General features: G+C 55.9%; 56 protein-coding genes and 2 pseudogenes (1 of these 58 running past the window's edge). 31 read left to right on the top strand and 27 right to left on the bottom strand.

Annotated elements, in window-relative coordinates; genetic code table 11:
• Positions 1-2093, top strand: partial view of a double-strand break repair helicase AddA gene (addA, locus tag MUU53_RS11260; RefSeq protein ID WP_247260988.1) — the 3' portion only. 1465 nt of this gene lie to the left of the window's left edge; only the last 2093 of its 3558 coding nucleotides appear in the window; its start codon lies off the left edge, out of view; its stop codon occupies positions 2091-2093.
• A 72-nt stretch (positions 2094-2165) separates the two neighbouring features.
• A complete protein-coding gene (trxA, locus tag MUU53_RS11255; RefSeq protein ID WP_247260987.1) occupies positions 2166-2486 on the top strand; it encodes a thioredoxin in 321 nt (106 codons plus the stop codon).
• 76 nt (positions 2487-2562) lie between these two features.
• Here trxA and MUU53_RS11250 read toward each other — a convergent pair whose 3' ends face one another.
• The 13 genes from MUU53_RS11250 to MUU53_RS11190 all read right to left on the bottom strand — a co-directional run bounded on the left by MUU53_RS11250 (position 2563) and on the right by MUU53_RS11190 (position 16066).
• Positions 2563-3906: a bifunctional folylpolyglutamate synthase/dihydrofolate synthase gene (locus tag MUU53_RS11250; protein WP_247260986.1), complete on the bottom strand. Its 1344-nt coding sequence runs from the start codon at positions 3904-3906 to the stop codon at positions 2563-2565.
• 40 nt (positions 3907-3946) lie between these two features.
• Positions 3947-4831 (bottom strand): acetyl-CoA carboxylase, carboxyltransferase subunit beta, encoded by an 885-nt coding sequence (accD, locus tag MUU53_RS11245; RefSeq protein WP_247260985.1) that lies wholly within the window; start codon positions 4829-4831, stop codon positions 3947-3949.
• A 39-nt stretch (positions 4832-4870) separates the two neighbouring features.
• Positions 4871-5710 (bottom strand): tryptophan synthase subunit alpha, encoded by an 840-nt coding sequence (gene trpA / locus MUU53_RS11240; RefSeq protein ID WP_247260984.1) that lies wholly within the window; start codon positions 5708-5710, stop codon positions 4871-4873.
• 2 nt (positions 5711-5712) lie between these two features.
• Entirely contained in the window at positions 5713-6933 is a 1221-nt protein-coding gene (gene trpB / locus MUU53_RS11235) for a tryptophan synthase subunit beta (RefSeq protein WP_137133634.1), read from the bottom strand.
• Positions 6930-7601, bottom strand: a complete 672-nt coding sequence (locus tag MUU53_RS11230; RefSeq protein WP_247260983.1) for a phosphoribosylanthranilate isomerase — start codon at positions 7599-7601, stop codon at positions 6930-6932. The genes trpB and MUU53_RS11230 overlap by 4 nt, the downstream gene beginning before the upstream one ends.
• Positions 7602-7657: 56 nt before the next feature.
• Positions 7658-8428 carry a M48 family metallopeptidase gene (locus tag MUU53_RS11225; protein WP_247260982.1) on the bottom strand — a complete coding sequence of 257 codons (771 nt, stop codon included), beginning with the start codon at positions 8426-8428 and terminating at the stop codon, positions 7658-7660.
• 203 nt (positions 8429-8631) lie between these two features.
• Entirely contained in the window at positions 8632-9051 is a 420-nt protein-coding gene (locus MUU53_RS11220) for a DUF2852 domain-containing protein (RefSeq protein WP_247260981.1), read from the bottom strand.
• A gap of 154 nt (positions 9052-9205) precedes the next feature.
• Positions 9206-10486, bottom strand: a complete 1281-nt coding sequence (locus tag MUU53_RS11215; protein WP_062557283.1) for a polyhydroxyalkanoate depolymerase — start codon at positions 10484-10486, stop codon at positions 9206-9208.
• A 295-nt stretch (positions 10487-10781) separates the two neighbouring features.
• Complete coding sequence (gyrB, locus tag MUU53_RS11210; protein ID WP_247260980.1) at positions 10782-13208, bottom strand: DNA topoisomerase (ATP-hydrolyzing) subunit B; 2427 nt, start codon at positions 13206-13208, stop codon at positions 10782-10784.
• A gap of 131 nt (positions 13209-13339) precedes the next feature.
• Positions 13340-13705 (bottom strand): helix-turn-helix domain-containing protein, encoded by a 366-nt coding sequence (locus MUU53_RS11205; RefSeq protein WP_247260979.1) that lies wholly within the window; start codon positions 13703-13705, stop codon positions 13340-13342.
• Positions 13702-14256 (bottom strand): Smr/MutS family protein, encoded by a 555-nt coding sequence (locus MUU53_RS11200; RefSeq protein WP_247260978.1) that lies wholly within the window; start codon positions 14254-14256, stop codon positions 13702-13704. Before MUU53_RS11200 ends, MUU53_RS11205 begins: the two co-directional genes overlap by 4 nt.
• Positions 14253-15371 carry a murein transglycosylase A gene (gene mltA, locus MUU53_RS11195; RefSeq protein WP_247260977.1) on the bottom strand — a complete coding sequence of 373 codons (1119 nt, stop codon included), beginning with the start codon at positions 15369-15371 and terminating at the stop codon, positions 14253-14255. The genes MUU53_RS11200 and mltA overlap by 4 nt, the downstream gene beginning before the upstream one ends.
• Positions 15368-16066 carry a Tim44/TimA family putative adaptor protein gene (locus MUU53_RS11190; RefSeq protein WP_247260976.1) on the bottom strand — a complete coding sequence of 233 codons (699 nt, stop codon included), beginning with the start codon at positions 16064-16066 and terminating at the stop codon, positions 15368-15370. Before MUU53_RS11190 ends, mltA begins: the two co-directional genes overlap by 4 nt.
• Positions 16067-16182: 116 nt before the next feature.
• Here MUU53_RS11190 and MUU53_RS11185 point away from each other — a divergent pair, with 116 nt between their 5' ends.
• Positions 16183-16695, top strand: a complete 513-nt coding sequence (locus MUU53_RS11185; protein WP_247260975.1) for an FxsA family protein — start codon at positions 16183-16185, stop codon at positions 16693-16695.
• Between the two features lie 83 nt (positions 16696-16778).
• Complete coding sequence (gene secB, locus MUU53_RS11180; protein ID WP_062557277.1) at positions 16779-17240, top strand: protein-export chaperone SecB; 462 nt, start codon at positions 16779-16781, stop codon at positions 17238-17240.
• A gap of 93 nt (positions 17241-17333) precedes the next feature.
• On the opposite strand, the gene dnaQ is transcribed toward secB, so the two are convergent.
• From dnaQ to MUU53_RS11155, 5 genes are read right to left on the bottom strand one after another with little or no spacing between them, the layout of a single operon-like run.
• Positions 17334-18032, bottom strand: a complete 699-nt coding sequence (dnaQ, locus tag MUU53_RS11175) for a DNA polymerase III subunit epsilon (RefSeq protein ID WP_247260974.1) — start codon at positions 18030-18032, stop codon at positions 17334-17336.
• A complete protein-coding gene (gene coaE, locus MUU53_RS11170) occupies positions 18025-18636 on the bottom strand; it encodes a dephospho-CoA kinase (protein ID WP_247260973.1) in 612 nt (203 codons plus the stop codon). The genes dnaQ and coaE overlap by 8 nt, the downstream gene beginning before the upstream one ends.
• Positions 18633-19484 (bottom strand): shikimate dehydrogenase, encoded by an 852-nt coding sequence (locus tag MUU53_RS11165; protein WP_247260972.1) that lies wholly within the window; start codon positions 19482-19484, stop codon positions 18633-18635. Before MUU53_RS11165 ends, coaE begins: the two co-directional genes overlap by 4 nt.
• Positions 19477-20076 carry a Maf-like protein gene (locus MUU53_RS11160; RefSeq protein WP_247260971.1) on the bottom strand — a complete coding sequence of 200 codons (600 nt, stop codon included), beginning with the start codon at positions 20074-20076 and terminating at the stop codon, positions 19477-19479. Before MUU53_RS11160 ends, MUU53_RS11165 begins: the two co-directional genes overlap by 8 nt.
• Before the next feature lie 28 nt (positions 20077-20104).
• Positions 20105-20926 (bottom strand): pyruvate, water dikinase regulatory protein, encoded by an 822-nt coding sequence (locus MUU53_RS11155; RefSeq protein ID WP_247260970.1) that lies wholly within the window; start codon positions 20924-20926, stop codon positions 20105-20107.
• Between the two features lie 401 nt (positions 20927-21327).
• Between MUU53_RS11155 and hemE the strand changes: the two genes are divergently transcribed.
• The 8 genes from hemE to MUU53_RS11115 all read left to right on the top strand — a co-directional run bounded on the left by hemE (position 21328) and on the right by MUU53_RS11115 (position 29945).
• Positions 21328-22365, top strand: a complete 1038-nt coding sequence (gene hemE / locus MUU53_RS11150; RefSeq protein ID WP_247260969.1) for a uroporphyrinogen decarboxylase — start codon at positions 21328-21330, stop codon at positions 22363-22365.
• Positions 22358-22903 (top strand): protoporphyrinogen oxidase HemJ, encoded by a 546-nt coding sequence (gene hemJ / locus MUU53_RS11145; protein ID WP_247260968.1) that lies wholly within the window; start codon positions 22358-22360, stop codon positions 22901-22903. The genes hemE and hemJ overlap by 8 nt, the downstream gene beginning before the upstream one ends.
• Before the next feature lie 160 nt (positions 22904-23063).
• The gene (rho, locus tag MUU53_RS11140; RefSeq protein ID WP_137133652.1) at positions 23064-24329 is read left to right on the top strand and encodes a transcription termination factor Rho; all 1266 of its coding nucleotides are present in this window, start codon (positions 23064-23066) and stop codon (positions 24327-24329) included.
• A gap of 46 nt (positions 24330-24375) precedes the next feature.
• A complete protein-coding gene (gene mnmE, locus MUU53_RS11135; protein WP_247260967.1) occupies positions 24376-25680 on the top strand; it encodes a tRNA uridine-5-carboxymethylaminomethyl(34) synthesis GTPase MnmE in 1305 nt (434 codons plus the stop codon).
• 36 nt (positions 25681-25716) lie between these two features.
• Positions 25717-27594, top strand: a complete 1878-nt coding sequence (gene mnmG / locus MUU53_RS11130) for a tRNA uridine-5-carboxymethylaminomethyl(34) synthesis enzyme MnmG (RefSeq protein ID WP_247260966.1) — start codon at positions 25717-25719, stop codon at positions 27592-27594.
• Between the two features lies 1 nt (position 27595).
• On the top strand, positions 27596-28216 hold the full coding sequence (gene rsmG / locus MUU53_RS11125; RefSeq protein WP_247260965.1) for a 16S rRNA (guanine(527)-N(7))-methyltransferase RsmG: 621 nt from the start codon (positions 27596-27598) through the stop codon (positions 28214-28216).
• Positions 28217-28234: 18 nt separating this feature from the next.
• On the top strand, positions 28235-29026 hold the full coding sequence (locus MUU53_RS11120) for a ParA family protein (RefSeq protein WP_137133656.1): 792 nt from the start codon (positions 28235-28237) through the stop codon (positions 29024-29026).
• A gap of 37 nt (positions 29027-29063) precedes the next feature.
• Positions 29064-29945, top strand: coding sequence for a ParB/RepB/Spo0J family partition protein (locus MUU53_RS11115; RefSeq protein ID WP_247260964.1), 882 nt, complete (start codon positions 29064-29066; stop codon positions 29943-29945).
• Positions 29946-30032: 87 nt separating this feature from the next.
• On the opposite strand, the gene holA is transcribed toward MUU53_RS11115, so the two are convergent.
• The 3 genes from holA to leuS are packed head-to-tail and all read right to left on the bottom strand — an operon-like array spanning position 30033 to position 34224.
• On the bottom strand, positions 30033-31076 hold the full coding sequence (gene holA, locus MUU53_RS11110; protein ID WP_247260963.1) for a DNA polymerase III subunit delta: 1044 nt from the start codon (positions 31074-31076) through the stop codon (positions 30033-30035).
• A gap of 3 nt (positions 31077-31079) precedes the next feature.
• Positions 31080-31601, bottom strand: coding sequence for an LPS assembly lipoprotein LptE (locus tag MUU53_RS11105; protein ID WP_247260962.1), 522 nt, complete (start codon positions 31599-31601; stop codon positions 31080-31082).
• Entirely contained in the window at positions 31591-34224 is a 2634-nt protein-coding gene (leuS, locus tag MUU53_RS11100) for a leucine--tRNA ligase (protein WP_247260961.1), read from the bottom strand. The genes MUU53_RS11105 and leuS overlap by 11 nt, the downstream gene beginning before the upstream one ends.
• A gap of 162 nt (positions 34225-34386) precedes the next feature.
• Between leuS and MUU53_RS11095 the strand changes: the two genes are divergently transcribed.
• Positions 34387-35046 carry a YggS family pyridoxal phosphate-dependent enzyme gene (locus MUU53_RS11095; protein ID WP_247260960.1) on the top strand — a complete coding sequence of 220 codons (660 nt, stop codon included), beginning with the start codon at positions 34387-34389 and terminating at the stop codon, positions 35044-35046.
• 101 nt (positions 35047-35147) lie between these two features.
• Positions 35148-37085: a propionyl-CoA synthetase gene (locus MUU53_RS11090; protein ID WP_247260959.1), complete on the top strand. Its 1938-nt coding sequence runs from the start codon at positions 35148-35150 to the stop codon at positions 37083-37085.
• Positions 37086-37164: 79 nt separating this feature from the next.
• Here MUU53_RS11090 and MUU53_RS11085 read toward each other — a convergent pair whose 3' ends face one another.
• Complete coding sequence (locus MUU53_RS11085) at positions 37165-37869, bottom strand: DUF1013 domain-containing protein (RefSeq protein ID WP_247260958.1); 705 nt, start codon at positions 37867-37869, stop codon at positions 37165-37167.
• Positions 37870-38093: 224 nt separating this feature from the next.
• Between MUU53_RS11085 and acs the strand changes: the two genes are divergently transcribed.
• On the top strand, positions 38094-40055 hold the full coding sequence (gene acs, locus MUU53_RS11080; RefSeq protein ID WP_247260957.1) for an acetate--CoA ligase: 1962 nt from the start codon (positions 38094-38096) through the stop codon (positions 40053-40055).
• 50 nt (positions 40056-40105) lie between these two features.
• On the opposite strand, the gene MUU53_RS11075 is transcribed toward acs, so the two are convergent.
• On the bottom strand, positions 40106-40492 hold the full coding sequence (locus MUU53_RS11075; protein WP_247260956.1) for a thermonuclease family protein: 387 nt from the start codon (positions 40490-40492) through the stop codon (positions 40106-40108).
• A 135-nt stretch (positions 40493-40627) separates the two neighbouring features.
• Positions 40628-42250 (bottom strand): ABC-F family ATP-binding cassette domain-containing protein, encoded by a 1623-nt coding sequence (locus tag MUU53_RS11070; protein WP_247260955.1) that lies wholly within the window; start codon positions 42248-42250, stop codon positions 40628-40630.
• 355 nt (positions 42251-42605) lie between these two features.
• Between MUU53_RS11070 and rplU the strand changes: the two genes are divergently transcribed.
• From rplU to MUU53_RS11000, 14 genes and pseudogenes are all read left to right on the top strand, one after another.
• Positions 42606-42917: a 50S ribosomal protein L21 gene (rplU, locus tag MUU53_RS11065; RefSeq protein ID WP_247260954.1), complete on the top strand. Its 312-nt coding sequence runs from the start codon at positions 42606-42608 to the stop codon at positions 42915-42917.
• Between the two features lie 40 nt (positions 42918-42957).
• Entirely contained in the window at positions 42958-43227 is a 270-nt protein-coding gene (gene rpmA, locus MUU53_RS11060) for a 50S ribosomal protein L27 (RefSeq protein WP_062557256.1), read from the top strand.
• Positions 43228-43363: 136 nt separating this feature from the next.
• Entirely contained in the window at positions 43364-43999 is a 636-nt protein-coding gene (locus MUU53_RS11055; RefSeq protein ID WP_247260953.1) for a GNAT family N-acetyltransferase, read from the top strand.
• The gene (locus MUU53_RS11050) at positions 43996-44568 is read left to right on the top strand and encodes a GNAT family N-acetyltransferase (protein ID WP_247260952.1); all 573 of its coding nucleotides are present in this window, start codon (positions 43996-43998) and stop codon (positions 44566-44568) included. Before MUU53_RS11055 ends, MUU53_RS11050 begins: the two co-directional genes overlap by 4 nt.
• Before the next feature lie 160 nt (positions 44569-44728).
• Positions 44729-45790 carry a GTPase ObgE gene (gene obgE, locus MUU53_RS11045; protein WP_247260951.1) on the top strand — a complete coding sequence of 354 codons (1062 nt, stop codon included), beginning with the start codon at positions 44729-44731 and terminating at the stop codon, positions 45788-45790.
• A 1-nt stretch (position 45791) separates the two neighbouring features.
• The gene (gene proB, locus MUU53_RS11040; protein ID WP_247260950.1) at positions 45792-46964 is read left to right on the top strand and encodes a glutamate 5-kinase; all 1173 of its coding nucleotides are present in this window, start codon (positions 45792-45794) and stop codon (positions 46962-46964) included.
• Positions 46957-48237, top strand: a complete 1281-nt coding sequence (locus tag MUU53_RS11035) for a glutamate-5-semialdehyde dehydrogenase (RefSeq protein ID WP_247260949.1) — start codon at positions 46957-46959, stop codon at positions 48235-48237. The genes proB and MUU53_RS11035 overlap by 8 nt, the downstream gene beginning before the upstream one ends.
• 40 nt (positions 48238-48277) lie before the next feature.
• Positions 48278-48868, top strand: coding sequence for a nicotinate-nucleotide adenylyltransferase (locus MUU53_RS11030; protein WP_247261015.1), 591 nt, complete (start codon positions 48278-48280; stop codon positions 48866-48868).
• Positions 48869-48934: 66 nt separating this feature from the next.
• Positions 48935-49380, top strand: a pseudogene (rsfS, locus tag MUU53_RS11025) (ribosome silencing factor).
• 104 nt (positions 49381-49484) lie between these two features.
• Positions 49485-49967, top strand: coding sequence for a 23S rRNA (pseudouridine(1915)-N(3))-methyltransferase RlmH (gene rlmH, locus MUU53_RS11020; RefSeq protein WP_062557250.1), 483 nt, complete (start codon positions 49485-49487; stop codon positions 49965-49967).
• An 81-nt stretch (positions 49968-50048) separates the two neighbouring features.
• Positions 50049-51443, top strand: coding sequence for a murein hydrolase activator EnvC family protein (locus tag MUU53_RS11015; RefSeq protein WP_377307234.1), 1395 nt, complete (start codon positions 50049-50051; stop codon positions 51441-51443).
• Entirely contained in the window at positions 51433-52812 is a 1380-nt protein-coding gene (locus MUU53_RS11010; RefSeq protein ID WP_062557248.1) for a S41 family peptidase, read from the top strand. Before MUU53_RS11015 ends, MUU53_RS11010 begins: the two co-directional genes overlap by 11 nt.
• Positions 52813-52887: 75 nt before the next feature.
• Positions 52888-54063, top strand: a complete 1176-nt coding sequence (locus MUU53_RS11005; RefSeq protein ID WP_247260947.1) for a divergent polysaccharide deacetylase family protein — start codon at positions 52888-52890, stop codon at positions 54061-54063.
• A gap of 12 nt (positions 54064-54075) precedes the next feature.
• Positions 54076-54603 carry an RNA pyrophosphohydrolase gene (locus MUU53_RS11000; protein ID WP_247260946.1) on the top strand — a complete coding sequence of 176 codons (528 nt, stop codon included), beginning with the start codon at positions 54076-54078 and terminating at the stop codon, positions 54601-54603.
• A gap of 6 nt (positions 54604-54609) precedes the next feature.
• Here MUU53_RS11000 and MUU53_RS10995 read toward each other — a convergent pair whose 3' ends face one another.
• Positions 54610-55452 (bottom strand): LysR family transcriptional regulator, encoded by an 843-nt coding sequence (locus tag MUU53_RS10995; RefSeq protein ID WP_247260945.1) that lies wholly within the window; start codon positions 55450-55452, stop codon positions 54610-54612.
• A gap of 88 nt (positions 55453-55540) precedes the next feature.
• Between MUU53_RS10995 and MUU53_RS10990 the strand changes: the two genes are divergently transcribed.
• Positions 55541-56500, top strand: coding sequence for a quinone oxidoreductase family protein (locus tag MUU53_RS10990; RefSeq protein ID WP_247260944.1), 960 nt, complete (start codon positions 55541-55543; stop codon positions 56498-56500).
• A gap of 53 nt (positions 56501-56553) precedes the next feature.
• Here the strand turns inward: MUU53_RS10990 and bfr are convergent, their stop codons facing one another.
• Positions 56554-57039 carry a bacterioferritin gene (gene bfr, locus MUU53_RS10985; RefSeq protein WP_247260943.1) on the bottom strand — a complete coding sequence of 162 codons (486 nt, stop codon included), beginning with the start codon at positions 57037-57039 and terminating at the stop codon, positions 56554-56556.
• A complete protein-coding gene (locus MUU53_RS23305; RefSeq protein WP_343229109.1) occupies positions 57005-57316 on the bottom strand; it encodes a (2Fe-2S)-binding protein in 312 nt (103 codons plus the stop codon). Before MUU53_RS23305 ends, bfr begins: the two co-directional genes overlap by 35 nt.
• 273 nt (positions 57317-57589) lie before the next feature.
• Between MUU53_RS23305 and MUU53_RS10980 the strand changes: the two are divergent.
• A pseudogene (locus MUU53_RS10980) lies at positions 57590-57671 on the top strand (IS6 family transposase); the annotation flags it as partial.

Genomic DNA, 57671 nt, shown 5'->3' with positions numbered 1-57671 from the left:
GGCAACTGTTTAACTCCGTCCGCTTGCCCCTCTCCTTCCGCTCCACTGCCGATGTCCTCAGCGCTGTCGATCAGGTGTTCTCAATTCCCGTTCATGCCAAAGGCCTGAGCGCCGAAGGCGAACCGGTCATCCATCGGTCGAACCGCATCGGGCATGCCGGAGCAGTCGACCTATGGGAAACGGTCATTCCCGAACAGAGCGACCTTGAGGAAGACTGGACGGCACCGTTCGATTCGACACCCGATCAGGCACCTGCTGCCATACTTGCAGGGCGCATCGCGCATCACATAGGTGATATGGTTGGCCGGCAAACGATCATTGAGGGGTGCAAGACACGGCTCATCGAACCGGGTGACATCCTGGTGCTGGTTCGAAAGAGAGACGCTTTCGTCAATGCCCTGACGCGTGCGCTCAAGCGGCGCGGGAATATTCCAGTGGCCGGTGCCGATCGTCTGCGCCTCACCAGTCATATTGCTGTACAAGATCTGATCGCGCTCGCCCGCTTTGTCTTGCAGCCGCATGACGATCTCTCTTTGACTGCTACGCTCAAAAGCCCGATCTTCAACCTGACGGAAGACCAGATCTTCGAGCTTGCTGCCCTTCGTAGTAAGACAGAGAGTGTGTGGAAGCATCTGAACGATCTCGCGGACGACGGAGAGCTGTCTCTTTCAGGCGTGCGAGAACGGCTCTCCCGCTACCGGATTTTGGCTGTCGAGCATACGGCGCATGATTTCTTTGCCCGGATTCTCGGAGCTGATGGAGGTCGCAAACAGTTTCTATCCCGGCTCGGTAGCGAAGCCGGCGATGTTCTCGATGAATTCCTGTCCCTTGCGCTCAGTCATGAGGACAAGTCCTTGCCCGGACTGCAAAGCTTCATCTCAACGCTCGAAGCGGACGCTCCAGAAATCAAGCGCGAGCAGGATAGCGGTCGCAACGAAGTGCGGATCATGACGGTGCATGCCTCCAAGGGGCTTGAAGCGCCAATCGTCTTTCTGGTGGACAGCGGTTCTAAAGCCTTCATATCCTCGCACGTCCCTCGCTTCCGCTTCCTTAAGCTCAAAGGCAAGGATGTCCCCGCCTGGGTTCCGCTGAAGTCGTTGGCAAATGCCCTGACGGTTCAGGATGATGCTCGCCTGAAGGACGCTGCAGGAGAGGAGTATCGACGGCTACTCTATGTCGGCATGACACGAGCTGCCGACCGTTTGGTGATCTGCGGCTACCGAGGTAAGCGTGAGAATGATGAGAGCTGGCAGGCCATGGTCAGGCAGGCGCTCAGCAAAGACGAAACACGGTGCTCACAAACAACGTTTTCAGGTTCAGATGGAGATTGGAACGGTTATCTCTGGCGCGAGTCTGGACTGGTTCTCGACGTGCCCGGACAGATGAAATCGGAATCTGAGCAGGTTTCAGGTCCGAGATCCCTGCCTTCCGAGCTTTTCAAGCCACTACCGCCACACCGCCCGCTCCCCCGGCCCTTGAGCCCTTCCGGGGCGGGAATCATCATCGAAGATGAAGATGGCGATGCACCATTCGTTTCCCCGCTATTTGGAGAAAAGAAGGCGAGCAATCTGGCATTGCAAAAAGGTTTGCTGACCCATCGTATGCTCCAAATGCTGCCCAACCTTCCGCGCGAGGATTGGGATGAAGCGGCATCACGCTATCTCGAACGGACGGCTTACTTTTGGTCAAGGGACGAGCGGCAATCTCTCCACCATTCGGTGCTCGCTGTTCTCCGCGCGCCAGCATTGGCACCGTTGTTTTCTGAAAAGGCTCAAGCAGAAGTCTCCATCATGGGGACTCTTTCCATGAGCGGGCGGGACTACGCAGTCTCGGGACGTATCGACCGCTTGGCAGTAACGCCGAACGGAGAGGTGATCGTTCTGGACTACAAGACCAACCGATTCGTGCCGCGAAGCGAGGAAGAGGTCGCTTTTGCCCATTGCGCCCAACTCGCCATCTACCGCGAAATTCTGAAACCGCTGTATCCAGGTCATCGAATCTCCTGTGTATTGGTCTACACGGAGACAGCAAAAGTCATCACGCTTTCCACCGAAGCGATCGATCGATCCCTTGCCGAACTGCGAACAAAGTGAGAGATCAGGATTGAATTTCAGTGCCGCACACATCACATTGTGCACAATAGAAATGCTTCAAAGGAGAGCCACATGGCTACCGTGAAAGTTGATGCCGCCAATTTCCAGGCTGAAGTGCTTGAATCGTCCGAACCCGTTGTCGTTGATTTCTGGGCAGAATGGTGCGGCCCATGCAAGATGATCGCCCCAAGCCTAGAGGAAATTTCCACCGAACTGGCCGGCAAGGTCAAGATTGCCAAATTGAACATCGACGAAAACCCGGATCTGGCAGCCAAGTTTGGCGTTCGTTCAATCCCAACGCTTGCCATGTTCAAGGGCGGTGAAGTGGCTGACATCAAGGTTGGCGCTGCTCCAAAGACTGCGCTTTCCAGCTGGATTTCCAGCGCGGCCTGATCAGTGAATTGAGAATACGACGAAAAACCCGGCCTCGCGCCGGGTTTTTTATGCCGCTCTCATCTGTTGTTGAACCTCACCGGGGCGGTGTGCCGTTATCTGCCAGCACATTTCCGGCCAGGTAGAGCGAACCGCCAATGAGTATCCGTGGCGGGGCTGCGTCATCAAGCTGTCGCTCGGCAATTTCTTTCAGAGCATCCGAAACGCTGGACATGGGTTCGGCAACCAGACCAGCATCATAGGCTGATGCTGCAAGCGCCACAGGATCCAATCCTGCATCACTGCCGCGGATCGGAACTGTAAAGACCTGCTCAGCAATGTCGGTGAAGGCCCGAAAATAGTTGAGAGGGTCCTTCGTGTTCAGCATTCCGATAATCAGATAAAGCGGCCGGGGACGAAGCTCCTCGAAGGAGGCCATGGCTTCCGCAATAACCTCTCCTGCGCCTGGATTATGGCCACCGTCTACCCAGATTTCCGCCTCTGTGGGCGCTAGGGCAACGAGTTCGCCCTCCGTCAGCTTCTGAAGGCGTCCGGGCCATTCGACCGAGGTCATCGCTTTTTCCATCATCGCGTCCGTAACCTCGAATCCGGCTGCTTTGACTGCGCGGATAGCAGCGGCTGCATTCGAAAGCTGGTGGCGACCGGGAAGACGCGGCAGGGGCAGGTCGGCAAGGCCGAACTCATCCTGATAGACGAGCCTGTTGAACTCCTCGTGGGCGGAATAATCCTGGCCGTAGACCGATGTCGGACAGCCCATGCGCTCGGCTGTTGCCACCAGAACCTCTTCAGCCGCATCAAATTCCTGTCGTCCGATAACGACCGGACAGCCTGTCTTGATGATACCGGCTTTTTCCGCGGCAATCAGCTCAACCCTGTCGCCGAGGTAGGCCTGATGATCGAAAGAAATCGGCATGATGACGGACACTGCAGGATGGTCGATGACGTTGGTGCAGTCGAGCCTGCCGCCCATTCCCACTTCCAGGATGACCGCATCGGCAGGTAGTTCGGAAAACAGCAGAAAACCTGCAGCCGTCAGGATCTCGAAAACAGTGATCGGCTCACCGGCATTGGCAACGGCGACCCTACGCAGCGCATCCGCCAATAATGCATCGTCCACCAGTTGCCCCGGCCCCTGACGCGAGCCGATACGATACCGCTCATGCCAATTGACGAGATGCGGTGATGTATGGACATGCACTGCATGCCCAGCAGCTTCCAGAAGCGCACGGCAGAAGGCACTGACGGAGCCCTTTCCGTTCGTGCCGGCCACATGAATGACGGGAGGCAAGCGCTTCTGCGGATTGCCCAGCACATCGAGCAGACGCCGCATCCTCCCAAGGGTCATATCGTAACCCTTGGGATGCAGCGTCATCAGCTCGTTGATGACCTGTTCCGCCTCGCTAAGGGCAATGTCGTTCATGCAAGTCCCCGAGGCTTATGCTTCTGTCGTCCGTCCGCGCTCAGGCGGACAGGGCAACAGGCTGATCGTTATTGGCTGGCTGCTTCAGCATGATCTTGAGAAGGCTGGCAAGCGTCGGCGCAATATCATGACGCTTGACGACCATATCCACCATGCCGTGTTCGAGCAGATATTCAGAGGTCTGGAAGCCTTCCGGCAGCTTTTCGCGCAGGGTCTGTTCGATCACACGCTTACCGGCGAAGCCGATTTCCGCACCTGGCTCGGCAATATGCACGTCACCCAGCATGGCGTAAGAGGCCGTAACCCCACCGGTCGTCGGGTTCGTCAACACTACGATGTACGGAAGCCCCGCCTCCTTCACCATGTTGACGGCGACCGTTGTGCGCGGAAGCTGCATCAGCGACAGAATACCTTCCTGCATGCGGGCACCACCGGAAGCCGGGAAGATGACCAGCGGGCACTTCTCCGCCAAAGCGCGTTCGGCTGCCTTCACGATGGCTTCGCCCGCCGCCATGCCCAGCGACCCACCGATGAAGTTGAACTCATGCACCACGGCGACGAGCTTGACGCCGCGCACTTTTCCGAGACCAGCAAGGATCGTGTCATCCTGCTCAGTTTTCACACGGCTGTCCTTGAGGCGGTCGCTGTACTTCTTGGAATCACGGAACTTCAGCGGATCCTGAGCGACCTTCGGCTGCGGCAGGTTTTCATAAACGCCGCCATCGAAAAGATCGGTCAGCCGGGCCTTTGCCGGCATCTTCATGTGGAAGCCAGATGCGGGGATGACCCACTTGTTTTCTTCCAGATCCTTATGGAACACCATTTCACCCGTCTCCGGGCATTTGATCCATAGATTTTCCGGCACTTCCCGGCGGCCCAGCATCGAGTTGATCTTTGGGCGCACATAGTTGGTGATCCAGTTCACTAGCAGAACTCCTGATTGACCATCGTCAATGTGGTTATCTTACTCGGCTGCGACAAGACGTGCGGACCGCACGCCACTCGCAAGGCCGCGAACAAGCGTCGCAACGGCTGAAATCGTATGCTCGGTGGCCTCGCCATCCGCAGTCAGGCTGCCTGCAACCTGCGCAACAATGGCGGAGCCGACAACAACTCCATCCGCAGCGGCACCGATTGCCTTGGCATGATCGGCTGTCTTGACGCCAAAGCCAACGCAGACCGGCAAATCCGTATGGGACTTGATACGATGGACGGCACCCGCAATCTTGGAGAGATCCGGAAGAGCCGAGCCGGTGATACCGTTCATCGACACATAGTAGACAAAACCGGATGTGTTTTCGAGTACCTTGGGAAGGCGACGATCATCGGTCGTCGGCGTTGCGAGACGAATGAAGTTTATGTCTCGCGCCAGCGCCGGGATGCAAAGTTCGTCATCCATTTCCGGTGGCAGGTCAACAACGATCAGGCCATCAATGCCCGCCGCAACCGCTTCATCTAGAAAGGTTTCGACGCCCATGTTGTAGATGGGATTGTAATAACCCATCAGGACAATCGGCGTGTTCTGATCTGTCTCGCGGAACTCACGCGCCATGTCCAGCGTACGTGCCAGTGTCTGGCCCTTTGCCAAGGCGCGGTGGCCTGCCATCTGAATGGCGGGGCCATCGGCCATCGGATCTGAGAAAGGCATGCCAAGCTCGATCACATCCGCGCCGGCCTCCGGGAGGGCCTTCATGATACCCAGCGAGGTCTCAAAATCCGGATCTCCGCCCATGAAATATGTGATGAGCCCCGGGCGTCCCTCAGCCTTCAAATCAGCAAAACGCTTGTCCATACGTGCAGTCATGATCAGAGACCCATTCCAAGAATTTTGCCGACAGTAAAGATGTCCTTATCGCCGCGGCCACAGAGGTTCATCAGGATGATCTGGTCTTTGTCCATCTTCGGCGCGCGCTTGATGACTTCCGCCAGCGCGTGGCTGGGTTCCAGCGCCGGGATAATGCCTTCCGTTCGCGTGAGAAGCTGGAAAGCTGCCAGAGCTTCGTCATCCTTGATCGGCACATATTCGACGCGACCGGTATCCTTCAGCCAGGAATGCTCGGGCCCGATGCCCGGATAATCAAGGCCAGCCGAGATGGAATGGCCTTCCTTGATCTGCCCGTCATTATCCTGAAGCAGATAGGTACGGTTCCCATGCAGGACACCAGGACGGCCTGCGGTGAGTGAAGCGCAGTGCTCCTCACCTTCAAGACCCTTGCCGCCTGCTTCGACGCCAACGATGCTGACCGCATCATCATCCAGGAAGGGATGGAACAGACCGATCGCGTTTGAGCCGCCGCCGACTGCTGCGACCAGCATATCGGGCAAGCGCCCTTCGGCTGCCAACATCTGTTCGCGTGCTTCCTTGCCGATGACCGACTGGAATTCGCGAACCATTTCCGGATAGGGGTGCGGGCCTGCCGCCGTACCGATAATGTAATATGTGTCATCAACATTGGTGACCCAATCACGCAACGCCTCGTTCATGGCGTCCTTCAGCGTGCCATGACCAGATGTCACAGGCTTCACTTCAGCGCCCAAAAGCTTCATACGGAAAACGTTCGGCGCCTGCCGCTCGACGTCCGTTGCACCCATGTAGACGACGCAAGGCAGACCGAAACGGGCAGCAACCGTTGCAGAGGCGACGCCGTGCTGACCGGCACCCGTCTCTGCAATGATGCGCTTCTTGCCCATACGCTTTGCAAGCAGGATCTGGCCGATACAGTTGTTGATCTTGTGGCTGCCTGTGTGGTTCAGCTCATCGCGCTTGAAGTAGATCTTCGCGCCACCAAGTTCGGCCGTCAGACGCTCTGCGAAATAAAGCGGGCTTGGACGACCGATGTAATGTGTGCCCAGATGCGCCAGTTCCTTCTGGAATTCCACATCGGTCTTCGCCTTGTTCCACTCGTCCTGCAAATCAAGGATGAGAGGCATTAGGGTTTCAGCGACGAAGCGGCCGCCATAGATGCCAAAACGACCGTCCTCATCGGGACCGGCGCGAAACGAATTCGGCTTGAGCGGCTGGTTCACTGTGCAACTCCCTCTGATGCATTAAGTCGCCATTTTTCGATTGCATCGAAAAAGGCGTTCATCTTGTCCAGATCCTTCACACCAGGCGCGCTTTCCACGCCGGAGGAAATATCGATGCCGGGAGCGTGGGTCTTGGACAGCGCCGCTCCCACATTCTCCTTGTTGAGGCCACCGGAAAGCATGTAATCCACGCCTTCGTCAAGCGCGGCCATGATATCCCAGTCAAACGAGACACCGTTACCGCCCGGAAGCTCTGAACCGGTTGGCGGCTTTGCGTCGAACAGAAAACGATCGGCGAGCCCTTCGTAGGCTTCGATCTTGCGCAGATCATCGACCGTGCGCACGGAAAAAGCCTTCATCACCGGCAGCCCAAACACGGCCTTGATGTTCAGGACGCGCTCGGCAGTTTCGCTACCATGAAGCTGAAGTATGTCCGGCTTGAGGAAGGCGATGATTTCTTCCAGTTCATCATTATCCGCATCGACGGTTACGGCAACGATTTTGGCCTTGCCGCGCACAAGATCGGCAAGCGTCCCGGCAAGAAGCGGATCGATATGGCGCGGGCTTTTTTCAAAGAAAATGAAGCCGATATGCGTAGCGCCGCGGGCAACGGCCAGATTGACCGCGTCAGATGTTTTGAGACCGCAAATTTTAATGTCTGGTTTCATGATGGCGAAGTGACACGAATCGATGTTCAAGTCGAGAAAAATAGGATTGGCAAGGGTTATCCCTTCTCACCGAAGTCAAGCGCGTGCAGTTGCGACCCATTGGTTTTCAACCAGCGACGTGCCTCCTCCGTACGAGGACAAAGCGACTTGCAGAGCGCCCAGAATGCCGGACCGTGGTTCATCTCGCGCAGGTGCGCTACCTCATGGGCGGCGAGATAGTCTATGACGAAATCCGGTGCCATGACGATGCGCCATGAAAAGGAAAGATTGCCGTCCCAGGTACAGGAGCCCCAGCGACTCCGCGTATCTTTCATGGTGATGGAGCGTATCGATCTGCCGATGCTCGCTGCGTGGTAGGCGGCCAGGCGCTCCAGATCGTAACGCGCCTCCTTTTTCAGAAAGGCGGATAGCCTCCGAGCCACATGATCTTCCAGGCCGCTAACCCGAATGACCGGCTCTCCGTCTTCCATGCCGACTTCCGTCAGACCGCGCAGCGTGCCTGTATGAACAATCCGATGCAGATTTCCGCGCAAGGGCAGCCGCATGCCCGGGCGGATCGTCTGATCACCGCTGAACTTGGCGAGTTTGGTTCGTAACCAGCCATCGTGCCGGACGAGAAAGTCTTCAACTTCCCTGCTTTTCAGGCCACGCGGGATCGTCAGCTTCAAACCGCGCCCGCCCGCATCGATACGCAATGTCATCCGGCTGGCGGTCGCGTGTTCCTTGATCACGAGCGGCATCATCCGTTCGCCAACCTGGAGCGAACGTTCCTCAACACGAAGAGGCTTTGGCTTTTTTCGGGCGGGTTTTCCGAGGAGTGAAAACATGGACTTGTTCTAACGCATGTCGCGCAAAAGTGTGAAGCGGTTTTGCGACAACGACATGCGTCAAAACAGCGAGTTAAAGCGTCAGGAGCGAATCTGAAAGATCGCGACGCGCTTTAGCTCATTCGCGCGAGCATTTGACTGCAAAACACCGGCACCTTTGGTGCCGGTGACAGTGTTCAAAGCGCTATGCAAAACGCCTTTCCTTAGACGGTCGGATAATGCGTTTCCGGACCTCTGTTGGAGCGTTCGCGCATAAAGCGGTCGAACTCTTCCTGATCCTTTGCACGACGCAGTTCCCGCAAATAGCTGTCGAACTCATCACGCATTTCATCAAGCTTGCGGCGTTGCTCTTCAATCCGGTCCATTTCGGCCTTGCGCCAGTCGTCAAACGCAACATTGCCTGTTGAGTACGACGGGCCATAGCGACGGCTAGATCTGCGGAAAGACGAGAACATCCCATCGGCTCGTTCATTTGCGGTTCGCTTGAAATCGCGCAGTCGTTCGCCGAACAGGATGTATGCGAGCATTGCTAGACCCAGCGGCCAGAAAATGACGAAGCCGAGAACCATCAGTGAGATGGTTGCCGGAGTCCAATCCGGACGGATCAATGCTGACTGATTCATGGGTTGCACTACCTCTTTTCTCAAAAAGCCCGCGGTATGCGGGCCTTTCGAGATTCGATGTGGTTAGTGCGCTCACCCGCTTCAAGAACATGCTCTTCACAATCGGCGAAGCCATTGGTCGCATTTTCTGAATTCGACGTGAGCAAAGATCCGGTCAGCCGCTCTTTCCACCCTTGATCACCCGTGGCGGAGCGTTCTTGCGCAGTGCCTTTGAATGTTCGCGTGTGAAGGAAAGAATGCGTGGGGCGATTTCGCGACGGAAGCGAGAGCCGTTGAACACGCCGTAGTGGCCGACATCAGGTTGCACGTAGTGCATCCGCATCTCTGCAGGAATACTGGAGCAGATGGTTTGTGCAGCATGGGTCTGACCCACGCCGGAGATGTCATCGTTCTCGCCCTCGATCGTTAGAAGAGCGACGTTCTTGATCGCCTTCGTATCGACAGGATTGGTCCGATGCATCATTTCGCCCTTCGGCAAAGCGTGCTTGATGAAAACGGTGTCCACCGTTTGCAGGTAGAACTCTGCTGTCAGATCCATGACCGCCAGATATTCGTCGTAGAAGTCGCGATGCTTCTCCGCCGACTCACCGTCGTTCTTCACCAGGTGCTCGTAGAATTCCTTGTGGGCGATCAGGTGACGATCGAGGTTCATCGACATGAAACCGGAAAGTTGTAGAAATCCTGGATACACAGGTCGCATGAAACCGGCGAGCGGCCATGGTACCGTCATGATGACGTTGTCCTTGAACCACTTGAGCGGGCGATCCTGTGCTAACTGGTTCACAGCCGTGGGGTTAATGCGCGTGTCGATTGGACCGCCCATCAACGTCATGGAGGATGGTACGAATGGATCGTTGGCCGCATCCATGACTGCAACAGCAGCAAGAACCGGAACGGACGGCTGGCAAACCGCAACCACATGCGTATCCGGACCCAGATGATGAAGCATTTCGATCACGTAATCGATGTAATCATCGAGATCGAACGTCCCTTCCGTGATCGGAACGTTGCGGGCGTCCTGCCAGTCTGTGATGTAGACATCCGCGCCTTGCATCAGAGCTTCGACGGTGCCGCGCAGCAGCGTCGCATAATGGCCGGACATAGGCGCAACAATCAGAATTCTGGGGTCTGGCACACGGGACGCTGGGAGAGCGCGCTCGAAATGGAGAAGGTTGCAGAATGGCTTTGACCAGACCACCTTCTCTGTAACTTTGACGGTATGTCCATCGACCGTGGTGGTCGGCAAACCGAATTCCGGCTTTCCATAGCGACGTGTGGCGCGCTCGAAGACTTCAAGCGAAGCCGAGACACTTCTGCCAAGCGGAGTTTGAGACAGCGGATTAAGTGGATTGCTGTAGAAGAAGCGCATGGCTTCTGTCGAGGCGCGCAGGGGCGCCATCGCGGCGTGGTTCAACTCATAAAGCTGGTAGAACATGCGAACGCCACCTTTCTTCTTTTCCTTCGTCTGAAGGAGAAAATTCCATCAGAGATGAGTAGCACGTGAAAAGTAAACTAACAGGAAGTGCGTGCAGCGCAACATAGAGAGGCGATGGCCCTTGGCTGTGCGCTGGTTTTTACCTGCTGCAATGCATCAAGTCGGCAGAAGAGCTATTGTTCCCTGCAGAAAAAATGCAACGTTTTCCGTGAGAAAAGTGCGACTTTTGGGGGATAGGCGAGTGTGTTTCACGTGAATCAATCCACAGAAAAGATTCACGTGAAACAAAAATTGATCAGATATCGAGGTTCGCGACGTTCAACGCGTTGTCCTGAATGAATTCACGCCGAGGCTCTACCTCATCCCCCATCAGGCGCGCAAACAGGCCATCCGCATCGGTTGCGTCATTCACCTTGACTTGCAAGAGGGAGCGCACATTAGGATCGAGCGTCGTTTCCCAGAGCTGCTCAGCGTTCATTTCGCCAAGGCCCTTATACCGCTGCATGGAAAGACCTTTGCGACCGGCGGCGAAGATACTGTCCAAAAGGGCGCGGGGGCCGGCAATTTCCGACGTCTTGTCCTTCAATGTCAGGATCGGAGGCGTGCCGTAGATCTCCTTCAACCGAGCGGTCATCTGATCGATATGACGCGCATCCGCCGAACCAATGAGCGCGACATCAATGAAGGCGACTTCCTTGACGCCGCGAACCATGCGTTCGAAACGAACTCCGCCCTCGCCCGTGACATGGCCGGACCAGCCCCGTTCGGTTTCTTCTGCAATGACATCGAGACGGCGCGCAACTTCATTGGCTGTTTCCTGAGCCTTGGCAGGATTATCGGTGAGTTCCGGATTCAAAGCGCCAGCAATAGCTGCCTGTTCGACGATGGACCGGCTGTAGCGAGAATGGAGACCATCCAGGAGAGAGCGCAGACGAAGCGCGTCCTGAATCAGGTCTCGCAGATCGGCACCAGCACGGACCTCCCCCGAGCCTAGTGTGAGGGTCGTATCCTCAAGACCCTGCCCGATCAGATACTCTTCAAGGGCCTTTTCATCCTTCAGGTACTGAACGGATTTCCCACGTGTCACTTTATAAAGTGGTGGCTGGGCAATGTAGAGATGACCGCGCTCGATCAGTTCCGGCATCTGGCGGAAGAAGAAGGTCAAAAGCAGCGTGCGAATATGTGCGCCATCAACATCAGCATCCGTCATGATGATGATTTTGTGATAACGCAACTTGTCGGCATTGAATTCATCCTTGCCGATGGATGTCCCAAGCGCCGTGATCAGCGTGCCGATTTCCTGGCTCGACAGCATTTTATCAAAACGCGCGCGCTCAACATTCAGGATCTTCCCGCGCAAAGGAAGGATAGCCTGGTTTTCACGTGAACGTCCCTGTTTGGCGGATCCGCCAGCCGAGTCACCCTCGACAAGAAAGAGTTCCGATTTGGCCGGGTCACGTTCGGAGCAGTCTGCCAGCTTGCCAGGCAGCGATGCGATGTCGAGCGCGCCCTTACGACGTGTCAGTTCGCGCGCCTTGCGGGCAGCTTCGCGGGCAACTGCTGCCTCGACAACCTTCCCGACCAGAATTTTCGCTTCAGACGGATGCTCTTCAAACCAGGTACTGAGAGCCTCGTTAACCAGATTTTCAACAACCGGGCGCACCTCGGATGAGACAAGCTTGTCCTTGGTCTGGGACGAGAACTTTGGATCTGGCACCTTTACGGAAAGAACGGCCGTCAATCCCTCGCGGCAGTCCTCCCCTTGAAGCGAGACTTTTTCCTTTTTCAGGATGCCAGAAGAATCCGCATAAGACGTGACCTGACGAGTCAGGGCGCCGCGGAATCCTGCCATATGCGTTCCGCCATCGCGCTGCGGAATGTTATTGGTGAAGCACAGCACGTTTTCATGATAGCTGTCGTTCCACCACAGTGCGACCTCGACGGTGATGCCGTCCTTTTCTCCGCGAATTGCAACCGGCTTGTCAACCAAAGGCTTCTTCGCCCGATCCAGATAGCGAACGAAAGCTTCCAGACCACCGTCGTAAAGCATTTCTTCCTGGCGGATGTCAGACTTGCGCTTGTCTGTCAGAAGGATGCGAACACCCGAATTCAGGAATGCCAATTCCCGCAGGCGGTGCTCCAGCGTTCCATAGTCGAACTCGGTCTTGGTGAAGGTTTCTGCACTTGGCAGGAACGTGACCTCCGTACCAGAACGGCCTTCATAGTCGCCGGTGATGACCAGGGGGGAATCCGCCACCCCATGCGTAAAGCTCATTTCATGGATTTTGCCGCTACGACGGATCTTCAGGCTGAGCTTTACAGACAGCGCGTTCACGACCGATACGCCCACGCCATGCAAACCACCGGAGACCTTATAGGAGTTCTGGTCGAATTTTCCGCCCGCATGCAGCTGCGTCATGATGACTTCGGCCGCAGACACGCCCTCCCCGGTGTGGATGTCCGTGGGAATACCGCGACCATTGTCCGTGACGGTGACTGAACCGTCGGCGTTCAATGTCACTGTCACCAGATCAGCGTGCCCTGCGAGCGCCTCATCAATCGCATTATCCACGACTTCGTAGACCATGTGATGCAGACCGGAGCCATCGTCCGTATCGCCGATGTACATGCCCGGACGTTTCCGAACAGCATCAAGCCCCTTGAGGACCTTGATGGAATCGGCTCCGTATTCTGCACTCGCGCTGACGGGTGTATCGCTCATCAATCAACTTTCTTGTTCTTTGGCTGTGCACGGTGGGCGGCGAATCACCGTTGTCCTGACGCGGACTATAGAAATTTCCTGCCTGGTTTCCAAAGCGCCAAGCGTTGAAAACCGGGGAGAACCAGCCCGAATTAGCCCTTATTTGCGGCATTTTCCAGCAGCTTTGTCATTTCTTCTATCACGGCTGGCTCGAGAGAGCCAATTCGCCGTGCCAGATGATTGGCAAAAGCTGTGTAGACGGGCGGGAGACCTGCCGTATCGATCACCACACGCGGGTCAGATTGTTCCGCAAGGCGGAAAAGTGCCTCCGCTTCATCCCAGATAATATGAAAATATCCCGCTACGCGCTGCAGAAAATCGAAGCTGGGACGTCCGCGCCTCCCATGCTCCAAGGCAGATAGGTAGGCGGAGGACACACCAAGCGCCGCTGCCATCTGCTGCTGCGTCACACCTTTGCGCCTGCGTAATTCGCGCAGTGCCTGGCCAAACGGCGTCACGTCTGTCCTCTCCGGCTGAGGCGGACATACAGGGCACCTTCACCGCCATGCTGGCGGGCTGCCGTTTCATAAGACGAAATAAGAAAGCGAAACTCGGTCTTGGAGAACCACAGCGGCACGGCCCGCTTCAGCGCACCCTCGCTGCCAAGCGAACTGCCTTTGCCGGTAATGACAAGCACATGGCGCAGTCCGCGTTCATGGGCGCGCAACAGGAAATCCAGAAGTATGCCGTGCGCCTCACTCTGGATCATGCCATGGAGGTCTATGCGCGCTTCGAGTGCCAGTCGACCTCTGGCGATCTTACGCTTGACGGGGCGCTCCAGCGGATGATGCTGGCCTTTCGGCTTCTGAACACCGTCCTGACTTTCAAGAGATTCCGACTGTCTTTTAGCCGGATTCGAAGGAGAGATCTGTTTAGGCTCTTGCATCTCTGCATCGAGGGCGTCTTCGAATTCAAGCAGCTGTTCCAGGCGCCCGGGCATAGGCCGCGTGGTGCGCGCGACCTTACCCCACAGAATTCGCTCATCCCCATCCAGCTTGCGACCGCTCATGGCATGAACCTGACCGCAGCCTGCTTCGGGACGAAGATAAAGAAAAGCGCATTGTTGCGCACTGTTCCCGCTTTCTCTCCTGCTTCGAAACCGGAGCCTGTGAAGATGTCACCGCGGGTTGGACCGACAATCGCCGAGCCCGTATCGAGGGCCAGCATTAGGCGCGCGAAGGGTAGCCCATCATCAAGATGAGTGAGACTTTCCGAGCGAATAAAAAATGGAAAACCAAATGTATGGATCAGTCTGTCAACAGCAAGCGAGCGTCCTGCAATCAAGGGAACTTTTGCCGCCGCAATGGGGCCGAGATCCAGGTCACTGACGTCCGCTTCCCGAAAGAAGATATAAGACCTGTTGCGCCAGAGAACCTCGTCTCGTTTAGTCGGATTCTCGTTCAGCCATGAGCGGATCGTCTGCATGGAGACTGTTGCAGCGTCAATCTCACCGCGATCGATCAGCAAACGTCCGATGGGTGAAAAAGGATGTCCAGCCTTTGCCGCATAAGTGATCCGCTTGACACGGCCATCTGGATAAAGAAGCCTCGCCGCTCCCTGCACATGCGTAAAGAAGACATCGACCTTCGATTTCGCCCAGGCAATCTCGAGACCCTGACCTTCCAGATAGCCCTGATCGATGGATTTTCGATCGGGGTATGGCTCAATTCCGTTCGCCGTTGGCCGTCCAAAGGCGTAGTAAGGGTCCATGCCTGCCGGACGGTTGGTCTTATCGACATCAACGAGATCAGACGGCCGACTATAAAACGGATATTGATAGCCGGATTCCTGCCTGTCGTTCACCTCGACTTCCGGTTCGTAAAACGCGGTCACGAAGCCGGTCTGGATGCCATCGGGACAGATTGCAAAGGGAACGCAGGTTTCCTCAAAAAATGTACGCGCCCCGGCAGCGCTTTGGGGTTGACCCAGAGTTTCCGCCTTCTCCAGCAAGGGAATCAAATCCTGCGTGGAAAGGCCGAGCGCGCCTGTCTTATAGGGCTTTCCCTGCCGCAAGTAGTTCAAGCAATGGCGCATACCCTCGAAGACGGGACGCGGATCATCCGTGTTCCAGCCTTCAACATCGGCAAAGTCGATCGCACGAAGTTGCGGCAGATTATGTGTCATTGTTCGGATTCAGTCGCGACCAGTTTCCAATTTGGATCACGCGAGCGAATGTCGCGCGCGAAAGTCCAGATGTCGATCACCTCGCCGACAGTTTCCGCATCACCATCGACAATCTTGTTGTCGCGGTCGTAGGTCGCCGAAATGAGCTGGCTGACGATTTTCAACGTGATCAGCTCTTCCTGATCCTTGATGGCCGCTTGCAGAAAGTCTGTCTTGTCTATTCCGACGAACGTGGACTTGATGACCTCACCACGCGCTTCGCGCTCGGTGATGGCCGCATTGAAGCCGTCGTAGACTTCCTTCGAAAGAAGCCCCTTCAGGGTCTTCCTGTCTCCATCAGCAAAAGCCATGACGATCATCTCATAGGCCATTCTGGCACCGTTGAGAAAATCCTTGGGACGGAAGGAGGGATCTGCCTTGATCAGATGGCGCAGACCCTCATTCAATTCGGTCCCGGGCTTCGCAATCGCATCGACTTCCACCCAGCGCTGCTCTTCGTCAACCGTCTCCCGTCGAGGCAGAGTAACGACCTTTTCTTCCTCACTGCCAGTGGTTTTGATTGATTGGCGCGCGCTGAAGGGATCGGCAGGGGGTTTTTCGTGGCCAGTCCTGCGTCCAAGGACGCTTCTCAGCTGCAGAAAGATCAGCACAGCGGCGACCAGAAAGAACAAAGTTATAAAGTCGTTCGCGCCCATTTTCACCCGCAGTTGGTTGGAATATCTCTTTGTACACCTCATATAGTCTGAACTGTCCTGCATTCAAATAGTGCTGAGGACTTCAAACGTCTTGAAACGCGAGTCGACACATTGCCATGCGCAACACTTTTTTTCCTTTGGTCCTCCTTGCTTTGCCGCTGGCAGAGATCGCAGGCTTCGTCATTGTTGGAAAATGGTTGGGTGTGTTCGGAACGCTTGGCCTGATCATCCTGTCCGGGCTGGTGGGAACGTTGCTCCTACGTGTCCAGGGTCTCGGAGTTTTGCGGCAAGTTCAGGCCGACAGTCGACTTGGGCGTGTTCCAGCGGAAACAATTGGCCACGGAGCCATGATGGTTGTTGGCGCTATCCTCTTGATAATTCCGGGATTCATTACGGATATCGTGGGATTGATCCTGTTCGTCCCCTTCATTCGTCGCTGGATCTGGAAGCGCATGGCGCAGCGGATCGTCGTCAGGTCTTCGTTTACGCAGACGTCCGGCGCGAACCCCTCATCAACGATGCGCGAACAGGTTATCGACCTCGAAGACAACGAGTATCAACGTAAACCGAATCCATCATCGCCCTGGTCTTCGGGACCGGATCCGAACGACCCGAAACTCGGCTCCTAGCCTTGTCCGCAACCCTGCGAACGGGTTGTAAGGGTCACACTGAAGTGATAGACGGCGCTAAAGATAAAGCCGAGGAACAGCCAATGGCCAATGAAGACGATCAGAACCCATCCCTCACAATTCTTGCGCAGTACACGAAGGACCTGTCCTTCGAAAATCCAGGCGCTCCGCGTTCACTGCAGGCACGCGACAAGGCTCCCGGCATCAATATCAATGTGAACGTCAACGCGAACCCGCTGTCCGATACGGAATTCGATGTCGTGCTGTCGCTCAGCGCGGAAGCCAAGGATGGCGATAAGGTCGTCTTTGCAACGGAACTGGTTTACGGCGGCGTTTTCCGCATCACTGGATTCCCGCAGGAACATATGCTGCCGGTGCTTTTCATCGAATGCCCGCGGCTGCTCTTCCCGTTCGCGCGTCAGATCATCTCTGATGTCACGCGCAATGGCGGCTTCCCACCGCTGATGATCGACCCGATCGATTTCGGCCAGATGTTTGCACAGCGTCTTGCCCAGGAAGAGTCACGTTCCTCGTTGAACAGCTGACATTCCCATTCACGAACATTCAAAAGCCCGGCATCGACCGGGCTTTTTTTGTGACGATCGCACTGACAGAGGCGGATGCGCCAACAACCGGTATCAGGAGGAGTAGCGGGTCCAAAGGGCCTTTGCCCCAATACTGCCGATCATGGCCTGATGCGCCTCGATTTCGACTTGCGTCAGCCGGGGCGCGAGGGGTCTCGGGCGGGCGGAGATTGTGACCTCGATGTCGTCAGCCTCATTGATCGTTCGCGCAGCTTCAGATCCACCCAGCACCAGAGCTGCTTGCCTTCCGCCGATCATTTCAATGTACACTTCGGCAAGAAGCTCGGAGTCGAGAAGTGCCCCGTGTTTCGTGCGATGGGAGTTGTCTATCCCGTAACGTCGGCAGAGAGCATCCAGAGAATTTGGTCCAATGGGATGCTTTCGGCGGGCCAGCGCCAAAGTGTCGATGACATGTTCCGGAGAAACGGGCGGGATCCCGAGCCTGTCAAACTCGGCATTGATGAAACCCATATCGAATGTTGCGTTATGAGCGATCCATTTCGCACCGTCGAAGAAGGTTCTCAGATCATCAACAATTTCGGCGAAGACCGGCTTGTCCTTGAGGAAATCGTCTGTGATCCCATGAACTGCCAAAGCATCCGGATGGACCTTGCGGTCGCCTGGGTTGATGTAGACATGAAAGGTCCGACCGGTCGGAAAATGGTTGAGGAGCTCGATGCCACCGATTTCGATCACACGATCAGCTCTTGTTTCAAGACCTGTGGTTTCCGTATCGAATATGATCTCACGCATGATTTTCCGCTTCCTCGTTCGCCGCTGAGCGAATTGTCTTCAAGACCTGTATGACCTGACGACGCGCTTCCTCGATGCCTTGCCCTGTATCAATGACAAAGTCTGCGCGTTTGCGCTTTTCAATATCCGGCATCTGACGAGAGAGAATCAGGTCGAATTTCTCTGCCGTCATGCCCGGCCTCGCCAAAACGCGCTGCCTCTGCAGGTCCGCCTCGCAACTCACGACAACGATGACGTCAACCCGGTCTTCCGCGCCCGTTTCAAACAGCAGCGGAATATCCAGAAGAACGATATTCTGGCCAACGGATTGCTGCCGCTCAAGAAAGGCGCGCTCACGCTCGCGCACAAGCGGATGGATGATGGCCTCCAGTTCCTTGAAGCGTTCAGGGTGGAGTGCAAGTTGGCGGGATAATTCGGTTCTGTTCACCACGCCGTTTTGGGAGGTACCGGGAAAACTATTTTCGATAGCTGCCACGGCACTCCCGGCATAGAGTTCGTGGACAACCTGATCGGCATCATTAACCGGCACGCCCTGCTCGGCAAACAGCTTCGCAGTCGTGGATTTTCCCATGCCAATCGAGCCAGTAAGGCCAATGCGGATCATTGGTGCTTGTCCATATCCGAAATGACGAGCTGACGCAGTTGCTCATCGACCGCCGGTCGCTTGCCAAACCATTTCTCAAAACCGGGAACTGCCTGATTGAGCAACATGCCCAGTCCATCCACGGTCGTCTTTCCCTGCCGTTCCGCCTCTTTAAGCATCGAGGTCTTCAGCGGCACGTAGACAATATCGGTGACAATCGCATCGTTCTGCATGCCCGTAAAATCAATTGCAATCGACTCCTGTCCGTCCATGCCAAGAGAGGTGGTATTGATGAAGAGGCCTGCTCCGCTCATGACCTCGCGCAAGGCACCCATCTCATGCGCATGAACACGGGAGCCAAACCGGTCGGCCAGTTCCCTCGCCCTTTCCACCGTACGGTTGACGACATGGATTTCGCCAATCTTTCGATCACGCACCGCCTGAATCACAGCGCGGCTGGCGCCACCTGCTCCAAGGATGACGGCCTTGTCGGCCTTCGCCCAGCCTGGTGCTCGCTGATCGAGATTGGCAACAAAACCATATCCGTCTGTATTAGTCGCGTGGACCAAACCATCGGTGACCCACAGGGTATTGGCCGCCCCAAGTTCCTGAGCAAGTTCATCCGGTCGGTCAGCAAGTTTGCATGCGACTTCCTTATGAGGAATGGTGACGTTCCCACCACGAAACTTTTTCGAGGTCCGAAGGTCAGCGAAGAAAGTCTCAAACTGCTCCGGAGCCACGTCAATCGCTCGATATTCGCCGGCTATTCCAAAACCATGTAGCCAATGCGTATGGATCATCGGCGAGCGTGAATGATGGATGGGATGACCGACCACGAAAGCGGTTAACGTTTCACGTGAATCAGACATCAATCACTCCCAGATTTCGGAGGGCCTCTAAAAGAGGAAGCATGGGGAGACCAAGGATGGTGAAATAGTCGCCGTCAATGCGTGAGAAGAGATGGATCCCCTCTCCTTCGAGCTGATACGCTCCCACGCTTGTCATGACCTTGTCTCCAACGCGATCAAGATAGCGTTCGATAAATCTGTCCGAAAGCTCGCGGACATGGAGGGAGGCCGAGAATACCCCTTCCCATTCAACATGACTGCTGCGGACAATGGAGATTCCGCTATTCAGATAATGAACGTTGCCGGAGAGGGCGATCAAGGTCGCTTTTGCCTCTTCGCGGTTCTTAGGCTTGTGAAAGACGTGCTCGCCGAGAGACATGGTCTGATCTGAACCGATGACAAAAGCATCCGGATACCGTTGGCTGACATCCATCGCTTTTGCGCGCGAGAGATGCTGCGCTACCTCTCTGGGGCCTGCTGCACTTTCCTGCAGCTCAGCTTCAATTTTTCGCTCGTCTATATTGGCAGCAGACCATTCAAACACCAGTCCGGCGTTTTCCATCAAGCTGCGGCGAAAAGGACTGGACGAAGCCAGAATGAGTTTCGGTTGCAAGGCGGCACCTCGTTGCTTCCGTTTTCGGTTAGCGCAGCTTCGGGCGTAGAGCAACGATAGCCGCAGCCGTTTCTTCAATAGAACGACGAGAGACATCGATAACGGGCCATTGGTGGCGCGCGCACACGGCGCGTGCGTACTTAAGCTCCTCAATGATACTTGCACGGTCTGTATAAGGGCTGGGGTCAAAACCCTTGGTCTGGCCGAGTTCCCTGTTCTCCCTGACCTGTGAAATACGATCGGTCGTCGCAACCAGACCGACGATCAGGGGCTTGGTCGCTTTCAACAGACTTTCCGGTAAAGGTGTACCCGGCACGAGCGGTACGTTCGCGACCTTGATTCCACGATTGGCGAGATAAATGCTGGTGGGCGTCTTCGACGTGCGGCTGATCCCGACGATCACGACGTCAGCCTCATCATACTCTTCAGCCATCTGACCATCGTCATGATCCATGGCGAAATCCAGAGCCTCAATGCGTCGAAAGTAATCGGCATTCAGGACGTGCTGCGCTCCAACGCGACGACGTGAGCGTGATCCCAGATAGGCCTGAAATACCGCAAGCACCGGCTCAAGCAAATTGACCGACGGAACTCCCAATTCCTTGCAGCGTTGATCGACATAGTCTGCAAGTAACTGGTCAACGATGGTGTAGAGCACGATACCCGGCTTTTCGTCGATATGCTCCAGAACCGGCAGTAGCTGCTGCTTGTTCCGAATGAGTGGATAGACATGCTCGATCGGATTGGCGCCACGAAACTGGGCAGATGCTGCCCTGCCCGCAGAGATCAGCGTCTCTCCCGTTGAGTCAGATATCAGATGGAGATGGAAGAAGTTTCTGCGGTTCTCCACGCTAATCTCGCTTCGCTGTTCATAACCTGGGATAGACAGGCCGTTATTGGGACCGAGGTATCCGGGAGCGGGATAACAGCCGACTTATCCACATTTGGGTCCGGCAACCGATAGCTTATCCAGCCGCTGTGGGAAATGTGGACAATATGGCGCAGATCATGGCTTTTCCGAAGTTATCCACAAAGTGAAAGGGCTGGTCGTTGCGATATGTGACTGATTTTCATCCGTAAAATGAGTTGTCCCCACTATTGGGTACATTTGCTTCTTCCCAGCGTGATTGTCTTTTGCTGAAGCGAGGAAACGGGACGATCTGTGCAACAGACTTTATCCCTGATAGTCACCGACTCTAAGAATCAGAAAATCTAAAGATTCTAGATTTCTTTATTTTAAGGGAGACGGTCGTGAGCGCTGTGAGACGCAAGCTTCTCGAAGTTCTGGACGGAGCGACTGTCTCGCCTCCACCGATCTGGCTTATGAGACAGGCTGGGCGTTATCTGCCGGAATATCGAGAGACGCGCAAGCAAGCGGGAAGCTTTCTGCAGCTTTGCTATTCTCCCGAACTGGCCACGGAAGTGACACTTCAACCCATCCGTCGCTATGGGTTTGACGCTGCAATCCTGTTCTCAGATATCCTCGTGATACCGGACGCGCTGAAGCGTAACGTGCGTTTCGTCGAGGGCGAAGGCCCTCGCATGGATCCGATCGACGAAGCAGGCATTGCCGCTTTGGACGGCAAGAACGTTCTGTCGCATCTCACCCCCGTCATGCAGGCTGTTTCCAGCATTCGCCGTAGTCTTCCAGAAGAGACAACGCTCCTGGGATTCTGTGGTGCACCATGGACCGTCGCTACCTATATGATCGCCGGCCGTGGGACACCGGATCAAGCACCGGCACGGCTGTTTGGCTATCGTCACCGTGAACGGTTCCAGTATCTTCTGGAATTTCTGGCCGATATTTCTGCCGACTATCTGGTTGCCCAGATCGATGCGGGCGCCGATGCGGTGCAGATCTTTGATTCCTGGGCGGGTGTTCTGGGTGAAGATGAGTTCCAGGAATTTGCGGTCAAGCCGGTCGCTCGCATGATTGCGTCTGTGAAAGCCCGTCGTCCAGGAGCGAAGATCATTGCCTTTGCCAAAGGCGCCGGGATGAACCTGAAACACTATGGGCAGCAGACAGGCGCTGATATGATCGGACTAGACTGGTCTGTGCCTCTGAGTTTTGCGGCAGAACTGCAGAAGGATGGCCCTGTTCAGGGCAATCTGGATCCGATGCGCGTTGTAGCAGGCGGTCGGGCGCTGGAGGAGGGTATAGATGCCATCCTCCAGGTGTTGGGTAGCGGACCACTCGTTTTCAATCTCGGCCATGGTATCACGCCGGAGGCTAACCCGGACCATGTGACACAACTCGTTGCTCAAGTTCGCGGATCTCACAATGGCTGACGAGCTGCAAACGCATGAAGCGACTGGACGTCGAGCCCGTTTCAAGGCTGCCATCGCGCTCGTGGTGTTTCTGGCGCTTCTCGCTTTACCCTACATCCTGGTGCCAGATCAGTTCTATCTTTGGGCAAAGGCCTTTCACGTCATCGCCGTGATTTCGTGGATGGCCGGTCTTTTCTACATGCCCAGGCTCTTCATTTATCACACCGATGCGCCGGAGGGCTCTGTCCAGTCTGAAACGTTCAAGGTGATGGAGCAACGCTTGCTCAAGGTCATCATGAATCCGGCCATGATGATTTCATGGCTCTTCGGGCTGTATCTTGCCTGGGAAGGCTTCCGGTTTCAGGGAGGCTGGCTGCATGCCAAAATTCTGGCTGTCGTTCTGCTGACCCTGGCTCATGTCCATCAGTCGCATTGGGTAAGACGATTTGCGAAGGACGCGCCTAGAAAGCCTGCGCGCTACTGGCGAATGATGAACGAAATCCCGACCGTATTGATGATTCTGATCGTAATCCTCGTGATCGTGAAGCCCTTCGCTTAAGATTTGAGCGCGTACCCCTTGCAGGTCGCCGGTGAAGCGGCTATTTCTACTTCACTCATCCCCATGGCTTGTCTGTACAGTCTGACTTCCGCGGCGCTCGCGGTGACGCACCTCAGCATCACGCCAAATTCCCATTCAAATTCAAAGCGGTCCCTTCTTCATGGCTGAAATGAAGCTTCAAGAACTCAAGAGCAAATCACCGACTGATTTGCTGACCTTTGCCGAATCACTGGAGGTCGAGAACGCGAGCACTATGCGAAAGCAAGAGCTCATGTTCGCAATATTGAAAGTTCTTGCGAGCCAGGACGTCGAAATCATCGGTGAAGGCGTTGTGGAAGTTCTGCAGGATGGCTTCGGCTTCTTGCGATCGGCCAATGCGAATTATCTGCCTGGTCCGGATGATATCTACATCTCCCCTTCGCAGATTCGCCGTTTCTCGCTGAAGACCGGCGACACTGTCGAAGGACCGATCCGTGGGCCCAAGGAAGGCGAACGTTATTTCGCACTTCTAAAGGTCAACACGATCAATTTCGATGATCCGGAAAAAATCCGCCATAAGGTTCACTTCGATAACCTGACGCCGCTTTATCCGAACGAACGCTTCAAGATGGAGCAGGACATCCCGACATCGAAGGATCTGTCATCACGCGTGATCGATCTGGTCGCTCCATTGGGTAAAGGCCAACGCGGTCTGATCGTGGCACCCCCGAGAACCGGTAAAACGGTTCTGCTACAAAATATTGCTCATTCCATCACTGCAAATCATCCCGAATGCTATCTTATCGTTCTGCTGATCGACGAACGTCCGGAAGAAGTGACGGACATGCAGCGTTCCGTTCGCGGCGAAGTTATTTCCTCCACGTTCGATGAACCCGCAGTACGCCACGTTCAGGTCGCTGAAATGGTCATCGAAAAGGCGAAGCGTCTTGTCGAGCACGGTCGAGATGTTGTCATTCTGCTCGACTCCATCACCCGACTTGGTCGAGCCTACAACACGGTTGTGCCGTCATCCGGCAAGGTCTTGACCGGTGGTGTTGATGCCAACGCCTTGCAACGCCCGAAGCGTTTCTTTGGTGCGGCCCGAAACATTGAAGAAGGCGGCTCGCTGACGATCATCGCGACCGCTCTCATCGATACTGGCAGCCGTATGGACGAAGTGATCTTCGAAGAGTTCAAGGGTACGGGCAATTCTGAAATTGTTCTGGACCGCAAGGTTGCTGACAAGCGCATCTTCCCGGCGATGGACATTCTCAAGTCAGGTACCCGTAAGGAAGACCTCCTCGTTCCGCGCCAGGATCTTCAGAAGATCTTCGTGCTCCGGCGTATTCTTGCGCCGATGGGAACAACCGATGCCATCGAGTTCCTCATCGACAAACTCAAGCAGACCAAGAACAACGGTGATTTCTTCGATTCGATGAACACCTGATTCAAGCAGAATTCAGCAATTAGCCGGATTCGGCCTGTGAGGCTGTATGGTCGTTCCTACAATATTCGCGCTATCATCCGGCTCTGCCCCATCCGGAGTTGCGGTTATACGCATCTCTGGACCTTCTGCGTTTGATATCGTCGGCCGGATGGCTGGTTCATTGAACAGAATCAGAGGAATGAACCTCAGAACGATTCGGGATCGAAACAATTCCAAAATCGATCAAGGTCTCATTCTGACGTTCCCTGGTCCAGCTTCGTTCACTGGCGAGGACTGCGTTGAACTTCAGATTCACGGAGGTCGCGCCATTGTAGCAGCAATCAGCCGTGAACTCCTGGAACAAGGCTGCATTGCTGCCGAAGCTGGAGAATTCACCCGACGTGCCTTTCGCAATGGGAAGATGGATCTTGTCGAGGTCGAGGGCCTGGGCGATCTCATCGCCGCAGACACGGAAATGCAGCGAAGGCTGGCCATTGAACAGGCAAGCGGCGGATTGTCCCTATTGTATCAAGGTTGGGCAAACCGTCTGACCCACGCTCGCGCCATGATCGAGGCCGAACTCGATTTTGCTGACGAAGAGGATGTACCGGGAAGTGTTTCGGACCGGATATGGCCCGATATTACGCTTCTCCACCGTGAGATCCTAAAGCAGGTGACCGCCACTCAGAGCGGTCGTTTGGTCCGGGACGGCTTCAATGTCGTTATCGCCGGTCCACCCAATGCCGGAAAGTCCAGTCTCATTAACGCCCTTTCTGGGCGAGACGTCGCGATTGTTACCTCGCTCGCGGGCACGACTCGTGACCTCATTGAGGTCGAGCTGGATATGGACGGGTTCCTTGTCAGACTGGTTGATACCGCCGGAATCCGAGAGACCGATGACGTGGTTGAGCGTGAGGGTGTCAGGCGAGCGAGGCGAGCGGTTGAATCAGCAGACCTCGTTCTTGATCTCAGTGAGATCGATTCACCAGCGGAACAAACGTCATTTTTGACCGATGCAAAACGGTTGCGTGTTGGAACCAAAGCCGATTTGCATCCTCTCGGAGACACGCATTATGATGCTTACATCAGCGTCAGCCTTCCACAGACCATCGACCATCTCCGTTCATTGATTCTGCAAGAGCTAAAGCAAAGCTGGGAAGCCATATCGTCGCTCGGCGTTGGACGATTGCGTCATATCTCGCATCTCCAACAGGCTTCCATTTTCATTGAAGACGCGTTAAAGCAAAGCGATATCGTGCTTAGGGCTGAGAGCTTGCGCCTGGCCTCCGACGAGCTCGGCCGGATTACCGGTCGCGTGGATGTTGAAGATCTACTTGGGGTCATCTTCTCCGAGTTTTGTATCGGCAAGTGACTCACGTGAAACACTGCTAGACGCAGAGTGGACGCTATGACCAAATTTGACGTGATTGTAATCGGCGGTGGCCACGCCGGCTGTGAGGCTGCATCTGCTGCTGCTCGACTAGGTGCCAAAACAGCGCTCGTTACGCATAAGCGAGAGACCATCGGCGTGATGTCCTGTAACCCGGCCATTGGCGGTTTGGGCAAAGGCCACCTCGTCAGAGAGGTCGATGCGCTCGATGGTCTCATGGGTCGGGTCGCCGATCGTGCCGGTATTCAGTTTCGACTGCTGAACCGCAAGAAGGGGCCCGCCGTACGTGGTCCCCGTACACAGGCTGATCGGCGTCTGTATCGCGAAGCAATGCAAAATGCCATTTCAGAGACGCCCAATCTTGTGGTCATCGAGGGCGATGCTTTCGATCTTATCTTGAATGATCGCCTTATATCCGGTCTCGTTCTAGCCGACGGTAGGCAACTCTCCTGTCGGGCGGTCGTCGTTACAACCGGCACCTTCTTGCGCGGAATGATCCATATCGGAAACGAAACGAGACCAGCTGGACGCGTCGGAGAGGATCCCTCTCTTGGTCTATCACGGACTTTCGAGCATCTCGGTATCAAGCTTGGTCGACTCAAAACTGGAACCCCAGCCCGCCTGGACGGTCGAACAATTGATTGGCAATCCATCGGTAAACAGGCCGCCGACGATCAGCCAGTGCCATTTTCCTTTATGACGGACCACATCACGAATCGGCAGATAGAATGTGGTGTAACCCGGACGACCGATCAAACGCACAAAATCATTTCAGACAATATCCACAAGTCCGCAATGTATTCCGGTCAAATTAGTGGAGTAGGTCCACGCTATTGTCCGTCGATCGAGGACAAGATCGTGAGATTCGGTGAACGGGACGGTCATCAGATTTTCCTGGAACCGGAAGGACTTGATGATGACACGGTCTATCCGAACGGGATATCGACATCCTTGCCTGCCGACGTGCAGGACGAATTCATCCGAACGATCCCCGGTTTGGAGCAGGTTAATATACTCCAGCCAGGTTATGCTATCGAGTATGACCATGTCGATCCTCGAGAGCTAGGTGCTGATCTTCAGGTTCGCACCGTGGAGGGATTGTTTCTGGCTGGCCAAATCAATGGCACGACAGGTTATGAGGAAGCTGCAGCACAGGGGTTGGTTGCTGGGTTGAACGCCGCCCGGCGGGCTGGCGGGCAGGACTCTTTCATGTTCAGTCGCACCGACTCCTATATTGGTGTGATGGTCGATGACCTGACGAGCAAAGGGGTCACAGAACCTTATCGGATGTTCACATCCCGAGCAGAGTATCGCTTGACGCTGAGAGCCGATAATGCGGATGCGCGTCTGACGCCAATCGGAAACGCGTTAGGGCTAGTCGGACTTGACCGTCAAGAGCGGTTCACGTCATTTGAAAATGAACTCTATCATTTCAGATCTGTCCTGCAAAACAGTCAGATCACACCCAATCAGGCTGCTGCATTCGATGTTCACCTGAATCAGGATGGACAACGCAGAAGCGGCTATGATTTGCTCGCTTATCCAGACATCTCTTTCGATACCGTTATGCGCATTTGGCCAGAACTTGGTGCGTGTTCTACAAAGGCAAAAGAGGCCCTGGAAATTGAAGCTGGCTATGCGGTCTATCTTGATCGTCAGCGTCAAAGCGTGGAAGCGGTTCGCGCGGACGAAGAGCGAGTCATTCCGGATGATTTTGATTATGGTGCAATTTCAGGTTTGTCGAATGAGCTGCGAATAAAGCTTTCCAAGGTGAAGCCGAGAAATATTGCACAGGCATCTAAGGTGGACGGTATGACGCCAGCGGCACTCGCGTTGCTGCTGACGTTGGTCCGTCGATTTAACCGTCCCGCCGATGAGCTGGAAGCGAGCGCATAAGATGAAGTTAAACGGGATGGCTGTTTCACGTGAAACAGAAGAGCGACTCAATACGTATGCCGAGCTGTTTAACAAATGGGCGAAAGCCATCAATTTAGTCGCGCCCTCGACTAAAGGCGATCTTTGGAGCCGCCATTTTGCAGACAGCGCTCAAATCTATCAGCTCAATCCTGAACCCTGCCAATGGCTTGATCTCGGGTCTGGCGGTGGTTTTCCAGGAGTTATCACAGCTATTCTCTTGGCAGAAACAGGGTCTGGCTGGGTAGATCTTGTGGAGAGCAATCACAAAAAGGCTTCGTTCTTACGAACTGTACTCAGCGAAACCGGTGCTCGTGGCTCCGTCCATACAGTGAGGATTGAAGACGCGCCTGCCGTCATTTCAAAAGACATCAATGCGATTTCGGCAAGGGCTCTCGCGGAACTTCCGCTTCTGCTCGATTACTGCAGTCCATGGATGCAGAATAGGTCGGGTGTCACCGCTTATCTTCACAAAGGGCGGGATTATCAAACAGAGGTTTTGAAAGCCAATAGAAGTTGGACCTTTGATCTGTTAAAACACGCAAGCCAAGTGGAAGAAGATTCAGTCGTGCTACAGATCTCAGGTCTCAAGCGCGCATCGTAACAGGTCGCGGGTGTCAAAATGCAGGAACCTAATCGCATTATTGCAATAGCGAACCAAAAGGGTGGCGTGGGAAAGACAACGACTGCCATCAACCTTGCGACAGCACTGGCTGCAATTGGTGAGCATGTCTTGATCGTTGATCTGGATCCGCAAGGAAATGCAAGCACGGGCCTCGGTATTGATCGGCGCAATCGTCATCTGTCCTCATTCGATGTGATGATGGGAAATGCGTCTGTGAGCGAGGCAGTTGTGGCAACCGCAGTTCCAAATCTTTCAATCGTCCCCTCTACGATGGATCTCCTAGGCTTGGAGATGGAGATTGGTCGCGAAAGCGATCGAGCATTCCGTCTGCGTCGAGCTCTGTCCCAACCGGATGCGCAAGGATACAGCTACGTCCTGCTTGATTGCCCGCCATCTTTCAATCTTCTCACTGTCAACGCAATGACGGCCGCGCATTCGGTGCTTGTGCCGCTCCAATGTGAGTTCTTTGCCTTGGAAGGGCTGAGTCAATTGCTTGAAACTGTAGATCAGGTTCGGCAGAGCGTGAATCCGCATCTGGATATTCAGGGAATCGTTCTGACAATGTTCGATGCGAGAAACAATCTCGCACAGCAGGTCGTCAATGATGTGCGAACATACCTGGGTGACAAGGTTTATCACACATTGATACCTCGGAATGTTCGAGTGTCGGAAGCGCCATCCTATGGCAAGCCCGCTATCTTGTACGACCTTAAATGCGCCGGTAGCCAAGCCTATCTTCAGTTAGCATCTGAAGTTATCCAGAGAGAGCGCCGTCGTAAGGCGGCTTGATCAGGACGTTTGAACGGAAAAAATAGGAACCAGTACAGTGGTTGATGATCCTTCACGGCGCCGTCTTGGGCGTGGCCTGGCTGCCCTCATTGGGGAAATGGATCAGGTCGCCCCTTTGGGCGAACAACAAGCAAAACCCGTGAATCCAGATCGCCTCGTTCCAATCGAGCTGATTACCCGAAATCCTCGAAACCCTCGTCGGATGTTCGATGAGGCGGAATTGCATGATCTCGCTGCGTCATTGCGGCAACACGGGATCGTGCAGCCAGTTGTCGTGCGTACAATTCCTTCAGGTTTTGAGATTATTGCTGGCGAGCGCCGATGGCGTGCAGCCCAGTTGGCTGGGCTTATTGAAATTCCGGTTATCGTGCGTGATGTGGATGATCGTACAGCGTTGGAAATCGCAATTGTTGAGAATGTCCAACGCTCCGATCTCAATCCGCTGGAAGAGGCTCTCGGCTACGAGCAACTGATCGCCGAGCATGGCTATACACAGAATGATCTTGGCGAAATCATCGGTAAGAGCAGAAGCCATGTTGCAAATAGTTTGCGCCTGCTGAAGCTTCCGGAGCCTGTTCGCGATTTGCTGGCCGGCGGCAAACTGTCAGCCGGTCATGCTCGTGCACTTGTCTCCACCTCCGATCCCACCGGATTGGCGAAGGTCATTGTCAATAAGGGTATGTCTGTTCGGGATGCCGAGCGCCTCGCGCAAAATGACATCAAGGCGCAGTCAGAGCCGCCAAAGCTTGCTCCGATACAAAACAAAGATTCAGATACGCTTGCTCTTGAACGGTCGTTGAGCGACTCTCTTGGTCTTGAAATCAAGATCAGTCACAGGGGTGGTAGCGGACATATCAAGATCAACTATAAGACGTTGGAGCAGCTGGAAGAGGTTTGCCGGTTGCTGGAACGACGCTGAACGTCTTGTTAAGCCGGCTTATGAGGTCTTTCTGTCAGATTTTCAATGCGGCCTCAGCGCTGATAGAGGGAAGCGACAGCCGGCATGTTAGGATCTGTTTGCGCGCTGAGATTGAAGCGCCGATGCAAGGAGCGTCTGAAACGCTATCGAGTCATCCAACTGTGCCTGCTGACGTGACTGATAAATCGCGGTGTGCAGCCTCTGCGTCTCACGGGCCAATGAAGTTGATGACCAATTTCTCAGTGCCTTCTCCATTAAAGGCTTACGCTTGAAATGAATATGGCGACCTGAGGTTTGCATGATTTGAGCGCTCTGCAAACGCTTCTCTTCCATTTCTGCTCTCATCGCATCGAGCATTTGGAATGTTCGTAAGCAGGACTGCAAAACAAGAAAGATCGGCTGCTTAGATTGGACAATTTTCTGGATTGCGCGGTGAAGACCGTCAAGGTCACCCGCCAGGACACAATCCACTGCATCATCAGCCGAGATGGCACTTGCGTCTCCGATGATATCGGTCACGTGGTACTGCTCGATTTGCTTCAGCTGCATACAGTAAAGGACTAGTTTTCGTATCTCGTTTCGAGATGCGACACGATCTCCACCGAGTGCTTCAAGCAGGGTAGTGCGAGCTTCGGGAGTGATCCGAAGATCAGCTTGTGTCAATTCCTGATCGATCAAGGCATTGAGCGCCTTTACATCGTCTGAATAGCACGGAATGGAGACGGCCATTTTCGCTTGCTCTGCATTTTTTCGCAGAGCGCTACCCTTCTTCAGATCGCCACCTTCGATGATCAGTATGTTGTCGGGAATTCGGCCTGAGTCGATTGTCGCAACCGCGTCAGCCACAATCTTCTCAGAGCCCGATCCGCGTAGGTGAATGACTTTTTGCCCGCCAAACAAACCAAGTGAGTTGACTTCGTCGATCAGCCGGCCAGGATCCCCCTGCAGTTCCAATAGATCGAGACGCGTATAGGAAAAGGGGTCATCGACGTTTACGCCTGCTTTTTCCGCAAGCATCTTCGCACGTTCCGACACTAGACCTTTATCAGGGCCATAGACTAGGAAAATACGATAGAGTTCGGTTGCTCGTGAGAGCAACCGATCAAATTCGTGCGCTTTGATTTCGGCCATAGTCTATTTGGAAAGCGCCATCGCCAAATCCGCCCGGACGAATTCCGCGACTTCGTTCGCCGCCCGGTTCTCGGCATCCCGATAGGCGCGCAACTTCGCAAATTCCTGATTGCTCAGATCGAGCAGTGCGGTCGACGAGCGGGTAGCCGATTTCAGCACTTGACCATCTTTTATACGTGTCAGTGCATAGGTAGCAGAGACGGTGACGCGCCCCGGAAGAACCGCCGCTGCGATCTCGTCGTCGAGAATATTGGCACGGGTGGACGTGACGGAGAGTTGAAGCTGATATTCAGCGAGTGTAGGTTCGCCAGCCCCACCACCCGTCAGGAAGACAAGGCGATTACGAACCTCCTGTCCGACGCGGTCACCAAGAGGGTTGATCTTGATGGCAGCCATCTTCACCGGAACTCCTCCGGCCGAAGAATAGAGCGGGCGAGCCTGGCAGCCCGCAAGGGCTGCCACAATTGCAATCGATGCCACGGCGCGACCGATTTGCCGCAGGGCGGAAGAACGCTCAAACAACAATGTTGATGATCCTCTGTGGGACGATAATGATATTCTTCGGTGCGCTACCGGAAAGAGCAGCCTGAACCGCCTCCAGCTGCAGGACCGCAGCTTGAACCGCATTCTGGTCTGCGTCACGCGCGATTGTCAATTCGGCACGCTTCTTTCCGTTAATTTGGACCGGAAGAGTGACCTCGTTATCAGCAACCAGAGCCGGGTCGAAGGCAGGCCAAGTAGCTTCTGCGACAAGACCTTGATTGCCGAGCACAGACCAGCACTCTTCCGCAAGATGGGGGGTCATTGGCGCGACGATCTGGATCAGGATATGTGCAGCATCACGGACAGCAGCAACATAGGTATCATCCTGCGTGCCTGCTGCCACCTGCGTCAGGGGAGATGCAAGAGTGTTCACCAGTTCGTAGATGCGTGCAACGGCCTTGTTGAACGCCAGCTTGTCATAGTCCTGTTGAACGGCCTGCAAAGTCTTGTGTGCGGCCTGTGAAACAGACAGCGCAGCGCCTTCCTTGGCGGGGTTCGCCGCAACCTGGCTCAAAATAGGTGCCGCTTCCGAGACAAGGCGCCAGACGCGCTGGACGAACCGGTGCGAGCCCTCAACTCCGGCCTCAGACCAGATGACATCGCGATCGGGAGGCGAGTCGGACAACACGAAGAAGCGGGCAGTGTCGGCACCATAGGAAGCGATGATGTCGTCGGGATCCACGACGTTCTTCTTCGACTTCGACATCTTTTCAATCGAGCCGATGGCCACTTCCGCCCCGGAACTCAAGAGGAAGGCTTTGCGGGCACCATCAACCTCTTCAATACGGATATCCGCGGGTGCGACCCACTGGCCGCTCTGGCCTTCGCCGAGGCGGTAGGTTTCATGAACCACCATGCCCTGCGTAAAGAGGCCCTTGAAGGGTTCCTTTAGGTCGAGATGACCCGTCTCGCGCATGGCGCGCGTAAAGAAGCGCGAATAAAGGAGATGCAGGATCGCATGCTCGATGCCGCCGATGTACTGGTCCACGGGAAGCCAGCGGTTGGCCACTACCGGATCTGTCGGATTGTCTTCCCAAGGCGCTGTGAAGCGGGCGAAGTACCAGCTGGAATCCACAAAGGTGTCCATTGTGTCCGTCTCACGACGAGCAGGCTTGCCACAGCATGGGCACGCCACATTGCGCCAGGTCGGGTGACGGTCCAGCGGGTTTCCGGGTACATCGAAGGTCACGTCATCCGGAAGCTGAACGGGCAGATCTTTCTTCGGCACCGGGACGACGCCACAGTCTTCGCAATGAATGACCGGGATCGGGCAACCCCAATAGCGTTGGCGAGAAACGCCCCAATCTCGCAGGCGGAAGTTCACCTTACGGGCAGCCTGTGGAGCGTTCCCAAGTTGCTGGGATGTCAGCAGATCGGCTACCTTCTGGAAGGCGGCGTCTGTCGTCAGACCATCCAGGAATCGGGAATTGATCATCACGCCGTCACCGTCATAGGCCTCGGTGCCCACGGTGAAGCTGGCTGCATCGCCACCTTCCGGCATGACCACTGGAACAACGGAGAGATCGTACTTGCGGGCGAAATCCAGGTCGCGCTGATCGCCAGACGGGCAGCCGAAAATGGCGCCTGTGCCGTAATCCATCAGGACGAAATTCGCGATGTACACCGGAACTTCCAAAGCTGGATCGAGCGGGTGCCTGACGAACAGGCCTGTATTGTAGCCCTTCTTCTCGGCTGTTTCGAGCGCGGCAAGCGATGTGCCCTGACGACGGCATTCCTCGCAGAAATCCTGGATCTCGCTGTTGGATGCCGCCAGCGCCTTGGCGACAGGGTGATCTGCCGAGATCGCGAGGAAGGATGCGCCAAACAGAGTGTCAGGACGGGTCGTATAGACTTCAATTTCGCTGCAGTCCGCAGCAGTACGGCTTGCTTCCGCCAGTTCCCAGCGAATGGTCAGGCCTTCAGAGCGACCGATCCAGTTCTTCTGCATCAGACGCACCTTTTCCGGCCACTGGTCGAGGCCGTCCAGCGAATCAAGCAGGTCTTGTGCGAACTCTGTAATCTTGAAGAACCACTGGGTCAGTTCGCGCTGTTCGACAAGTGCCCCGGAACGCCAGCCGCGCCCTTCGATGACCTGCTCATTGGCGAGAACAGTCTGATCGACCGGATCCCAGTTGACTTTCGACTGCTTGCGGTAGACCAGACCCTTTTCCATCATGTCGAGGAACAGGTGCTGCTGACGCTGATAGTAGGCGACGTCGCAGGTTGCGAACTCCCGCGCCCAATCCAATGAAAGGCCCATGGATTTCAGCTGGCCGCGCATGGTGGCAATGTTCTGGTAGGTCCAGTCCTTCGGATGAACCTTGTTCTGCATCGCTGCGTTTTCTGCTGGCATGCCAAATGCATCCCAGCCCATGGGATGCAGAACGTTGAAACCACGCGCACGCTTGTAGCGAGCGACGACATCCCCCATGGCATAGTTGCGCACGTGGCCCATATGTATGCGGCCCGATGGATAGGGGAACATCTCGAGCACGTAATATTTGTCGCGCGTATCGCTGTTGTCTGTCTCGAAGGTTTTCGATTCGGACCACTTTGCCTGCCAACGGGGTTCGGCATCCCGCGGATTGTAACGTTCGGTCGCCATTTCAGAGAATTCCGGGTATGAATACAGTTGCGGTGACCTTCATCACGAAAGGCGTTGAGCGTCAAGTTTTTGAGGCTCGTGAGGGTCAGAACGCGATCAATCCCTTGGCATGGACCTGCTTACTCGCTAACTGCGATGCAGCAGAACAATTGAGGCAAGGCGATGACTGTCGAAGAGCGACTTCAGGACGTTAAGCAGAAGATTTCGATGGCGGAACGGGATGCGGGCCGCGCGGAAGCATCGGTAACGCTGGTTGCCGTTTCCAAAACTTTCGATGCTGATGCGATTCGCCCCGTTATTTCAGCCGGTCAGCGCGTGTTCGGTGAAAACCGTGTTCAGGAAAGCGAAGGAAAGTGGCCACAGCTGAAGGCGGAAACTCCTGGCATCGAGCTCCACCTTATTGGTCCTCTGCAATCGAACAAGGCGGCTGACGCAGTTGCGCTTTTTGATGTCATCGAAACCATTGACCGGGAGAAGATTGCCCGGGCGGTGGCAACAGAAATGCAAAAGCAAGGCAAGACCGTTCGGCTTTATGTGCAGGTCAATATCGGAATGGAGCCGCAAAAGGCCGGTATCGAGCCGAAACAGACGGTTGCTTTCGTCAATTTCTGTCGCGATGAACTGAAGCTGGAGATTGAGGGCCTGATGTGTATCCCTCCCGCGGAAGATCATCCTGGTCCCTATTTCGCATTGCTTCGCAAGTTGGCGGATGAGGCGGGCGTGTCCAAGCTCTCCATGGGAATGTCGGGTGACTTCGAAACGGCTATTGGTTTTGGTGCCACCAGCGTCCGGGTCGGTTCCGCGATTTTTGGTCATCGCTGATAAAGCGCAAGAGGCGTCCCTCTTTCGTCGGGCTTTCCACGCGCCTTCTGACCTCCTAATCTGTGTGCTCGAATATGTGCGGCAGACGATGGGAGGATCAGATGCACGCAAACAGCCGATATCGCGAGGTCTATCAGGACTGGCAACAGAACCCGCAAGCGTTCTGGGCGAAGCAAGCGGACAATCTTCACTGGTTCAAGCAGCCGGACAAGATTTTCGACGAATCACAGGGCGTCTATGGGCGCTGGTTCGTCGGAGGCGAAACCAACACCTGCTATAACTGTCTCGACAGGCACGTAGCAGATGGCAAAGGTGCCCAGCCCGCCCTCATTTATGATAGCGCCATGACGGGCGAGAAGCGCGTCTATACCTATAACGAAGTGCTGACGGAAGTTCAGGCTATTGCTGCTGTTCTGCAAAACCTGGGCGTTGAAAAAGGCGACCGGGTCGTCATCTACATGCCGATGGTGGCAGAAGCGACGTTCTCCATGCTGGCTTGCGCGCGTCTCGGCGCGATCCACTCGGTGGTTTTCGGGGGCTTTGCGGCCCATGAGCTGGCAACGCGGCTGGATGACTCGCAGGCCAAGATCGTGATCAGCGCCAGCTGCGGATTGGAGCCCGGGCGCGTCGTTCCCTACAAGCCATTGCTCGACCAGGCCGTTGATATGGCAAAGGTCAAGCCGCAGGCCTGCATCATCCTGCAACGAGATCAGCATCATGCGGTGCTCCGGTATGAGCATGGCGACATGGATTTCGCTCAGGCGGTGGAGGCGGAGAAGGTCAAGGGCACACAGGTGCCTTGCGTTCCGGTTCTCGCAACGGATCCGCTTTACGTGCTCTACACATCCGGGACGACCGGCCAGCCTAAAGGCGTCGTACGCGATAATGGGGGCCATATGGTCGCCCTGCTCTGGAGCATGCGCAACTTCTTTGGCGTGAAACCCGGTGAAACATTCTGGGCGGCTTCGGATATCGGCTGGGTCGTCGGCCACTCCTACATCGTCTACGGACCGCTGATTGCGGGGAATGCCAGCGTCATCTTCGAAGGCAAGCCGATCGGCACTCCGGATGCCGGCACCTATTGGCGTATCGTGCAGGATCATGACGTCAAGGTCATGTTCACCGCTCCGACGGCCTTCCGCGCCATACGCCGGGAGGATGGTGATGGTGAACATATTGCGCGCTACGATACGTCTGGCCTGCGGGCTCTGTTTCTGGCGGGTGAACGGGCCGATACCGAGACCATCAAGTGGGCCGAACGCATGCTGAAGGTGCCGGTGATCGACCACTGGTGGCAGACCGAAACAGGATGGCCTGTCGCCGGAAATCCTGTTGGGCTCGGTCTCATGCCCGTCAAATATGGTTCCCCTACCCTTCCCATGCCCGGTTATGACCTCCAAGTGGTGGACGATGCCGGACACCCGGTCCCTGCCAATACGCTTGGCAACATCGTCCTCAAACTGCCGCTTCCGCCGGGATGTCTGGTCAGCTTCTGGAATGCGGACGATCGATTCCGTACGTCCTGCCTGGAGGAGTTTCCAGGCTACTACAAAACCGCGGACGCCGGTCTGGTGGATGAAGATGGCTACGTATTCGTCATGGCGCGGACCGACGACATCATCAACTGCGCCGGTCACCGTCTGTCGACAGGTGCCATGGAAGAAGTCTGCGCCATGCATCCTGATGTGGCGGAGTGTGCCGTCATCGGCGTCGCAGATGCGCTGAAAGGTCAGATTCCGTGCGGCTTCCTTGTGCTGAAAGCCAAGGTTGATCGTGATGAAAAACTGATTGCCAAGGAAATCGTGGAGCTCGTTCGCAACGAAATAGGTCCCGTCGCCGCTTTCAAGAATGTCATGGTCGTGACGCGTCTGCCCAAGACACGGTCCGGCAAAATCTTGCGTGGCACCATGCAGAAGATTGCGGATGGATTACCTTGGAAAATGCCCGCGACCATCGATGATCCCACTATCCTTGATGAGATCAGCGAAATTCTGCAGAAGCATGGATATTGCGAGCCCCAGAAAGCTCTAGCCGGCTAACCAAAATAGGAAGTCAGATTCTCTTCCAATAAAAAAGCCGGTTCGCAAGGCCGGCTTCTTCAATACGATCCACCAAAGATCAGAAGCGATCTTCTTCCTCGTCGTCATCCCGACGCGTGGACTTGAGCGATGAAAGCTTGGCGAAGACAGCGTCTGCATCCAGTTCTTTTTCTTCTTCGCGCTCGTAACGGTAACCGAGATTTTCGGTCTCGTTCGCGGCCTGCAGTGTCGCGCCGAGTTCCGCTGCTGTCGGCAGCGGACGGTTTTTCGATGCGCGTTCTACTTCCAGATCGAGATCGATCTGGCTGCAAAGGCCCAGCGTAACCGGATCCATCGGCGTCAGGTTGGCAGCGTTCCAATGGGTACGCTCGCGGATCTGCTCAATGGTCGATTTTGTCGTCCCGACCAAACGCGAGATCTGCGTATCCTTGAGTTCCGGGTGGTTGCGAACCAGCCAGAGAATGGCATTGGGACGATCCTGACGCTTGGAAACCGGGGTGTAACGCGGGCCGCGGCGCTTCGATTCCGGAACGCGAACCTTCGGCTCGGAAAGCTTCAGCTTGTAGTTGATGTCTTTCTCGGCGCGTGCGATCTCGTCGCGGGAAAGCTGGCCGGTCGCGATCGGGTCCAGGCCCTTGATGCCCTGCGCTGCTTCACCATCCGCAATTGCTTTCACTTCGAGCGGATGCAGCTTGCAAAACTGAGCAATCTGATCGAAGGAGAGTGCCGTGTTGTCGACGAGCCAGACTGCGGTCGCCTTCGGCATAAGCAATTGTTGAGCCATGGATATGATCCTTCTATCGTCCGCGCCGGTGTCGCGGGCCGTGGGCTGTTAACCACAATTTCCGGGAATTCGTCGCGTCTATAACTCGATTGCGATCAAATTGCAATTGTCACGCTGGCATGACCCTTTGTCTAATTGCCGCCATTGCTGCAAATGATAAGAATGCGGACAAGAGGAACATCTGCGCGTCGGACGTGCGATGTCGGGAGCATGAGGAGGAAAGCATGACGGAAAAAGTCTATCCTGTGCAGAAGGCAGTGAAGGCGCGCGCGCTGATCGACAAGGACAAGTACCTGAAATGGTACGAAGAAAGCGTTGAGAACCCAGACAAGTTCTGGGGTAAGCATGGCAAGCGCATTGACTGGTTCAAACCTTACACCAAGGTGAAAAACACCTCCTTCAAGGGCAAGGTCTCCATCAAGTGGTTCGAAGACGGCCTGACGAATGTTTCCTACAACTGCATCGACCGTCATCTGAAAACCCATGGTGAGCGGACCGCCATCATCTGGGAAGGCGATAATCCGTACATCGACAAGAAGATCACCTATAACCAGCTCTATGATCAGGTTTGCCGCCTGGCGAACGTCATGAAAAAACATGGCGTCAAGAAAGGTGACCGCGTTACCATTTACATGCCGATGATTCCAGAGGCCGCCTATGCCATGCTGGCCTGCGCCCGCATCGGTGCGGTTCACTCTGTGGTGTTCGGCGGTTTCTCGCCGGAAGCTCTGGCGGGCCGCATCGTGGATTGCCAGTCAACCTTCGTCATCACCTGCGATGAAGGTGTTCGCGGCGGAAAGCCGGTGCCGCTCAAGGAAAACACCGACAAGGCCATTCATATCGCTGCGCGCCAGTATGTGACAGTTTCCAACGTTCTGGTCGTGCGCCGTACCGGCGGCAAGATCAACTGGGCACCCGGCCGCGACCTTTGGTATCATCAGGAAATCACAAGCGTCAAAGGCCATTGTGAGCCGGTCAAGATGAAGGCGGAAGATCCGCTTTTCATTCTCTACACCTCGGGATCCACGGGTAAGCCGAAGGGCGTGCTGCACACGACTGGCGGCTATCTCGTTTACGCTGCCATGACCCATGAATACGTCTTCGACTATCATGACGGTGACATCTACTGGTGCACAGCCGATGTGGGCTGGGTCACGGGCCATTCCTATATCGTCTATGGTCCACTGGCGAATTGCGCCACCACGCTTATGTTCGAAGGCGTGCCGAACTTTCCGGATCAGGGCCGCTTCTGGGAAGTGGTCGATAAGCACAAGGTCAACATCTTCTATACCGCGCCGACCGCCATACGCTCCTTGATGGGCGCTGGCGACGAGTTCGTCACCCGGTCCAACCGCACAAGCCTTCGTCTGCTCGGGACTGTTGGTGAGCCAATCAACCCTGAAGCCTGGGAATGGTACTACAATGTGGTGGGTGAGAAACGCTGCGCCGTGGTGGATACCTGGTGGCAGACGGAAACAGGCGGCCACATGATTACGCCGCTACCAGGCGCGACGGATCTGAAACCCGGTTCGGCTACCCTGCCCTTCTTTGGCATCAAGCCGCAGCTGGTTGATAACGAAGGCAATGTGCTGGAAGGTGCCGCTGACGGCAATCTCTGCATCACCGATAGCTGGCCGGGACAGATGCGCACGGTGTATGGTGATCACGAGCGTTTCATCCAGACCTATTTCTCCACCTACAAGGGCAAGTACTTCACGGGTGACGGTTGCCGCCGTGACGCGGACGGTTACTACTGGATCACGGGTCGCGTGGATGATGTTCTAAACGTCTCCGGTCACCGTCTCGGGACGGCGGAAGTCGAGTCCGCGCTGGTTTCGCATCATCTTGTTTCCGAGGCGGCAGTGGTTGGCTATCCGCACAACGTTAAGGGACAGGGCATTTATTGCTATGTGACGTTGATGGAGGGCAATGAGGGCACAGACGCGCTGCGCCAGGAGCTCGTGAAGCATGTGCGTCAGGAAATCGGTCCCATCGCCTCACCTGACAAGATCCAGTTCGCGCCCGGTCTACCCAAGACGCGCTCCGGCAAGATCATGCGCCGCATCCTGCGCAAGATTGCTGAAGACGATTTCGGCGCGCTGGGCGATACCTCCACGCTGGCCGATCCGGGTGTAGTCGACGATCTGATCGCCAACCGGCAGAACAAGGCGCCAGCCGCCGCTTGAACGATCGTTGAAGGTTTGATCGAGGGGGCCGGCGCAAGCTGGCCCCTTGCCTATTCATTGCTCGCCAGTTGGCAGAAATCAGTCTTCCGACCATGGCCGGAATAGCTGGCAGCAAGACCGGCAGCCATCATTTCACGGGCTGGATCACGTCCATCTTGCAGTGCGACGTCAGCAACGATGCGGCCGAAATACTTATCGGCCGAAATGCGGGTCAGTTTGACGGTTGACGAGGCACTGGCCATTTCTTCCAGAAAGTGTTTCGCTGCTTCAGCCGCCTCTTGTCCGCGGGCGCAATTCGACTTCAGTTCCGGCGTGTCTATCCCTCGAAGCCGAACATAGACCTCCACGCTTTGCTGAGGCCACGGTCGGGCTGTCACCAGAATGGTGTCGCCATCAATCACGCGGATCACCTCCGCGGATACGGGACCTTCAACCACAGCGCCCGCTTCTACGGCAGCCGCTTTGGCGCATACTAGGAATATGATCAAAACAAGAAATAATATTGAGCGCATAAAGGAAAGTATTCCTTTATTTGGAGGCGCGTCAATAGGAATTATCACCTATGAATTTTGTCAGATATGGATGCCGGGAGCCTCGCGTCCTGTCCGCTCGACATATTCCACATAGCCACCTTCATAACGCTCCACGCCGCCTGGAGTGACTTCCAGAACTCGGTTGGAAAGCGCACCGAGGAAGTGACGGTCGTGGCTGACAAAAAGCATGGTGCCCTCGAACGAGGAGAGTGCCTTGATCAGCATTTCCTTGGTATCGATGTCCAGATGGTTCGTCGGTTCGTCCAGCACCAGCAGGTTCGGCGGGTCAAAAAGCATGGCCGCCATAACAAGCCGTGCTTTTTCGCCGCCAGATAGAACGCGGCACCGCTTTTCGACATCGTCTCCCGAAAAACCGAAGCAGCCGGATAGAGCACGCAAAGGTGCCTGTCCGGCTTTTGGGAAACGCTCTTCCAGCCATCCAAGCACTGTATTTTCACCATCCAGCAAATCCATTGAGTGCTGGGCGAAATAGCCGAGCTTGACGCTGGCACCGATAGTCACGGTTCCTGCGTCCGGCTCCGTGCCGCCAGTCACCAGCTTCAGCAGGGTCGATTTTCCGGCACCGTTGACCCCCATGATGCACCAGCGCTCGCGACGACGGATCATGAAATCCAGCCCGTCGTAGATCACACGGCTGCCATAGGCTTTATGAATGCCCTTGATATTCACGACATCTTCCCCCGAACGGGGCGCAGGCAAAAAGTCGAAGGCGACGGTTTGGCGGCGTCTTGGCGGCTCAACCCGGTCGATCTTGTCCAGTTTCTTGACGCGGCTTTGCACCTGCGCTGCGTGAGACGCGCGCGCCTTGAAGCGTTCGATGAATTTGATTTCTTTCGCCAGCATGGCCTGCTGACGCTCGAACTGGGCCTGTTGCTGCTTTTCATTCTTTTCGCGCTGACGCTCATAAAAGGTGTAATCGCCCGAATAGGTGTTCAGCGATCCCGCATCGATCTCGATGATCTTGTTGACGATGCGGTTCATGAACTCGCGGTCGTGCGAGGTCATGAGCAAGGCTCCGTCATAGGTCTTCAGGAAATTTTCGAGCCAGATCAGGCTTTCAAGGTCCAGGTGGTTACTCGGTTCGTCGAGCAGCATCACATCAGGCCGCATTAGCAGGATACGGGCGAGCGCAACGCGCATCTTCCAGCCACCCGACAGCTTCGAGACGTCACCATCCATCATTTCCTGGCTGAAGGAGAGACCGGCGAGAACCTCGCGCGCGCGTCCATCCAGTCCGTAGCCATCCAACTCCTCATAGCGGGCCTGCACCTCGCCATAACGCTCGATGATCGTATCCATCTCGTCCATTCGGTCTGGATCCGACATGGCGGCCTCAAGATCATGCAGTTCTGCGGCCACTTCGCTGACCGGCCCTGCCCCGGCCATCACCTCCGCCACGGCGGAACGGCCCGACATCTCGCCGACATCCTGATCGAAGTAGCCGATGGTGACCCCCCGATCGACGGAAACCTGGCCTTCATCCGGCTGTTCCTCGCCGGTGATCATGCGGAAGAGCGTTGTTTTGCCCGCACCGTTCGGCCCGACAAGACCGATTTTCTCACCGCGATTCAGCGCTGCCGAGGCTTCGATATAAAGCAGCCGATGACTGTTCTGCTTGGAGATGTTCTCAATGCGGATCATGATGTTCGAAATCCTTGCAGACGGCAGGAAGTTGGGCAACCTATGTCAGAGACGGTATGAACTGTCCCTCTGTTTAAAGTGACTTGGCCAGCGATTTGGGTCCAAGAGGCTGCGTGAACGGCAAAAGCGCAGCAATGTCAATCTTTTTCCTTGACAGTACACAAGTGCTCACGTATCCCCCGACGCATCTGGATATGGGCCCGTAAAAGGTCCTTACTTCGATAGGGCGAAAGCTCAATTCACCGGCAGACCGGTTCTAAGATCTTTCTTCGAATCCTGCTCAAACGTGGACTGATAAAAAGACGGCCGCTTGCCATTGGCGGGCAGAGCCGGATCGAACATGAAAGGATAAAAAATGTTCGCAGTCATCAAGACCGGCGGTAAGCAGTACCGCATAGCGGCAAACGATGTCGTTACAATTGAAAAGCTGGACGTCGCCGCTGGCGAAGTTGTCGAATTCAACGAAGTCCTGGTTATCGGCGAAGGCGCTGATGCTAAGATCGGCGCGCCTTTCGTGGCTGGCGCTGTGGTCAAGGCTGAAGTGGTCGAGCATAACCGTGGTGCGAAGGTTCTGTCCTTCAAGAAGCGTCGCCGTCAGAATTCCAAGCGTATTCGCGGTCATCGCCAGCATCACACGGTTGTTCGCATCACCGCGATCAACGCCTGATCGTTCGGTAGGATTTTCGAAGGTTTAAAGGAGAACTCCAATGGCACATAAAAAAGCTGGCGGTTCATCGCGTAACGGTCGCGATTCTGAATCCAAGCGCCTTGGCGTGAAGAAGTTCGGCGGCGAAGCTGTGCTCGCTGGCAACATCATTGTGCGTCAGCGCGGTACGCAGTGGCATCCGGGCGCCAATGTTGGCCTCGGCAAGGACCACACCATTTTTGCGCTTACAGCAGGCAATGTGAACTACCGTACGAAGGCCAATGGCCGCGTGTACGTGTCTGTGATGCCGAAAGCGGAAGCAGCGGAATAATAGCCGGTAGCGCGTTAAAACAGCCGGCGTCACATCGACCCGGCTGATACCCGCAAAAGGTTCAGACCAGAAAAAAGGGAAGATGGGACGCCAAACCCACCTTCCCTTTTTCTTTTCCCACAAGGAGGACTGAACCATGCAAGCGGAATTGTTACGGAGCGGCCAAAGCCGGTCGCCCGAAGAGCGGTTGAGACCGCAACGGTTAAGAAGCGATTGCCCTGTCTTATTGTCGCAGAGACTTGTCCTCCGCGCCCCACATGAAGAAGACATCGACGCCCTTTCCCATCTCGCCAACAACGCCAACATTGCCACCATGGTGGCCCGTATGCCTCACCCGTATACGGCAAAAGACGCTGCAGACTTCGTGCAACGCGCTAAACTCGGCGAGATCGGCAAGTGTGTCTATGCCATCACGCGAGGAGATAATGGAGCGTTTCTAGGCTGCTGCGGTCTTGAGCCCCATCCGGGCGATCCGCAGACAGTCGAGCTTGGCTACTGGCTTGGTGAACCCCACTGGAATCAGGGCTATGCCACGGAAGCGGCGCACGCCCTGATCGATATGGCATTCCGGATACGCGACATCGACCATATTGATGCACGGTGCCGGGTGACCAATATCGCATCGCGCCGTGTTATCCAGAAGTGCGGTTTCCAGTTTCAAGGTTCCGGCATGGTTGGCTCGCTTGCCATGGGTGGAATGGTGCCTGTCGAGTGGTTCCGGTTGGATCGCAAGACCTGGATGTCGTTGAAGAGCTGGGGGGAAATGCGATGAATGCCGCAGTTCTCGAACGTCCGCGCATGGTCGTACCGAAGCTTGGGCCCTGCCCTATCGTGGAGACAAGACGACTGGTCTTGCGTCCGCATCAGGCTGCTGATGCGGATGCGATTGCCCAATCGCTCGATGACTGGCAGGTCACCCGCATGTTGTCGCGCGTTCCCGCTCCCTATAGCAGGGGCGATGCACAGGACTGGCTGAACATGGTGCGTGGCACGACCGATTGGCATTTCGCCATCACTGAAGGCGATGGTGTCCATATCGGTTGCGTGAGCATCGAACTTCGGCATGGGCGCTGGCATCTGGGTTACTGGCTCAACCGGTTCTATTGGGGTCAGGGGCTGATGACGGAAGCAGTGTCGGCAGTGCTCGACCGCTTTTTCCGTCGGATGCCGCAAACCGAACTCTTTTCGGGTGCCTTCGCTGATAACGCCGGTTCGCTTCGCATTCAGGAGAGAATGGGGTTTTCCATTCTCGGCTGCTCGGATCTCTTCAGCATGGCCCGCAATGCCATGGCCCCGCATCTTGAAACCCGGTTGCGTCCCGAAGACTTTCGGAGGCCCTGATCGGCCATAAGTCGCCCCGGCGAGACAAAATAACTGCCTCGCCGGGTGCAAATCAAGCTGACGACGCGATAGGCTTTGACCTCACCGCCAAGCAGCGATAACGAAAACAGCACATTTTCCCGCATACCCATTCAACTCCGAGAAGACGGCTCAAAACATCATGAAGTTCCTCGACGAAGCAAAAGTCTTTATCCGCTCCGGCGATGGTGGCGCAGGTGCAGTTTCCTTCCGGCGTGAGAAGTTCGTCGAGTTTGGTGGCCCGGACGGAGGTGATGGCGGTCGCGGTGGCGACGTATGGGTCGAGGCGGTCAACGGCCTCAACACGCTGATCGATTATCGTTTCCAGCAGCATTACAAGGCGGGCACCGGCATTCACGGCATGGGTCGTAACCGTACCGGCGCAAACGGTGCGAGCGTCACCCTAAAGGTTCCGGTGGGAACGCAGATCTTCGAGGAAGATAACGAGACCCTGATCATCGATATGGTCACGGAGGGGCAGCGCTTTCGCCTCGCTGCAGGCGGCAATGGCGGTTTCGGCAATGCTTACTTCAAATCCTCCACCAACCAGGCGCCCGATTGGGCAAATCCCGGTCTTCCCGGTCAGGAAAAGACCATCTGGCTTCGCCTCAAGCTGATTGCGGATGCCGGTCTGGTCGGCCTGCCGAATGCGGGCAAGTCTACCTTCCTGGCAACGGTAACGCGCGCCCGACCTAAGATCGCCAATTACCCATTCACAACACTGCACCCGAACCTCGGTGTTGCGACGATTGATGGACGTGAGTTCATCCTGGCCGACATTCCCGGTTTGATCGATGGCGCCCATGAAGGTGTTGGTCTGGGTGACCGCTTCCTCGGCCATGTGGAGCGCACGCGCGTTCTTCTGCATCTGGTGTCGGCGCAGGAGGAAAATGTCGGTCAGGCCTACAAGATCGTAAAACATGAGTTGAACGCCTATGGCGGCGGCCTGGAGGATAAGCCTGAAATCGTAGCCCTCTCGCAGATCGATGTTCTTGATCAGGCCGAGATCAAGAAGAAGGCGAAGGAATTACAGAAGGCGTGCGGAAAGCCTCCGCTTCTTCTCTCCGCCGCTGCCCATATGGGTATGACCGAGGCGCTACGCGCACTGCGTGATGTGATTGTTGAATCGGCTGGAGAAACAGCCCTTCCTGATCGCAGTCAGCACCATGCGGATAATGCCGATACCGACGAGGATGACGCCTGAGATGGCACTGCAGCGCAAGCCTATCGCAAAACATCGCCGCATCGTCATCAAGATTGGCTCTGCCTTGCTCGTCGATCGCAAGTTGGGTCTCAAGAAGGAATGGCTGGATTCGGTTTGCGCCGATATTGCCGCTTTGCGGGCGAAAAATATTGATGTTCTCGTGGTATCTTCGGGCGCCATTGCACTGGGACGAACGGTGCTCGAGCTTCCCGGCGGGGCCTTGAAGCTGGAGGAAAGCCAGGCGGCTGCCGCAGTCGGTCAGATCGCACTGGCGCGGGCGTGGTCGGAAAGTCTGTCGCGCGATGACATCATTGCCGGGCAGATCCTCCTGACGCTGGGCGATACGGAAGAACGTCGCCGCTATCTGAATGCGCGTGCGACGATCAACCAACTGCTGAAGCTCGGCTCTGTGCCGATCATCAATGAGAACGATACGGTCGCCACGTCCGAAATCCGCTATGGCGACAATGACCGGCTGGCAGCGCGTGTGGCCACCATGACCGGTGCGGACCTGCTAATCCTTCTTTCCGATATCGATGGGCTTTATACCGCTCCTCCTCATCTCGATCCGAACGCCCAGTTCCTGCCCGTCATCCCCGCGATCACAGCGGAGATCGAGGCCATGGCAGGTGGCGCGGCCTCAGAACTGTCGCGTGGTGGAATGCGTACAAAGATCGATGCGGGCAAGATCGCGACCGGTGCCGGTTGCGGCATGATCATCGCATCCGGCAAGACTGCGCATCCTTTGAAGGCTATCGAAAGCGGCGCGCGATCCTCGTTCTTTGCGCCATCCGGAACGCCCGTGACGGCGCGAAAAACCTGGATTGCCGGACAGCTTCAGCCTGCCGGTGAACTTACCGTTGATGCTGGTGCTGAAAAAGCGCTTGCTTCCGGCAAGAGTCTGCTTCCCGCCGGTGTCCGGTCCATCAGCGGACAGTTCAGCCGGGGGGACACGGTTGCCGTCATCGGGGTGTCGGGCCGTGAGATAGCGCGTGGACTGGTGAGCTATGATGCCGATGAGGCGCGACAGATCGCTGGCCGTAAATCCGGCGAGATCGAGCAAATCCTGGGCTATGCCGGACGCGCAGCCATGGTGCATCGGGATGATCTCGTCATCACCGGCATGATTGCCAATGAAAATGAAGCCGTACGGGAGGGTGTCGCCGATGCTTGACAAGGTGCAATCGAGCGAAATCGATACGCTGATGCTGGGAATGGGCGAACGCGCCCGATTGGCGGCTCGCAGGCTTGCCGTTGCTTCGACAGATCAGAAGAACAAGGCGCTGAACGCGGCTGCCGATGCGATTCTTTCATCTGTATCAGCAATTCTGGAGGCCAATGTCCTCGATCTGGAGGCCGTGGCAGACAAAGGTTTGCAGCCGTCGTTCATTGATCGTCTGACATTGAATGAAAAGCGTGTGACGGAAATGGCCGAGGGGCTGCGGGCTATCGCAGCTCTGCCCGATCCGGTTGGCAATGTGATTGCGGCTTGGGAGCGCCCCAACGGACTAAGAATCGAGCGCGTGCGCACGCCGCTCGGCGTGATCGGCGTCATATACGAAAGCCGACCAAACGTGACCGCCGACGCAGGTGCATTGTGCCTGAAGGCAGGCAATGCTGTCATTCTACGGGGCGGATCAGACTCGCTTAATTCATCGCAAGCGATCCATCGCTGCCTTTCTGTGGGGCTTCGCGCAGCCGGCTTGCCGGAAGATTCGATACAGTTGGTGGCGATTGCCGATCGTGCCGCTGTTGGTGCCTTGCTCTCCGGTCTGAATGGCGCGGTGGATGTGATCGTACCGCGCGGCGGCAAAAGTCTGGTGGCGCGCGTACAAACAGAAGCGCGCGTACCGGTCTTCGCCCATCTTGAAGGGCTTTGCCACATCTATGTGGACGCCTCTGCGGACCTCGATATGGCCGTCAAGGTGGTCGTGAATGCCAAGATGCGCCGTACCGGCATCTGTGGTGCCGCCGAAACCCTGCTCGTCGATCGTGCGGTAGCCGCGACACATTTGCAGCCGATCCTTTCGGCTCTCATCGAGAAGGGATGCGAAGTCCGGGCCTCGGAAGAGGTGAGCGCCCAGATCGAGGGGCTTAAGGCTGCAAGTGAGGAAGACTGGCGGACCGAGTATCTCGAAGCCATCATCTCCGTGAAGCTGGTGGATGGAATCGATGGCGCGATCGAACACATCAACACCTATTCGTCCAACCATACGGAAGCTGTGATTGCTGAAGATCCGCAGGTTGTTGCGCGCTTCTTCAATGAGATCGACTCCGCGATCCTCCTGCACAATGCATCGACCCAGTTTGCCGATGGGGGCGAATTCGGTATGGGCGGCGAGATCGGCATCGCCACGGGCAAGATGCATGCCCGTGGTCCGGTTGGGGTGGAGCAGTTGACGTCTTTCAAGTACCGGGTGCACGGCACCGGCCAGATCCGGCCCTGAACTGGTGACGGTAGAGGTCGCGCTTCAGTCGTATCTGACCATGCCGCATGTGGAGCGCGGCATGGTGGTGGGACTTTTCGGGGGATCTTTCAATCCGCCGCATGACGGCCACAGGCTTGTTGCCGAAATCGCACTGAAGCAATTGCGGCTTGATCAACTCTGGTGGATGGTCACGCCGGGCAATCCCCTGAAGAGCCGTTCGATACTCCTGCCTCTCGAGGACAGGATCCGTCTCAGCGAGGAACTGACGCGAAACCGCCGCATCCGCGTTACCGCTTTCGAGGAACGCCTTAAGACCGGTTTCACGGCTCAAACCATCGACCACGTTCTGTCGCGCAATCCGGGCGTTCATTTCGTCTGGATCATGGGGGCAGATAGTCTCAAGACATTTCATCGATGGCAGAGGTGGCGGCACATTGCTGCAAGCCTGCCGATTGCTGTCATAGACCGTCCGGGTGCTACCTTGTCTTTTCTGTCGTCGCCCGCTGCAAGGGCGCTCAGCCACTCGCGTATCGATGAATCCGATGCAGGCATTCTGGCACATAGAACGCCGCCGCGCTGGACCTTTATTCATGGGCCTCGATCAAGCCTCAGTTCGACGGCTATCCGTCAAGGTACGCCAGGAAACTGATGCCTTGAAAGATTAACCATTCAGTGCCACCTTCATAGTGCGGATACCCTCGAAACGGATTCGCGGATGTGCCTGTTCTGTCATTGAGGAAAGGAAAAACCCTGACAACAGTACATGCTAAGGGAAGAACGTCTCGCGTTCCTCCGAAGAGCCTGGAACGTGGCGCCGATGCTGCCGCCCGCGCTCTTGAACTGGTCCTCACCAGCGTTGAGGACTCCAAAGCGGAAGATATCGTCTCCATCAACATTGCTGGAAAGTCTGCGCTTGGCGACTACATGGTCGTCGTCACCGGGCGATCGAACCGGCATGTCTCGGCAATCGCCGACCACTTGCTCCGCGACCTGAAGCACGAGGGCTTCGGCCCCGCCCGCGTCGAAGGGCTTGAGGCAGGCGATTGGGTGTTGATTGACACCGGCGATGTGATCGTCCATGTGTTCCGGCCAGAAATCCGGGAGTTCTACAACATCGAAAAGATGTGGGCTGCTCCGGACGAGGAAGAGACACGCCACTAAGCGACAATGGATTGAGATCCGGTCGCTGCCGATGAAATGATCTTGTTGTCGCGCCCGCGAGCGTGGCAGGCGGGACATTGATCGGCCTTGAACGGATAGAATCCATGAAGATTGGCCTCTTTGCGGTCGGGCGACTGAAGTCCGGCCCTGAAAAGGAACTTGCGGCGCGATATCTCGACCGTTTTGCCAAGGCTGGTCCTGGGGTCAGCCTGGAACTCGGTCGTGTGATAGAGGTCAACGAGAGCCGCGCATCAGGCGCTGAAACGCGCAAGCGGGAAGAGGCCGGGCTTCTTGAAAAGAGCCTGAGCGACGGCGCAGTGCTTGTCCTTCTCGATGAGCGGGGGAAATCGCTCGACAGTCCCACGTTCGCGAATCTTCTCGGGAAGTTTCGGGATCAGGGAAAACGCGAAATGCTGCTGGCAATCGGCGGTGCGGATGGACTGGATCCTGCTCTTTACGATCGTGCAGATGCAATCATCAATCTCGGTACCATGACGTGGCCGCACCAATTGGTGCGCATTCTGGTGGCGGAGCAGCTCTATCGCGCCGTGACCATTCTTTCCGGCCATCCCTATCACCGTGTCTGAACAACAAGAACACGATCTTGTTTCTGGTTCTATTTACCAAATCAGTCTAGCTTTGCCGGATTGATCTTTTGACGGGTACAGATGCTGGTCAGGCAAGCGACATCTCGAGTGGCAATTTCGCTAGGCACAGCCATTCTGTTGGCCTGTGGCACTTCGGGCATTGCCGTTGCCCAGCAGGCTCCTCCTTCCCCGTCCGCAGAGCCTTCTACCTCATCCTCGCCAATTGACGTCCTTCAGTCGAAGCGCGACCAGACCCGCGCTGAGTTGGAGGCCCTGTCGAAGACCATGTCAGTGTCGACGGATACGGCTCGATCGATCGAAGCTGCGATTGCCGATCTGGACAAGACGAGCGCGTCCCTCCGGCAGGCTCTTATCGACGCCGCTGCGCGTCGCAAGGACTATGAGGCAAAGGTTCAGACCAGCGAGAAAAAGCTGACCGACCTTAAGATAAAGCAGGAGACTATCCGTGCATCGCTGAGAGAGCGACGCAGCGTGCTCGCTGAAGTTTTAGGCGCGCTCGAGCGCATGGGACGCAATCCGCCCCCTGCTCTGCTCGTTTCCCCCGAGGATGCCCTCGGCTCGGTGCGCAGCGCTATTCTTCTCGGCGCGGTCGTGCCGGGCATGCGGGTTCAAGCTGAAAAGCTTATGGCCGATTTGCAAGGCCTGGCCGATGTTCAACGCGATGTGGCGGATGAGCGTGGCAAAGCCAGTGCCGCCATTCAGGCCGGGCTCGAGGAAGATCGACGCATAGCGCTGCTGCTGGAGGAGAATGCCAAGCAGAATGCTGTCAAATCTGCCAGCCTTGCCGAGGAAAGACGTAAGGCCCAGGAACTTGCCGGAAAAGCGACCAATCTCGAGGGGCTTATTCAATCACTCGAGAGCGAAATTTCCTCGGTTCGCCTTGCCATGGAACGCGCAAAACGTGAGGAAGAACGGCAAAAGCAACTGACGGCGGAAGAGCGAGAGAGGGCGCGTCAGCTGGCTGAAAACGGCGTGCCCGACAAAAACCGCATTGCCCCCGCATATCCATTCGCCAGCCTCAAGGTGAAACTTGCCTATCCGGTTGAGGGTGATCTGCTTCGGTCGTTTGGTGACCCCGATGGTACGGGCCACCCAGCCCGCGGATTGACACTCGCCTCCAGCGCCGGTGCTGTGGTAACAGCCCCAGCCGATGGAACGGTGGTTTTCGCCGGAGCCTTCCGCAGTTATGGTCAGATGATTATCCTGAATGCGGGCGAGGGCTACCACCTCGTCATGACTGGAATGGACAAAGTGAACGTTCAGCCGGGAATGTTCGTATTCTCTGGTGAGCCCATTGCCACAATGGGTGAGAAAAGAGTGGCAAGCGCAATCGCGTTGGCGCTGGAAACGGATCGACCGACGCTTTACATTGAATTCCGAAAGGACGGCAACCCGATCGATTCGAAGCCGTGGTGGGCCGTTAAAGAAACTGGAAGGGCACGAAATGATTCGTAGGGCTTCACTTGTCATCGTCGGGGCGCTGCTCGGCGCGACGGCCATGAGCGTCGTCTACTCTGCTGGCGTGCCTGCCCAGGCCGCAGGGTCCTCGACCTATCGTGAGCTATCTATTTTTGGCGATGTCTTCGAGCGTGTGCGTGCTCAGTATGTGACGCCGCCGGACGAGCAGAAGCTGGTGGAGAATGCGATCAACGGAATGTTGTCGTCGCTCGATCCGCATTCCAGCTACATGAACGCCAAGGATGCGGCTGATATGCGCGTCCAGACCAAGGGCGAGTTCGGTGGCCTTGGTATCGAAGTCACGATGGAAAATGAACTCGTCAAGGTGATCACGCCGATTGACGATACTCCTGCCGCAAAGGCCGGTGTTCTGGCTGGTGACTTCATCTCCGAAATTGACGGCAAGCCTGTTCGCGGCCTGAAGCTGGAAGATGCCGTGCAGAAGATGCGCGGTCCGGTCAATACGCCGATCAAGCTGACGATCCTGCGCAAGGGCGCTGACAAGCCGATCGAACTGACTGTCGTTCGTGACATCATCGCCGTACAGGCTGTCAAGTCGCGTATCGAAGGTGGCAATGTCGGTTATCTGCGAGTTATCTCCTTTACCGAAAAGACCTATGACGACCTCGAGAAGGCCATCAAGAAAATCAAGGCGCAGGTTCCTGCCGATCAGCTGAAGGGCTACGTGCTTGACCTTCGCTTGAATCCCGGCGGTCTGCTCGATCAGGCGATCAATGTTTCCGATGCCTTCCTGGAACGTGGCGAAGTGGTTTCCACGCGAGGCCGCAATCCCGAGGAAACCCGCCGCTTCAATGCTGGTCCGGGCGACTTGACAGATGGCAAGCCGGTTATCGTGCTCGTCAATGGCGGCTCGGCATCGGCCTCCGAAATCGTGGCCGGCGCTCTTCAGGATCTGAAGCGGGCAACGGTGGTCGGTACTCGGTCCTTCGGCAAGGGTTCTGTCCAGACGATTATTCCGATGGGTGAAGCCGGTGCGCTTCGTTTGACGACAGCGCTCTATTACACCCCTTCGGGCAAGTCGATCCAGGGTACAGGCATCCAGCCGGACATCAAGGTCGATCAGCCTCTGCCTGCGGAACTGCAGGGCAAGTTGCGCACCGAGGGTGAATCGAGCCTGCCGGGCCATATCCAGGGCCAGAACGAGACCGATGAGGGCTCGGGTTCTGCGGCTTACGTTCCGCCGGAAGCCAAGGATGACGTGCAGTTGACCTATGCGCTCGATCTTCTGCGCGGGAACAAGTCGGACCCATCCTTCCCGCCGCAGCAGCAGAAGGCTGCTCAGGCGAAGCCTGCGGATGCAAAACCCGCAGAAGCCAAGCCCGCACCGGCTCCTGCCAAGCCTTAATCGCATCAGGCCACCCTCCGGCACGCTGGAGGGTGGCTCTTTCTTCCAAGCATAGTGTCAAGGCGGAACGATCCGGTGGGGACAGATCTTCGCGCTCCTCTCGGGCAGAATAAAAAGAAGCCTGGTCGTTCCAGATCCGGCGGCCTGACAGCAATGTTTGCTGCTCTCGTGTTTGGAAGCGGACTTCTCGGTCTGTCGTTTTATGCCATGCGAGCGCAAAAGCTGGAGCAGGCTCCCGCCACGGAAGTAACCGTCGCGGTTCCCCCTGCCGAACCGGCCCCACCGACGCAGCGGCCTGATCAAAAACAGCTTCAGACAAACGGGCAAGCGGGCGCAAATATCGAACGTAGTCTCATGGATGACGGTTCGATCGTCACCAAGATCACCCCACGTTCGAGGCCGGGTGAGGGGCCGCTCATCATCAATGCCCAGCGCTTCGGTCAGGATCCTCGCATGGCAACCTTGCCGAATGAGGATTTGCTCGAGGATAGCCCCTTCGGGAAATTACCAATCAAGGGCCATGATGGTCTCCGTCCGATGGAGCAATATGCCCGGCCCTGGTCGGGTGCGCGCGGCACGCGGATTGCGATCGTGATCGGTGGGCTCGGGCTCAGCCAGACGGGCACACAGCGCGCCATTGAAGATCTGCCGGGTGAGATAACCTTTGCATTCGCGGCTTCCGGCAATAGCCTTCAGCGCTGGATGCAGGAGGCACGCCGCAAAGGACACGAGCTTCTGATCCAAATTCCGATGGAGCCCCTTGATTATCCAGCAAATGATCCCGGCCCGTTGACCCTCGTCACGGCGGACGGCACCAAAGCCAATCTGAACCGGCTTCATGAAGCCATGGGCAAGATCACCAATTACACGGGAATCGTCAATTATCTGGGCGCCGGCTATCTCTCGAACCCGTCAGCCGTGGAACCGGTTTTGCGTGATACGGCAAAGAGAGGCCTTCTGTTTCTGGATGACGGGTCTTCCGCCCGCACGGTTACGGAAAAGGTGGCCAAACCCTTGGACGCCCCGTACGCCTTTGCCGATATCACCATAGATGGACAGCTGGATCGCCAAGCCATTCTCCGAAAACTGGATGAATTGGAGCGCGTCGCGCAACGGAAGGGGACCGCCATCGGCATGGGCTCGGCTTTCGACGAGACGATCGATGCAGTTGCGGAATGGGCCAATGAGGCGCAAGGGCGCGGTATCGAGATCGTGGGGGTTGCGTCCCTCGTGTCAGATAAGTCGGAATAAGAAGGAGCTATCATGAGCAAGAAGCCAGTGTCTGCGGACGAGCTTCCGTACCGCCCCTGCGTCGGTGTCATGGTGCTGAACAGCGAGGGACTCGTATGGGTGGGTCGCAGGCTTTCTGAAGACAATAGTGAGTCCGACGGTTCGCCTCAGCTCTGGCAGATGCCGCAAGGCGGTATCGACAAGGGCGAAGACCATCTGGAGGCAGCTTACCGCGAATTGTTCGAGGAGACAGGCATCCGGTCTGTCTCTTTGCTGAGAGAGGCTCCCGACTGGATCTATTATGATCTTCCAAGCCATCTCATCGGTATTGGTCTGAAGGGAAAATATCGCGGGCAAAAGCAACGCTGGTTTGCGTTTCGCTTTGAAGGGGACGAGACTGAGATCAATATCGAGCACCCGCCAGAGGGCCAGCATCAGGAATTCGACGCCTGGGCATGGAAGTCGATGGCCGACTTGCCTGAACTGATCGTCTCTTTCAAGAAAAAGGCCTACATGGAGGTCGTGGCCGCGTTCAGCGATTTGGCAGGCAGCAAAGGTTGATCATTCTCAACCGATGGACTGCCGCAAATGGTCAACAACCGCTCTGACAGGACCTGAATTTCTAAGATCGTTATGGATAACGAGCCAAACCTCACGCACGAGCGGCTTGGCTTCAGGATCAACGCTGACGAGCCCATGCTGCTCCGGGGTGAGGAAATCCGGTAGCATTGCGATACCGGCACCGGCCTTGGCGAGGGCGAACTGCACGATCACGTCGCTGGAGCGGAAAGCATAGGGTCTGCCATGGGCAATTTGCTCAAGAGCCTGCTGCTGAGGTGACTCTCGCACATCGCCATCAGATCCGATCAATGGCATGTCGCGAGTATTCATTTTGTCTATGAGTTGAATACTGGCATAGGGCCTGAAGATCACTTCCATCAGTTTCACCAATGCAAGATCTCCTTCAACTGGGCGCGAAAGTCTCACAGCGATGTCCGCCTCACGACGATTGAGAGACGCCTGCCTGGTTTCCGCCAGCAGCCGCACTGTCAAAAGCGGATAGCGGTTTGCAAGCGAGGCGAGGCAAGGAGCGATCACGCAAACGGAAAGTGCTGGCGGTGCTGATATGGTGACTTCGCCTGCAATTTCATCTCGCTTGCCACGCAATATGCGCTGTATGCCATCTGCTTCATCGCGCATTCGCAGTGCGAGTGCCGCTATGCGTTGTCCGTCATCGGTGAGTTGCAAGCGGCGTCCCCGTCTGTCGACCAGTTTGAGACCGGTTTTCCTTTCCAGGGCTTCGATGCGGCGCGAGACTGTCGCATGTTCGGTGCCGAGTGCTTTTGCTGCACCCAGAAGGCTGCCCTCTGAACACAAAGCGGCGAAGTGGCGAAGGTAATCCCAATTCATTGTGCATTTTCTCACAATTTATGTGTCGATCTTGCGAATTTCGCACAGTGCTCACTGCGCGTATAGTGCCTGTCAAAGGAGAAACGACATGTCCTATGCCATTCAGTTTGCTCAGACTGGTGAAGCCGATGTTCTGCAGAAAGTGAGCGTAGACCCTAAAGATCCCGGGGCTGATCAAATTCGGATTCGACATTCTGCAATTGGTCTGAATTTCGTGGATGTCTATCATCGCCAGGGGATCTACCCTTTGCCTTTGCCTGCCGTTCCGGGTGTGGAGGGAGCGGGCGTGGTAGAAGCGGTCGGTGAACGTGTCACCAACGTCAAGGTTGGTGATCGAGTTGCCTATGCTGGGGTCGTCGGTGCCTATGCCGAGACGCGACTCCTGCCTGCATGGAGGGCTGTCAAACTTCCGGACTCGCTGGATTTCGATCTGGCAGGCGGCACATTGCTGCGGGGGTTGACCGCATTCATGCTGCTGCACAAAGTCTACCCTGTCTCTGCGGGCATGGTGATACTGGTTCATGCGGCTGCAGGTGGGCTCGGCACGATCCTGGTGCGCTGGGCGAAGTCTCTTGGCGCCGAGGTAATCGGTACAGCCAGTTCATTGGAAAAGGCGCAACTGGCAAGCCAGGCGGGCGCGGATCATGTGATCGTGGGACGTGATGTGGACCTTGCCGTGGAAGTCGGAAAATCGACCGATGGCCAAGGCGTTCACCTGGCAATCGACGGTATCGGGGGAGCGACTCTCGCGAAGACCATTGCCTCTGTCCGACCCTTTGGAATGACGGCAAATATTGGCCAAGTCGCCGGTGCGCCGCCTGCCGTTCCGTTGAGCGCTCTTCGATCGAACGCGTTTTCACGACCGAGCGTTATGGCCTTTGCGGCTAGTGAGGCGGCTTACCGGCCGGCCGTCATGTCAGTGTTTGAAAAGATGGAGGCGGGTGTGCTGGATATGCCGTCCCGAACCTATGAGCTGACGGATGCCGTGGCAGCGCATCGTGATCTGGAAGCGGGAGTGATCACAGGCGCAGCAGTTTTCAGATTATGATATCAAAAAAGCCGGACGTTTATTGACGCCCGGCTTTTGAAATCTTGAAAATATTATTCGGCAGCGTCCGCAGATTCTGCGTTCAGCAGACCATACTTTTCTTCGCCAATCTTGCCGAGAAGCTCAAGCTGCGTTTCGAGGAAGTCGATATGACCTTCCTCATCGATCAGCAGTTCTTCGAAAAGCTTCATGGAAACATAGTCGCCAGCTTCGTGACAGATATCGCGCGATGCCTTGTAGGCGGTCCTCGCATCGTATTCACCGGCAAGATCAGCCTCCAGAACTTCTCGAACGTTCTGGCCGATACGAAGCGGAGCAAGTGTTTGCAGATTGGGATGACCCTCCAGAAAGATAATGCGAGCAACCAGTTTGTCGGCATGCTGCATTTCTTCAATGGACTCAGCACGTTCTTTCTTGGCAAGCTTTGTATAGCCCCAATCCTCCAGGAGGCGGTAATGTAGCCAGTACTGATTGACAGCACCAAGTTCGAGAAAGAGTGCTTCGTTAAGCTGCTCGATTACTCTTTTGTCGCCTTTCAATGTCCGCTCTCCTGTTTTCCTCGTGTAATTGTTTCAAGCGAGACATATAGTCGATCAAATCTGCTTCCGTCGAGTGGCGAGCAGCATGATAGTCTTCGGTTGTACGGATAATCAGGTCAACCACATTGGGAAAACATCCGCAGCATCGGCCGCGCTTCTGCATGGCGTGATAGACTTTTGCAGGCACAATGAGCTGCCAACAGTCCTCGTCGAGGAGAACGTTGATCACGTCCCTGATTTCCCGATCAGTAATGTAATTGCAACTACAGACAAGCATTCTGTTTCAGCCATCAAACATGACATTCGATATCCTCTTTTATAAAGCGGATGATGAATGTCAACAAAAATTGGCTGACGGCGCATCTGCTCTCTATTCTTGTGAGACTGGATTGCTGTCTGCGGCTCGGCTTCAATGAAAATTGCGTCCTTTGGGCAGGACCTCGGCATTAGGATGTTGAGGGGAAGCTGGGCTTGTCGCAAATTTTCAGGTTTAACCGTATGTTGACCATAGGCATGGAATTTGGCGCTCCGAAAGTTGCGGAGCGAGCCGATGATTTTGAATGCTATTGCCGAGAAGCTGAAGCTCCGGTCGAAGGATGATTTCAAAGGCAGGCATTTCGAGGCCTGGCTGA

The organism is Affinirhizobium lemnae, from assembly GCF_022968395.1.
GTDB classification, from domain to species: Bacteria; Pseudomonadota; Alphaproteobacteria; order Rhizobiales; family Rhizobiaceae; genus Neorhizobium; species Neorhizobium lemnae.
The sequence above is the reverse complement of the archived record's forward strand: the minus strand, read 5'-3'. Positions and strand labels throughout refer to the sequence as shown.

Coding starts and splice junctions, on each gene's coding strand:
- dnaQ (WP_247260974.1), bottom strand. CDS start 18,032: ATGCGTGAGATCATATTCGATACGGAAACCACAGGTCTTGAAACAAGA.
- trpA (WP_247260984.1), bottom strand. CDS start 5,710: ATGACTGCACGTATGGACAAGCGTTTTGCTGATTTGAAGGCTGAGGGA.
- MUU53_RS11015 (WP_377307234.1), top strand. CDS start 50,049: ATGCTGGTCAGGCAAGCGACATCTCGAGTGGCAATTTCGCTAGGCACA.
- MUU53_RS11220 (WP_247260981.1), bottom strand. CDS start 9,051: ATGAATCAGTCAGCATTGATCCGTCCGGATTGGACTCCGGCAACCATC.
- MUU53_RS11095 (WP_247260960.1), top strand. CDS start 34,387: ATGACTGTCGAAGAGCGACTTCAGGACGTTAAGCAGAAGATTTCGATG.
- coaE (WP_247260973.1), bottom strand. CDS start 18,636: ATGATCCGCATTGGCCTTACTGGCTCGATTGGCATGGGAAAATCCACG.
- MUU53_RS11230 (WP_247260983.1), bottom strand. CDS start 7,601: ATGAAACCAGACATTAAAATTTGCGGTCTCAAAACATCTGACGCGGTC.
- MUU53_RS11050 (WP_247260952.1), top strand. CDS start 43,996: ATGAATGCCGCAGTTCTCGAACGTCCGCGCATGGTCGTACCGAAGCTT.
- MUU53_RS11190 (WP_247260976.1), bottom strand. CDS start 16,066: ATGGGCGCGAACGACTTTATAACTTTGTTCTTTCTGGTCGCCGCTGTG.
- MUU53_RS11225 (WP_247260982.1), bottom strand. CDS start 8,428: ATGTTTTCACTCCTCGGAAAACCCGCCCGAAAAAAGCCAAAGCCTCTT.
- holA (WP_247260963.1), bottom strand. CDS start 31,076: ATGGCCGAAATCAAAGCGCACGAATTTGATCGGTTGCTCTCACGAGCA.
- MUU53_RS11165 (WP_247260972.1), bottom strand. CDS start 19,484: ATGTCTGATTCACGTGAAACGTTAACCGCTTTCGTGGTCGGTCATCCC.
- MUU53_RS11250 (WP_247260986.1), bottom strand. CDS start 3,906: ATGAACGACATTGCCCTTAGCGAGGCGGAACAGGTCATCAACGAGCTG.
- MUU53_RS11185 (WP_247260975.1), top strand. CDS start 16,183: ATGCGCAACACTTTTTTTCCTTTGGTCCTCCTTGCTTTGCCGCTGGCA.
- hemJ (WP_247260968.1), top strand. CDS start 22,358: ATGGCTGACGAGCTGCAAACGCATGAAGCGACTGGACGTCGAGCCCGT.
- MUU53_RS11200 (WP_247260978.1), bottom strand. CDS start 14,256: ATGAGCGGTCGCAAGCTGGATGGGGATGAGCGAATTCTGTGGGGTAAG.
- MUU53_RS11055 (WP_247260953.1), top strand. CDS start 43,364: ATGCAAGCGGAATTGTTACGGAGCGGCCAAAGCCGGTCGCCCGAAGAG.
- leuS (WP_247260961.1), bottom strand. CDS start 34,224: ATGGCGACCGAACGTTACAATCCGCGGGATGCCGAACCCCGTTGGCAG.
- obgE (WP_247260951.1), top strand. CDS start 44,729: ATGAAGTTCCTCGACGAAGCAAAAGTCTTTATCCGCTCCGGCGATGGT.
- rplU (WP_247260954.1), top strand. CDS start 42,606: ATGTTCGCAGTCATCAAGACCGGCGGTAAGCAGTACCGCATAGCGGCA.
- rsmG (WP_247260965.1), top strand. CDS start 27,596: ATGAAGTTAAACGGGATGGCTGTTTCACGTGAAACAGAAGAGCGACTC.
- gyrB (WP_247260980.1), bottom strand. CDS start 13,208: ATGAGCGATACACCCGTCAGCGCGAGTGCAGAATACGGAGCCGATTCC.
- rlmH (WP_062557250.1), top strand. CDS start 49,485: ATGAAGATTGGCCTCTTTGCGGTCGGGCGACTGAAGTCCGGCCCTGAA.
- MUU53_RS10990 (WP_247260944.1), top strand. CDS start 55,541: ATGTCCTATGCCATTCAGTTTGCTCAGACTGGTGAAGCCGATGTTCTG.
- trxA (WP_247260987.1), top strand. CDS start 2,166: ATGGCTACCGTGAAAGTTGATGCCGCCAATTTCCAGGCTGAAGTGCTT.
- MUU53_RS23305 (WP_343229109.1), bottom strand. CDS start 57,316: ATGCTTGTCTGTAGTTGCAATTACATTACTGATCGGGAAATCAGGGAC.
- MUU53_RS11090 (WP_247260959.1), top strand. CDS start 35,148: ATGCACGCAAACAGCCGATATCGCGAGGTCTATCAGGACTGGCAACAG.
- MUU53_RS10995 (WP_247260945.1), bottom strand. CDS start 55,452: ATGAATTGGGATTACCTTCGCCACTTCGCCGCTTTGTGTTCAGAGGGC.
- rpmA (WP_062557256.1), top strand. CDS start 42,958: ATGGCACATAAAAAAGCTGGCGGTTCATCGCGTAACGGTCGCGATTCT.
- MUU53_RS11035 (WP_247260949.1), top strand. CDS start 46,957: ATGCTTGACAAGGTGCAATCGAGCGAAATCGATACGCTGATGCTGGGA.
- MUU53_RS11120 (WP_137133656.1), top strand. CDS start 28,235: ATGCAGGAACCTAATCGCATTATTGCAATAGCGAACCAAAAGGGTGGC.
- rho (WP_137133652.1), top strand. CDS start 23,064: ATGGCTGAAATGAAGCTTCAAGAACTCAAGAGCAAATCACCGACTGAT.
- mnmG (WP_247260966.1), top strand. CDS start 25,717: ATGACCAAATTTGACGTGATTGTAATCGGCGGTGGCCACGCCGGCTGT.
- acs (WP_247260957.1), top strand. CDS start 38,094: ATGACGGAAAAAGTCTATCCTGTGCAGAAGGCAGTGAAGGCGCGCGCG.
- mnmE (WP_247260967.1), top strand. CDS start 24,376: ATGGTCGTTCCTACAATATTCGCGCTATCATCCGGCTCTGCCCCATCC.
- MUU53_RS11215 (WP_062557283.1), bottom strand. CDS start 10,486: ATGTTCTACCAGCTTTATGAGTTGAACCACGCCGCGATGGCGCCCCTG.
- proB (WP_247260950.1), top strand. CDS start 45,792: ATGGCACTGCAGCGCAAGCCTATCGCAAAACATCGCCGCATCGTCATC.
- secB (WP_062557277.1), top strand. CDS start 16,779: ATGGCCAATGAAGACGATCAGAACCCATCCCTCACAATTCTTGCGCAG.
- MUU53_RS11085 (WP_247260958.1), bottom strand. CDS start 37,869: ATGGCTCAACAATTGCTTATGCCGAAGGCGACCGCAGTCTGGCTCGTC.
- MUU53_RS11010 (WP_062557248.1), top strand. CDS start 51,433: ATGATTCGTAGGGCTTCACTTGTCATCGTCGGGGCGCTGCTCGGCGCG.
- MUU53_RS11000 (WP_247260946.1), top strand. CDS start 54,076: ATGAGCAAGAAGCCAGTGTCTGCGGACGAGCTTCCGTACCGCCCCTGC.
- MUU53_RS11070 (WP_247260955.1), bottom strand. CDS start 42,250: ATGATCCGCATTGAGAACATCTCCAAGCAGAACAGTCATCGGCTGCTT.
- MUU53_RS11030 (WP_247261015.1), top strand. CDS start 48,278: ATGCCGCATGTGGAGCGCGGCATGGTGGTGGGACTTTTCGGGGGATCT.
- mltA (WP_247260977.1), bottom strand. CDS start 15,371: ATGACACATAATCTGCCGCAACTTCGTGCGATCGACTTTGCCGATGTT.